The organism is Robertkochia flava (genome assembly GCF_020166515.1).
GTDB classification, from domain to species: domain Bacteria; phylum Bacteroidota; class Bacteroidia; order Flavobacteriales; family Flavobacteriaceae; genus Robertkochia; species Robertkochia flava.
In genome coordinates this window covers 979,807-1,026,121 of record NZ_JAINZT010000002.1, presented here as the reverse complement: position 1 = coordinate 1,026,121, position 46,315 = coordinate 979,807, and the positions used below count along the sequence as shown (strand labels likewise).

The 46,315-nt window shown below is 44.2% G+C and carries 42 protein-coding genes and 1 pseudogene (1 of these 43 cut by a window edge); 10 read left to right on the top strand and 33 right to left on the bottom strand.

All coding sequences use genetic code 11. From position 1 onward, the window contains the following. The 3 genes and pseudogenes from K7R11_RS05000 to K7R11_RS04990 form a co-directional block, all read right to left on the bottom strand. The coding region (locus K7R11_RS05000) for a hypothetical protein (protein ID WP_224489123.1) at nucleotides 1-855 on the bottom strand (855 nt) is incomplete at its 3' end. Nucleotides 856-1,012: 157 nt separating this feature from the next. Next, nucleotides 1,013-1,753: pseudogene (locus tag K7R11_RS04995) on the bottom strand (HYR-like domain-containing protein); the annotation flags it as partial. A 15-nt stretch (nucleotides 1,754-1,768) separates the two neighbouring features. Further along, entirely contained in the window at nucleotides 1,769-3,595 is a 1,827-nt protein-coding gene (locus tag K7R11_RS04990; protein ID WP_224489120.1) for a PKD domain-containing protein, read from the bottom strand. A gap of 369 nt (nucleotides 3,596-3,964) precedes the next feature. Here K7R11_RS04990 and K7R11_RS04985 point away from each other — a divergent pair, with 369 nt between their 5' ends. Then, entirely contained in the window at nucleotides 3,965-5,551 is a 1,587-nt protein-coding gene (locus K7R11_RS04985) for a peptide chain release factor 3 (protein WP_224489119.1), read from the top strand. Nucleotides 5,552-5,845: 294 nt separating this feature from the next. On the opposite strand, the gene K7R11_RS04980 is transcribed toward K7R11_RS04985, so the two are convergent. Further along, on the bottom strand, nucleotides 5,846-6,256 hold the full coding sequence (locus K7R11_RS04980) for a DUF4293 domain-containing protein (protein ID WP_224489118.1): 411 nt from the start codon (nucleotides 6,254-6,256) through the stop codon (nucleotides 5,846-5,848). Nucleotides 6,257-6,445: 189 nt separating this feature from the next. On the opposite strand from K7R11_RS04980, the gene rho reads away from it, so the two are divergent. The 4 genes from rho to K7R11_RS04960 all read left to right on the top strand — a co-directional run bounded on the left by rho (nucleotide 6,446) and on the right by K7R11_RS04960 (nucleotide 11,003). Further along, the gene (rho, locus tag K7R11_RS04975) at nucleotides 6,446-8,200 is read left to right on the top strand and encodes a transcription termination factor Rho (RefSeq protein ID WP_224489117.1); all 1,755 of its coding nucleotides are present in this window, start codon (nucleotides 6,446-6,448) and stop codon (nucleotides 8,198-8,200) included. 371 nt (nucleotides 8,201-8,571) lie between these two features. Continuing rightward, nucleotides 8,572-9,495 (top strand): mechanosensitive ion channel family protein, encoded by a 924-nt coding sequence (locus K7R11_RS04970; RefSeq protein WP_224489116.1) that lies wholly within the window; start codon nucleotides 8,572-8,574, stop codon nucleotides 9,493-9,495. Nucleotides 9,496-9,532: 37 nt separating this feature from the next. Further along, entirely contained in the window at nucleotides 9,533-9,958 is a 426-nt protein-coding gene (locus K7R11_RS04965) for a VOC family protein (RefSeq protein ID WP_224489115.1), read from the top strand. A gap of 25 nt (nucleotides 9,959-9,983) precedes the next feature. Beyond that, a complete protein-coding gene (locus K7R11_RS04960) occupies nucleotides 9,984-11,003 on the top strand; it encodes an AI-2E family transporter (protein ID WP_224489114.1) in 1,020 nt (339 codons plus the stop codon). A gap of 132 nt (nucleotides 11,004-11,135) precedes the next feature. On the opposite strand, the gene K7R11_RS04955 is transcribed toward K7R11_RS04960, so the two are convergent. The 5 genes from K7R11_RS04955 to argS all read right to left on the bottom strand — a co-directional run bounded on the left by K7R11_RS04955 (nucleotide 11,136) and on the right by argS (nucleotide 17,989). Beyond that, nucleotides 11,136-12,863, bottom strand: a complete 1,728-nt coding sequence (locus K7R11_RS04955; protein ID WP_224489112.1) for a hypothetical protein — start codon at nucleotides 12,861-12,863, stop codon at nucleotides 11,136-11,138. 75 nt (nucleotides 12,864-12,938) lie between these two features. After that, the gene (gene folD, locus K7R11_RS04950; RefSeq protein WP_224489111.1) at nucleotides 12,939-13,829 is read right to left on the bottom strand and encodes a bifunctional methylenetetrahydrofolate dehydrogenase/methenyltetrahydrofolate cyclohydrolase FolD; all 891 of its coding nucleotides are present in this window, start codon (nucleotides 13,827-13,829) and stop codon (nucleotides 12,939-12,941) included. Nucleotides 13,830-13,870: 41 nt separating this feature from the next. Further along, a complete protein-coding gene (ffh, locus tag K7R11_RS04945) occupies nucleotides 13,871-15,208 on the bottom strand; it encodes a signal recognition particle protein (RefSeq protein ID WP_224489110.1) in 1,338 nt (445 codons plus the stop codon). Between the two features lie 96 nt (nucleotides 15,209-15,304). Beyond that, entirely contained in the window at nucleotides 15,305-16,078 is a 774-nt protein-coding gene (locus K7R11_RS04940; RefSeq protein WP_224489109.1) for a zinc metalloprotease, read from the bottom strand. 138 nt (nucleotides 16,079-16,216) lie between these two features. Then, nucleotides 16,217-17,989: an arginine--tRNA ligase gene (gene argS, locus K7R11_RS04935; protein WP_262899771.1), complete on the bottom strand. Its 1,773-nt coding sequence runs from the start codon at nucleotides 17,987-17,989 to the stop codon at nucleotides 16,217-16,219. Nucleotides 17,990-18,194: 205 nt separating this feature from the next. Here argS and K7R11_RS04930 point away from each other — a divergent pair, with 205 nt between their 5' ends. The 4 genes from K7R11_RS04930 to K7R11_RS04915 all read left to right on the top strand — a co-directional run bounded on the left by K7R11_RS04930 (nucleotide 18,195) and on the right by K7R11_RS04915 (nucleotide 25,376). Then, nucleotides 18,195-18,620 carry a hypothetical protein gene (locus K7R11_RS04930; protein ID WP_224489108.1) on the top strand — a complete coding sequence of 142 codons (426 nt, stop codon included), beginning with the start codon at nucleotides 18,195-18,197 and terminating at the stop codon, nucleotides 18,618-18,620. Between the two features lie 12 nt (nucleotides 18,621-18,632). After that, nucleotides 18,633-20,102: an SDR family oxidoreductase gene (locus tag K7R11_RS04925; protein WP_224489107.1), complete on the top strand. Its 1,470-nt coding sequence runs from the start codon at nucleotides 18,633-18,635 to the stop codon at nucleotides 20,100-20,102. Between the two features lie 116 nt (nucleotides 20,103-20,218). Beyond that, complete coding sequence (locus K7R11_RS04920) at nucleotides 20,219-21,547, top strand: glycoside hydrolase family 2 TIM barrel-domain containing protein (RefSeq protein ID WP_224489106.1); 1,329 nt, start codon at nucleotides 20,219-20,221, stop codon at nucleotides 21,545-21,547. Continuing rightward, a complete protein-coding gene (locus K7R11_RS04915; RefSeq protein ID WP_224489105.1) occupies nucleotides 21,534-25,376 on the top strand; it encodes a glycosyltransferase family 2 protein in 3,843 nt (1,280 codons plus the stop codon). Before K7R11_RS04920 ends, K7R11_RS04915 begins: the two co-directional genes overlap by 14 nt. Here the strand turns inward: K7R11_RS04915 and K7R11_RS04910 are convergent. Together K7R11_RS04910 and K7R11_RS04905 are read right to left on the bottom strand one after the other, a co-directional pair. Next, nucleotides 25,330-26,319 (bottom strand): hypothetical protein, encoded by a 990-nt coding sequence (locus K7R11_RS04910; protein ID WP_224489102.1) that lies wholly within the window; start codon nucleotides 26,317-26,319, stop codon nucleotides 25,330-25,332. The two genes, K7R11_RS04915 and K7R11_RS04910, sit on opposite strands and share 47 nt — an antisense overlap. Continuing rightward, nucleotides 26,316-27,770 carry an MBOAT family O-acyltransferase gene (locus K7R11_RS04905; protein ID WP_224489101.1) on the bottom strand — a complete coding sequence of 485 codons (1,455 nt, stop codon included), beginning with the start codon at nucleotides 27,768-27,770 and terminating at the stop codon, nucleotides 26,316-26,318. The genes K7R11_RS04910 and K7R11_RS04905 overlap by 4 nt, the downstream gene beginning before the upstream one ends. A gap of 140 nt (nucleotides 27,771-27,910) precedes the next feature. Here K7R11_RS04905 and K7R11_RS04900 point away from each other — a divergent pair, with 140 nt between their 5' ends. Continuing rightward, nucleotides 27,911-29,407: a BCCT family transporter gene (locus tag K7R11_RS04900; RefSeq protein WP_224489099.1), complete on the top strand. Its 1,497-nt coding sequence runs from the start codon at nucleotides 27,911-27,913 to the stop codon at nucleotides 29,405-29,407. On the opposite strand, the gene K7R11_RS04895 is transcribed toward K7R11_RS04900, so the two are convergent. From K7R11_RS04895 to rplF, 22 genes are all read right to left on the bottom strand, one after another. Then, entirely contained in the window at nucleotides 29,399-30,862 is a 1,464-nt protein-coding gene (locus K7R11_RS04895) for a M14 family zinc carboxypeptidase (protein WP_224489097.1), read from the bottom strand. The genes K7R11_RS04900 and K7R11_RS04895 overlap by 9 nt on opposite strands. A 3-nt stretch (nucleotides 30,863-30,865) precedes the next feature. Continuing rightward, a complete protein-coding gene (locus K7R11_RS04890; protein WP_224489095.1) occupies nucleotides 30,866-31,531 on the bottom strand; it encodes an N-acetylmuramoyl-L-alanine amidase in 666 nt (221 codons plus the stop codon). 176 nt (nucleotides 31,532-31,707) lie between these two features. Further along, complete coding sequence (locus K7R11_RS04885) at nucleotides 31,708-32,115, bottom strand: RrF2 family transcriptional regulator (protein WP_224489094.1); 408 nt, start codon at nucleotides 32,113-32,115, stop codon at nucleotides 31,708-31,710. A gap of 96 nt (nucleotides 32,116-32,211) precedes the next feature. After that, nucleotides 32,212-33,150, bottom strand: a complete 939-nt coding sequence (gene ctlX / locus K7R11_RS04880; RefSeq protein WP_224489092.1) for a citrulline utilization hydrolase CtlX — start codon at nucleotides 33,148-33,150, stop codon at nucleotides 32,212-32,214. Between the two features lie 18 nt (nucleotides 33,151-33,168). Beyond that, the gene (locus tag K7R11_RS04875) at nucleotides 33,169-34,083 is read right to left on the bottom strand and encodes a dimethylarginine dimethylaminohydrolase family protein (protein WP_224489090.1); all 915 of its coding nucleotides are present in this window, start codon (nucleotides 34,081-34,083) and stop codon (nucleotides 33,169-33,171) included. An 87-nt stretch (nucleotides 34,084-34,170) separates the two neighbouring features. Further along, nucleotides 34,171-35,454, bottom strand: coding sequence for a citrate synthase (locus K7R11_RS04870; protein ID WP_224489088.1), 1,284 nt, complete (start codon nucleotides 35,452-35,454; stop codon nucleotides 34,171-34,173). A 168-nt stretch (nucleotides 35,455-35,622) separates the two neighbouring features. After that, nucleotides 35,623-37,188 (bottom strand): glycogen synthase, encoded by a 1,566-nt coding sequence (locus K7R11_RS04865; RefSeq protein ID WP_224489081.1) that lies wholly within the window; start codon nucleotides 37,186-37,188, stop codon nucleotides 35,623-35,625. 150 nt (nucleotides 37,189-37,338) lie between these two features. Then, nucleotides 37,339-38,628 (bottom strand): phosphopyruvate hydratase, encoded by a 1,290-nt coding sequence (eno, locus tag K7R11_RS04860; protein WP_224489080.1) that lies wholly within the window; start codon nucleotides 38,626-38,628, stop codon nucleotides 37,339-37,341. Next, nucleotides 38,625-39,746: a glutamine-hydrolyzing carbamoyl-phosphate synthase small subunit gene (gene carA, locus K7R11_RS04855; protein ID WP_224489079.1), complete on the bottom strand. Its 1,122-nt coding sequence runs from the start codon at nucleotides 39,744-39,746 to the stop codon at nucleotides 38,625-38,627. The genes eno and carA overlap by 4 nt, the downstream gene beginning before the upstream one ends. Before the next feature lie 96 nt (nucleotides 39,747-39,842). Further along, nucleotides 39,843-40,337, bottom strand: coding sequence for a 50S ribosomal protein L17 (rplQ, locus tag K7R11_RS04850; RefSeq protein ID WP_224489078.1), 495 nt, complete (start codon nucleotides 40,335-40,337; stop codon nucleotides 39,843-39,845). A gap of 60 nt (nucleotides 40,338-40,397) precedes the next feature. After that, nucleotides 40,398-41,390 carry a DNA-directed RNA polymerase subunit alpha gene (locus tag K7R11_RS04845; protein ID WP_224489077.1) on the bottom strand — a complete coding sequence of 331 codons (993 nt, stop codon included), beginning with the start codon at nucleotides 41,388-41,390 and terminating at the stop codon, nucleotides 40,398-40,400. Nucleotides 41,391-41,411: 21 nt separating this feature from the next. Next, entirely contained in the window at nucleotides 41,412-42,017 is a 606-nt protein-coding gene (gene rpsD, locus K7R11_RS04840) for a 30S ribosomal protein S4 (protein ID WP_224489076.1), read from the bottom strand. Nucleotides 42,018-42,100: 83 nt separating this feature from the next. Beyond that, entirely contained in the window at nucleotides 42,101-42,493 is a 393-nt protein-coding gene (rpsK, locus tag K7R11_RS04835; RefSeq protein ID WP_224489075.1) for a 30S ribosomal protein S11, read from the bottom strand. 14 nt (nucleotides 42,494-42,507) lie between these two features. Further along, the gene (gene rpsM, locus K7R11_RS04830; RefSeq protein WP_224489074.1) at nucleotides 42,508-42,882 is read right to left on the bottom strand and encodes a 30S ribosomal protein S13; all 375 of its coding nucleotides are present in this window, start codon (nucleotides 42,880-42,882) and stop codon (nucleotides 42,508-42,510) included. A gap of 3 nt (nucleotides 42,883-42,885) precedes the next feature. Beyond that, nucleotides 42,886-43,002: a type B 50S ribosomal protein L36 gene (gene ykgO / locus K7R11_RS04825; protein ID WP_074978891.1), complete on the bottom strand. Its 117-nt coding sequence runs from the start codon at nucleotides 43,000-43,002 to the stop codon at nucleotides 42,886-42,888. Between the two features lie 4 nt (nucleotides 43,003-43,006). Then, nucleotides 43,007-43,222, bottom strand: a complete 216-nt coding sequence (infA, locus tag K7R11_RS04820; RefSeq protein WP_136335436.1) for a translation initiation factor IF-1 — start codon at nucleotides 43,220-43,222, stop codon at nucleotides 43,007-43,009. Between the two features lie 6 nt (nucleotides 43,223-43,228). Next, nucleotides 43,229-44,590: a preprotein translocase subunit SecY gene (gene secY / locus K7R11_RS04815; protein WP_224489073.1), complete on the bottom strand. Its 1,362-nt coding sequence runs from the start codon at nucleotides 44,588-44,590 to the stop codon at nucleotides 43,229-43,231. A gap of 23 nt (nucleotides 44,591-44,613) precedes the next feature. After that, a complete protein-coding gene (rplO, locus tag K7R11_RS04810; protein ID WP_224489071.1) occupies nucleotides 44,614-45,066 on the bottom strand; it encodes a 50S ribosomal protein L15 in 453 nt (150 codons plus the stop codon). Between the two features lie 13 nt (nucleotides 45,067-45,079). Then, complete coding sequence (rpmD, locus tag K7R11_RS04805) at nucleotides 45,080-45,259, bottom strand: 50S ribosomal protein L30 (protein WP_224489069.1); 180 nt, start codon at nucleotides 45,257-45,259, stop codon at nucleotides 45,080-45,082. A 12-nt stretch (nucleotides 45,260-45,271) separates the two neighbouring features. Continuing rightward, complete coding sequence (rpsE, locus tag K7R11_RS04800; RefSeq protein ID WP_136335432.1) at nucleotides 45,272-45,796, bottom strand: 30S ribosomal protein S5; 525 nt, start codon at nucleotides 45,794-45,796, stop codon at nucleotides 45,272-45,274. Nucleotides 45,797-45,802: 6 nt separating this feature from the next. Then, on the bottom strand, nucleotides 45,803-46,159 hold the full coding sequence (rplR, locus tag K7R11_RS04795) for a 50S ribosomal protein L18 (protein ID WP_224489067.1): 357 nt from the start codon (nucleotides 46,157-46,159) through the stop codon (nucleotides 45,803-45,805). Nucleotides 46,160-46,170: 11 nt separating this feature from the next. Further along, nucleotides 46,171-46,315: the 3' end of a 50S ribosomal protein L6 gene (rplF, locus tag K7R11_RS04790; RefSeq protein ID WP_224489066.1), read on the bottom strand. It continues 398 nt past the right edge of the window; only the last 145 of its 543 coding nucleotides appear in the window; its start codon lies off the right edge, out of view — the gene reads right to left on this strand; it ends in the stop codon at nucleotides 46,171-46,173.

Genomic DNA, 46,315 nt, shown 5'->3' with positions numbered 1-46,315 from the left:
GTAGGCACTCAGGTCTACCGTTACAGGTGCTCCGTTCTCAATGGCGATTGTCAGGATGTTACTCGCATCGATACTCGCTCCCGTAAGGTCCTGCTCATCGGTGTTATCCAGGTAGGCGCTAAGATCCACGGTTACAGGATCCCCGTTTTCAATTGCGATCGTCAGGATATTACTCGCATCTATCGTCGCACTGGTCAAGTTCTGATCATCTGTACTCACGTATCCACTAAGGTCTACCGTAGTATCTGCACCAGTACCATTACCTAAGGTCAGGATGTTGGTTGTATTGTCTAATGCTATCGTCTGTGCATCGGTGTTGTCCAGGTAGGCACTCAGGTCTACTGTTTGAGTTCCACCATCTTCCAGGGTCAGAGTAAGTATATTAGTTGCAGCATCCATGCTGAAGGCGGTGATCTGCTGATCGTCCGTGTTATCTAAATAGGGTGTTAGATCTACAGTACCTCCATCTTCCAGGATCAGGGTGTTCCCACTTAAGCTTAAGGCCTGGTCATCTGTTCCTATAAGGCTGGAAATATCAGCTGTTGAAGTACTTCCCCCAACGAGAGTCAGTGTTAGCTCCCCCGTTGCAGCGTTAAAGGAAAAATCCTGGATCGCAGGATTCACCCCGGAGGTCAGCTCCCAGCTATCCCCATCCCAAAAGAACAGGGTCCCACTTCCGGTGTTTACATAAATATCTCCGACCTCTACTCCGGGAGGCGTACTTTGGCCGGCTGCCGTAATATCCGTTCCGCTCAGGATCTCACAATTACATTGGTCTTCCAGGGTTACGATAACCTGGGAATAGGATATCGCGCTTACGAATAAGAAGGTTAATAAAAGTAAAAGTTTCTTCATTGTTATCGGGGTTACTCCTTTTATGGTATAGCTATTTTTATTTATTAATTGAAAACTAAAAACCCTTGTTCCTTGACACGAATGTATACCGCGGCTATCAATTCAAAAAATGATTGATGCCTATGCATGCATTTTGTAGGTAAACAAGCGTTTTTCATTAATTTCTATTTACTCTGAACGTTTTATTTCTGTTAGTAATCACGGTTCCGCCGAATACATTTAACAAAGCTGTATTTGAGGTGATATCCGGACAGGTTCCGGTTGAACTTCCTACCAACACCTGGTATTGGTTTCCATCTTGATCCAGGGACACATCTGTTAGTACAAGCGTAGGGTCATCTGCCGTTGCATTATCTGCAACAAGGATGTCACTCCATGTTGATCCTCCGTCTGTACTTACCTGCCACTGATAGCTATCTCCGTTGGCAGAGGTTACCGTAAAATTCACATCATCACCGATAAAGGCTTCCACATCCGCTGGTTGGGCAGAAATAGTGAATCCACTAATTATGAATTCCTGGGTTACGAAGATCTGATTCCCCGCAGCATCGGTCACGGTATATGTTCTAATCGTTTTATTCGGATCTGTCCCATCGGGCAGGTCATTCAAATGTGCTACGACGGGAACACCACAATTATCTGCTTCATCAGTGATCAGCGTTGGATCCGGATCCGGGATATCTGCTGCACAGAAGACATTTTGCGTGGGGAGTGTTGGCGTGGCTGTGGGAAGTGTAACATCATCAATCACTACATTCTGTACCTGCTCAGTGAAATTACCCTGAGCATCCGTATACGTCCAGGTGATTATCGTGGTCCCCTGAGCCGTGATCGGCAAGGCTACATTATTAGTTACCGTTACCACTCCACCACAATTATCGGTAGCTGTAGGCGGTGTTAAACTCGTTACCTCTCATTCTGCTGTGATATCAGGAAGGCTCGCCGCATCGGGCACCGGTGGCGTCGTATCGGTGATGATCACATCCTGCGTTTGTGTGCTGAAGTTGCCTTGCGCATCCGTGTAGGTCCAGGTTACCACGGTGGTGCCCTGGGCAGTGATCGGAAGACTTGCATCATTGGTTACCGTTACCACTCCTCCACAATTGTCTGTAGCTGTAGGAGCCGTCAGGCTGGTCACTTCACACTGAGCAATGATATCTGAAAGGGTAGCTACGTCAGCAACAGGGGCTGTCGTATCGGTGATGATTACATTCTGCGTTTGTGTGCTGAAGTTGCCTTGCGCATCCGTGTAGGTCCAGGTTACCACGGTGGTGCCCTGGGCAGTGATCGGAAGACTTGCATCATTGGTTACCGTTACCACTCCTCCACAATTGTCTGTAGCTGTAGGAGCCGTCAGGCTGGTCACTTCACACTGAGCAATGATATCTGAAAGGGTAGCTACGTCAGCAACAGGGGCTGTCGTATCGGTGATGATTACATTCTGCGTTTGTGTGCTGAAGTTGCCTTGCGCATCCGTGTAGGTCCAGGTTACCACGGTGGTGCCCTGGGCAGTGATCGGAAGACTTGCATCATTGGTTACCGTTACCACTCCTCCACAATTGTCTGTAGCTGTAGGAGCCGTCAGGCTGGTCACTTCACACTGAGCAATGATATCTGAAAGGGTAGCTACGTCAGCAACAGGGGCTGTCGTATCGGTGATGATCACATTTTGATCCTGGGTGCTACTGTTACCGTTCCCATCATCGTAAGTCCAGGTGATTGTATAAGTGCCTTCTCCAGTATAGGTTAATGGATCCGTGGTGGTTCCCGTGATGGTCGCTCCACAGACATCCGTTGCCGTAGGTACTGCCGTCACCGTTACACTACACTCCCCGGTTTCAGTTGGAATGGTCGCTACATCAGGAGTCGGTGGGGTTACATTATCCACCACTACCGTCTGATTCTGTGTAATCACATTCCCGTTCCCGTCATCGTAGGTCCAGGTGATCGTATAAGTGCCTTCTCCCGTATAGGTTAATGGATCCGTGGTGGTTCCCGTGATGGATCCCTCACAATTATCAGTAGCTGTAGGCACCGTGCTCACAGTTACACTGCATTCCCCGGTTACAGTTGGAAGGGTGGCTACGTCAGGAACTGCCACCTCACTATCATCCACACAAGGATCAGGGTTAACTCCTCCATCACCTTCAATTTCATCAAAACTTGGATTTCCTCCAGCCCCATTGGAGCTACACCTGGAATATTCTTTGGTCCCTACTATTAATCGTTGATTCGAACTACACCCATTGGTCCCCTCCAGATTCCCGCCATTTTCGATGGTAAGACTCACATCTCCGGGTACGGTTAATCGAATGTCAGCGTTTGTAACACTATCCCATTGCAAAACCCCGGTATCCCTAATTAAAATACTGGAAGCGTTTAAAAACTTGTCAGAAGTAAAAGTAAGCGTCTCATTCGAAGAACCATTAACTCCATCTCCGATTACCAAAAGTGCTATTGAATTTCCGGTACCAATTGGAGATGTCCCTATATTCACATCTAACAAAATGGTATGACCTGAAGATATTTCTACCCTGTTGGCATCTCCGTTTTGTGCAGGATACCCCGGGAATCCAGCATCGGCATCTGTTATCCAACTGGTACCGTCAAAATATTCCCAGATACCGGTATCCGACCAATCCCCACTGGAAATGGTTCGGTAATCCCCAACAGTCTGAGCCACTGCAGCAACCGAAAAAAATAGAAACAGCAAAAAAGTTGTGAAGTACTTCTTTAGCATAGGCAGTAGGTTATACTTTGGGGTTTAGGTTTAATTCTTGAGGCTGAATTTATGTTAAAAAAATCTAAAAACAACACGGTAAATATATTTATTCCATCATTTCTACACCTGCTTAATTAGGTCTGCAGTAAGCATTCATCGGTAAACTACGTTATTTTTACGCTCACCAGGAAAAAACCCCTTACAACACCCTACAGAAAACAGCATGAACCCGGCAAAAATACCCTTACTGCTCACCCCTTCCAAAATAATGTTGTCAAGACCTGAAAAGATGATGTTTGGCAATTTTATAAGTCGCTGCAGAAAGCCATGAACTACAATTCGTATGCTTTCCACTTTTAGTGATATCTTTGCGCAAATTTTGAGTACATGAGTTTAGTTAAAGAGATCGCAAAAAGAAGAACTTTCGGAATCATCTCCCACCCGGATGCCGGAAAAACCACCCTTACCGAAAAACTACTGCTGTTTGGAGGCGCCATACAGGAAGCCGGGGCCGTAAAGAGCAACAAGATCAAAAAAGGAGCCACCTCCGATTTTATGGAGATCGAAAGACAAAGAGGGATCTCTGTAGCCACCTCTGTACTTGCCTTTAATTACCGAGACCGCAAGATCAATATCCTGGACACCCCCGGACACAAGGATTTCGCCGAAGACACCTTCCGGACGCTGACGGCGGTAGACAGCGTAATCGTTGTTATCGACGTTGCCAAGGGGGTAGAGGAACAAACCGAAAAACTGGTGGAAGTTTGCCGGATGCGAAAGATCCCCATGATCGTTTTTATTAATAAACTGGACCGCGAAGGAAAGGATGCTTTTGACCTGCTGGATGAAGTAGAACAAAAACTCGGACTTAAGGTAACGCCCCTCAGTTTTCCGATCGGGATGGGATTTGATTTCCAGGGCATCTACAATATCTGGGAGAAAAATATCAATCTCTTTAGCGGCGACAGCAAGAAGAACATTGAGGAAACTATCGCTTTTGATGATGTAGACAATCCGGAACTCGAGGGCATCATCGGAAAGAAGGCCGCCGAGGAATTACGCGAAAACCTGGAACTGGTGTATGAGGTATATCCCGATTTTGATAAGGAAGCTTATACCAAAGCAGAATTACAGCCTGTATTTTTCGGGTCAGCCCTGAATAATTTCGGGGTGCGTGAACTCCTGGATTGCTTTATCGATATCGCCCCTTCGCCTCTGCCTAAAAAAGCAGAGGAAAGGCTGGTGATCCCAACCGAAGAAGCTTTCTCCGGATTTGTATTTAAGATCCATGCCAACATGGACCCTAAGCACCGCGACCGGCTTGCCTTTATTAAGATCGTTTCCGGAACTTTTGAGCGCAACACACCTTACCTCCACGTAAGACACAATAAGAAATTAAAATTCTCCAGTCCGAACGCCTTTTTTGCCGAAAAGAAAGAGATCGTCGATATCTCTTATGCCGGAGACATCGTAGGTCTTCATGATACTGGGAATTTCAAGATCGGAGATACCCTAACCCAGGGGGAAGAACTTCACTTTAAAGGAATTCCAAGTTTCTCTCCTGAACACTTCAGGTACATCAATAACGCAGATCCTATGAAGGCTAAACAGCTCGATAAAGGGATCAGTCAGCTTATGGACGAAGGGGTGGCCCAGTTGTTTACCCTGGAAATGAACAACCGTAAAGTGATTGGTACGGTGGGTGCCCTGCAGTACGAGGTGATCCAGTACCGACTGGAACATGAGTACGGGGCGAAGTGTACCTATGAGAACTTCCCTGTTCACAAAGCCTGCTGGGTGGAACCCGAAGACGAAAAAAGTGAAGAGTTCGCAGAATTCAAAAGGGTGAAGCAGAAATTCCTGGCCAAGGACAAACAGGGACAGCTGGTATTCCTGGCAGATTCCTCCTTCTCAATCCAGATGACACAGCAGAAATATCCGAATGTAAAACTGCATTTCGTTTCGGAGTATTAGAAGGAAGGGTACGAAGGTACGAGCCTGCCTGACGGCAGGCAGGGGCAGGAAGGTGAAATTCTAAATTTTGGATTTTGAAATTTGGGTTATAAGGGAGAGGCATTCCTTATAAGCATGCGCCCCCTGAAACCATTGAACCTCATCCTGGTTTACCGACTCAACGACTACTGGCTCACCCACCCATCTATCCTTCGGAAAACGAATTACCACTGCGCTATTTCCCAGGAATTGAAAACACAAAAAAACCCGGGTCTTCACCCGGGTTTCACGCACTAATATACTAAGATGTTAGGTTTATCGTAACCGATCAACAGATTTTACAAGATCTTCGTCCTTTTTAATGGCTTTATTGGCCAACACTAAAAAAACGATAGAAATTACAGGAAGAAGCATCCCAATACCCTTCTCAGAAACGTTGGTTTCTCCGGATAAGATTAGCGACCGATAAACGAAAAATCCTAGTAAAAAAAGATTTAATATCAGGTTCAATCTGTTCAACACAAATTGACGTTTTCTGTTTTTAAAAAGAAAAATGGTAACAAAGGCCATAACTGCCGACGCCAGGAAAAGCGAAGAATACACCATATCATCCTGTGCATACACAGCCTCACCTAAGTTATCGGTCCAGAGCTGCAACCAAAACGGCAAAACCCCGCTGGTGATCACCACCAAGAACATATAAACCGACTGAATACGCTGTAACATATTTTTCTTTTGTGGAAGGCAAAAATAACGTTCTTTTCGAGAAATAATAGCCGAAATATAAAATAAATTTGTATTATTGCGTAGTCAATTAGAAACGAGAACTTTACCTCGTTAGTTTACTCTTCCAGTTAAACTCTCAAGAACTTATCAGTTTTATTTCACCCAAATCAATAATTTATTTTTTTATAAATGTTTGAAATTTCAGATTTAAAAGCAAAGAAACTTGCTGAACTTCAGGAGATCGCAAAGGTCGCCGGAATTTCCAAATACAAGTCCATTAAAAAAAACGACCTTATCTATAAGATTCTGGACGTACAGGCGGCGAGTCCTGAGGCTATTGCCAAAACGCTCCAGGATGCCAAAGACGCCCAGAAAACTTCAGATAACTCCCCTAAAGACCAGGCCGACAATAAACCTCAGCGCAAAAGAACCAGAGTAGGCCGACAGAATTCATCAAAAGAAGACAATTCCCCTAAGCCCACCGCATCAGAAACCGAAGCGACGCCAAAAGAAGCTCCGAAAGAAGCACCTCAGCGAAAACCCCGACCGGCAACTAAGGCTGCAGAGAACAAACAGGAAACTCCAGCCCAGGACAACCAGAAGAAGCCGGAAAGCCAATCAAAACAAGACGCTGCTCCAAAACAGGACAACCGCCAAAAACAGGACAGCAGGCCTAAGAAAGACGATACTTCGAAAGACCAAAAAGGCAAAAGAGATCAACAGCGCGGACAGCAACATAAGAAAGCAAATAACAGCTCTCACTCCAATAAAGACAGAGACAATTACGATAAAGACAAAAAGAACCGTTACCGCGAACCCGATTATGAATTTGACGGAATCGTAGAAAGTGAAGGTGTACTTGACATCATGCAGGATGGTTACGGATTTCTGAGGAGTAGTGATTACAACTACCTGTCTTCTCCTGATGATATCTACGTTTCCCAATCGCAAATTCGATTGTTCGGACTTAAAACCGGAGATACCGTTAAAGGAACCATCAGACCTCCTAAAGAGGGTGAAAAATATTTCCCATTGATCAAGGTCAACAAGATCAACGGACTGGATCCGCAGGTGGTAAGAGACAGGGTATCTTTTGAGCACCTTACCCCCCTATTTCCTAATGAAAAATTCAAGCTTGCTGAAAAGCAGAGCACGATATCTACCCGTATTGTAGACTTATTCTCCCCTATCGGAAAAGGACAACGTGGCATGATCGTTTCTCAACCCAAAACGGGTAAAACGATGTTGCTCAAAGATATTGCAAACGCAATTGCAGCCAACCATCCGGAAGTATACCAGCTTATACTTTTGATCGATGAGCGACCTGAAGAGGTTACGGATATGCAGCGAAATGTTCGTGGTGAAGTTATTGCCTCTACCTTTGACGAGCCGGCAGACCGTCACGTAAAGGTCGCCAATATCGTTCTGGAAAAAGCAAAACGACTAGTGGAATGCGGACACGATGTGGTGATCCTTTTGGATTCTATCACACGACTGGCACGCGCCTACAATACCGTACAACCGGCTAGTGGAAAAGTACTTTCCGGAGGTGTTGACGCCAATGCCCTGCATAAACCAAAACGTTTCTTTGGAGCCGCGAGGAATATAGAAGGAGGAGGATCCCTGACCATAATAGCTACGGCACTTACAGAAACCGGATCTAAAATGGATGAAGTGATCTTTGAAGAATTCAAGGGTACCGGTAATATGGAACTTCAACTCGACAGAAGAATTGCAAACAGAAGAATCTTCCCGGCCATCGATCTTATCTCTTCCTCAACACGTAGAGACGATCTTCTCCTGGATGATAATTCCATTCAACGTATGTGGATCATGCGTAAATACCTGTCGGATATGAATCCGGTGGAGGCCATGGAATTCATGGACAGCAGGATCAAGCATACAAAAAATAACGAGGAGTTTCTGATGACCATGAATCAATAGAGACACACTTCAAGAAATAAAAAAGCCCGCTCTTCCGCGGGTTTTTTTTATGGAATAAACTACAAGCCCTTTTCCTTAAGAAACCATTTAAATCCGATAAAACCTGGCGTATCATACATTATAACCAATGGTAATAGCCATAATAAATTAGCCAGTGGTTATAAGCCAGGCCTTTCCGGCCAATCACACTTCAAACAGCACTTCCCTGAACCAACTGCAAGGAGAAAAGACAAATAAGCCCAATTAACCAAAAAAAGTCTACACCGTTTTCCATTTATCCCGGAAATACATGATGACATTAGCTTTAACAGTCTGATTACTAAATATAATCGCAGAATTATCTTTAAATTAAGACTTCAGAAAGCTAAGGCATGAAATATTTAAGAAAACTGATTAAACCGATTTTAGTATTAATCCTTGCCCTTGGACTGCGGACTATTCTTACCGGGTATACGCTTATCCCTGAAGACTTCATGTATCTCACCGACAAGATCAGCTGGATGATGGTTATCTTCGGGATGAGTTGGGGCACAATCCGGTTGTTCAATATCCTGAAGGACGAATACCTGGAAAACCTGGATCTCAACCAAAGCAACAATCTCCACGCGCGAAAGCTCCATACACAACTCGACATTCTCGGCAGAATCCTTACTTTTATTGTTGTAATCGTCGCCATTTCGGCCACCCTCATGCTTTTTGATGAGGTGCGAAAGCTGGGAATAAGCCTCTTTGCATCTGCAGGAATCGCAGGAATCATTTTGGGGTTTGCAGCTCAGAAAGTTATAGGTACACTTCTGGCAGGTCTGCAGATCGCCATCTCACAACCCATAAGACTGGATGATGTACTCGTGGTCGAGGGAGAATGGGGATGGGTGGAAGAGATCAAACTCACCTACGTTGTGATCCGGATCTGGGATAAAAGAAGATTGGTTTTGCCCACCACCTATTTCATAGAGAAGCCCTTTGAGAACTGGACACGGACCAGTGCGGATATTTTAGGAACCGTTTTTATATATACGGATTATACCATAAATTTCAATGCTGTTAGAAAAGAACTAACCCGGCTGCTGGAAGATCATCCGCTCTGGGACCGGAAGGTTAACAATCTACAGGTAACCAACTCCAACGCGGAAGGAATTGAATTGCGGGCATTAATGAGCGCAGCAAACTCACCGGACGCCTGGAACTTACGAGTGGATATCAGGGAAGGTTTAATAGGTTTTATTCAATCTGAATTCCCCGAATCCTTACCCCGAACACGCGTAAAGCTGGTTGGGCATAAAAATGAAATTTAAAACTAAACTCAGTAATACTTAATAAACACCCTTTTACATGAAAACCATACCCCCTTTTCATCTGGCCGTTCCCGTTCACAACCTGGAGGAATGCCGGAAATTCTATCTGGAAGTTCTGGGCTGCAAACAGGGCAGAAGCAGTGATACTTGGGTCGATTTCGACCTCTTCGGCCATCAGTTTGTAATTCACTACAAGCCAAAAAACCAAAGCGATGCCCTGCACCATAACCCGGTTGACGGGAAATCCGTACCGGTCCCACATTTTGGGGTGGTGTTACCCTGGGAAGAATTCCACCAACTGGCAGAACACCTGAGATCCAGCGATATCGAATTTGTTATTGAGCCCTACATTCGTTTTGAAGGCCACCCCGGAGAACAGGCCACCATGTTCTTTTTGGACCCTTCAGGGAATGCCCTGGAATTCAAATCTTTTAAGGATCCTTCCCAGATTTTTGCAACCTGAAAAAACAACGTTAAGATAACCGGCCATGCCTGATAAGATTACTACATCCTATTTAAGACAGCTCTTTCTGCTGGTACTTATCCTGGTACTCGGTGGTCTTATTTTCTGGAAACTACTCCCCTATTTCTCCGGTGTGCTGGGGGCCATAACCATCTATATTCTGTTCCAGGGGCTAATGAAAAAGCTTTTGGACAAAGGGCTCAAACCCTGGCTTGGAGCTTCCCTGATCATGATCATCTCCCTGTTCATTATCATCCTCCCGACCTGGCTCATTGTAAGACTGCTAAGCAGTAAGATTCAAAAAGCGGTAAATAACTCCGAACAGATCACATCCATACTTAAGGAGAAGTTCTTCGACCTGGAGACCATGGCCGGGATCGATGTAGCCTCTAACATCAACACCCAGGAAATAACCTCCTGGGTATCGGATAATATTCAAAGCCTGGTGGGAACCACATTTAATGTGGTTATCGCACTTTCGGTCATGTATTTTATATTATTCTACCTGCTTACCAATACCAATAAGATGAAATCCCTGCTACTGAAATATATGCCGTTAAGCGAGCCCAATGTAGCCTTGATCTCCGACGAGGTCTCCTCCATCGTAAGCTCCAACGCCATTGGTATTCCCGTGGTTGCTTTACTGCAGGGCGTAGTTGCTCTTATCGGATACTATATCTTCGGTGCGCCCGACCCGGTTTTCTGGTTTGTAGTTACATTTATCGGGTCTATGATCCCCTTTATTGGTACTGCCCTGGGAATTATCCCGGTGACTATCCTGCTGTTTGCAAACGGACAAAATCTGCAGGCCATAGGGTTGCTCATATACGGTATTGCAGTTGTTGGGGTTACCGATAATGTCTTTCGGGTCATCATCCAAAATAAGCTTGCCAAACTTCATCCTTTGGTAACCCTGATAGGTGTTATCATTGGAGTTCCCCTCGTTGGCTTTATCGGCCTGATTTTCGGTCCTCTCCTGATCAGCCTGTTTATGTTGCTGTTAAAGATCTACAGCCATGAGTACGGAGAGGGAGAGATCTCCTAGTGATTGCACTGACCTTTGGATATAAAATGCGGGGTAAAGTGAATAAAACAGGATTTCCCCAATTCCAGGATCCTGCTATACCACATTTAACAACTTACCATATACCTCTGCCTGCCCATATCCTAAACCGGCCTACTTATACCTCCAGCTGCTGAGGTCAGCACCTTCAGGCGCGGTCTTGTAAATCCGGTCCATGATCTTTGGCACATACATGGAATTATATCTCAGGCGACTTATATGGTTCGGATTTTCCTGATCTCCGTTCCAGCAGTGCTCTGCCCTGTCGCCATAATCTACTTCTCCGTCGTAATAGGGGTTTGTGGTACTCTCCAGAAAATCCTCCATCAAATACACGGCATTATTGAGGTAGTAATTATCCATATCCCCGCAATAAATATGGATCTTCCCCTTTAACTTAGGTCCAAGCTTTTCCCAATCCCGCTCCATTATATGCCTCAGATCGTAATTTTCCTTCCAGTATGCTGCCACAGCTTTATCGATTATTCCTGTTTTCTTGTCCCAAATTCTTTCAGGATATCCATCTTTTCCCTGCGGAGAATAAGTTGCCTCCCAGATATCCCACTGCTGCCCCGACCTGGAACGGTCACCAAGTACAAGTTCGAGTTGATTATCCCGTTTTACCGTGGTTGATATGTTGCCCAGATAGTCTCTGTGCGCAGGAACCTCAAGGCTGTCATGACCTCCGGAATAGTAATAGGCATTTTCGTCCTCATAAATATTGGTAAGACAATACGCCCGGAAATCGATCGGATCCGGACAGGCGGCAAAACAGCCGTTGTACTCATCGGGATACATGACCTGCACCGCCAGGGATTCCCAACCTCCGGTAGAGCCTCCGTATAAAAAACGAGACCAACCCTCACCTAATCCCCTGAACTGCTTTTCTATATGCGGAATAAGCTCATAGGTGATTGCATCTCCATATGGGCCCTGACTGGCAGAATTCACCGCGTAACTATCGTCGTAATAAGGGGTCGGATGCTGGATCTCTATAATCAGGAATCTTGGAAAGTCCTCTGCGGTCCATCGCTTATAAAAATCATAGGCTTCCTGTTGCTGTACAATATTATATCCTTCCACTCCAAAACGTTCTGAGTATTCAGGCTCAAGTTCAGGGTCGGGAGGAGTGGTTCTGAAACCGCCAAAATCCCTTGGGAAGTGTCCGTGGAAAATCATTAACGGATACCTGGCCTCGGGATGTTCCTGAAAGCCTTTCGGCAGCAGAACATGAGCCCCCAGATACATGTCTCTCCCCCAAAATTCTGAAAGCTTTTCTGAACGGATCTTAATATGCTTTATCCATTGGGTATCTTGCGGAGGCACAATTTCCGGGATCACCTGGTTCAATGTTAGGGAAACAAGCCCGCCATCGGAGACCTCAACCTTAACCGGTGTATTATAGACATTCCCGGGAGAAGTATTCCACTGCTGCCCTTCTCCATTGTCCATTGGCAGTTGAACCGTATGTCCTGTAGCAAGGTTAAAAGTTTCGTATACATGTAGTAGTGCCTGAACATTATAAATACCCGGCGGAAGATCTGAAAGTCGGTCAAATGGATATCCCTCCGCCTCCGGGTCAAAAGCAACCTGGTCACCGGGCTTCAGGCCTTCGACATTCATCCCAAAAATGATTTGGGTTTCGGTACTGTTTGATATCTGGAACCGGGGCTCTTCCCGGTCATCAGAAGAAAACATCAACAGTAAACGACCATCCAGCGAAGATACATCCAGGCTATCACTCAATTCGATAACGACCCTGGGAGCACTGGCATCCTTTTCCCGGGGATTACAAGACGCCAGCAAGAAAAAGGAAAATACATACCAAAAAAAATACCTCATAAGAAAATTATTTCCTACAAGGTATTGCTTTTATACTCCTGAATCAACTGTTTAAGTACAATATGGAATTGCTCCTTACTTGTTGATACGCACTTTTTGTCTTGTTCTTGCCAGCAGCGTATTTTTAAGCAGCATGGCAATAGTCATAGGCCCGACCCCTCCGGGTACGGGAGTAATATAACTGGCCTTCTTGCTTACTTCTTCAAAATCTACATCACCTACAATGCGGTATCCCTTTTTAGTTGTATCATCTGCAACCCTGGTAATACCCACATCGATGATCACCACTCCATCCTTCACCATACCGGCTTTAAGGAAGTTTGGTACTCCCAGTGCAGAAATGATGATATCTGCATTCTTGGTGAATGCTTCGAGGTTTTGGGTTCGGCTATGTGTAAGGGTCACCGTAGAATTCCCCGGATTCCCCTTTCGACTCATCAGAATGCTGATCGGCCTCCCCACAATATGTGACCGGCCGATAACAACGGTATGCTTACCTGAAGTTTCCACATTGTACCGATCCAGAAGCTCCATAATGCCATAAGGAGTTGCAGGAATAAAAGACTCCATTTCAAGGGCCATTTTCCCGAAGTTGGCCGGATGAAATCCGTCAACATCCTTATCCGGATCTACGGCCAGCAACACTTTTTGCTCATCGATATGAGAAGGCAGGGGAAGCTGCACAATAAAACCATCTATGTCGGTATTCGAATTAAGGGCTTCAATTTCTTTCAGGAGTTCTTCCTCGGTAGTTGATGCCGGAAGTTTCACAAGGGTCGATTCAAAACCGATACGTTCACAAGCCCTTACCTTACTTCCTACATAAGTTAGGCTGGCTCCATCATCCCCTACTAAAACTGCTGCGAGATGCGGCACCTTTTCCCTTCTGGTTTTCATTTTGCTTACCTCGGCAGCAATCTCATCCTTTATTTGATTGGAGATTTTTTTACCATCTAAGATTTCCATAAATACGTCCTGAAATTTAATTATGATGAGTTTTGTTTTAATTATTGCATACCACGCATATTATTCATCATCTGCATCATCTTACGACCGCCACCACCTTGCATCATTTTCATCATTTTACTCATCTGATTGAACTGCTTGAGCAATTGATTGACCTCCTGGATCGAGGTACCGCTTCCTTTGGCAATACGCTTTTTCCGGCTTCCGTTAATTACCGTCGGATTACTCCTTTCTTCCGGGGTCATAGAGTGAATAATGGCCTCAATACCTTTGAAGGCATCGTCATCAATATCAATTCCCTTAAGTGCTTTTCCCATTCCCGGGATCATACCCATAAGGTCCTTCATGTTCCCCATTTTTTTTATCTGCTGGATCTGACCGAGGAAATCATCAAAACCAAACTGGTTCTTGGCGATCTTTTTCTGTAGCTTCCTGGCCTCTTCCTCATCAAATTGCTCCTGAGCCCGTTCTACAAGTGATACCACATCTCCCATTCCCAGGATCCTGTCGGCCATACGAGAAGGGTGGAAAACATCAATGGCTTCCATTTTCTCCCCGGTACCGATAAACTTAATAGGCTTATCCACAACCGACTTAATAGAAAGCGCTGCACCACCGCGGGTATCACCATCCAACTTGGTCAGGACCACCCCGTCAAAATTCAGGACCTCGTTAAACGCCTTGGCGGTGTTCACGGCATCCTGCCCTGTCATGGAATCTACCACAAACAGCGTTTCATTAGGCTGGATCGCCTTATGAACATTGGAGATCTCGGTCATCATTTGCTCATCAATGGCAAGTCGTCCTGCGGTATCGACGATCACTACATTATGACCATTCTTTTTAGCATAATCTATAGCAGCAGTGGCAATAGCCACAGGGTTCTGGTTTCCCTTATCCGAAAACACCTCAACCCCGATCTGTTCTCCAACCACATGAAGCTGATCGATCGCTGCCGGACGGTATACGTCACACGCCACTAATAGTGGCTTCTTGGTTTTTTTATTCTTCAGGTAGTTAGCCAGCTTACCGGAAAATGTGGTCTTACCCGACCCCTGTAAACCGGACATCAGGATTACGGTAGGATTTCCGGAAAGATCCATACCGGCTGTTTCCCCTCCCATTAATTCGGTAAGCTCATCCTTTACCAGCTTAACCATCAACTGGCCGGGCTTAAGAGAAGACAACACATCCTGCCCCAGGGCCTTTTCCTTTACACTATTGGTAAAAGCCTTGGCAGTTTTAAAATTAACATCAGCATCCAGCAACGCCCTACGTACTTCTTTCAGGGTTTCCGCCACATTCACCTCGGTGATCTGACCATGCCCCTTTAAAACGTGTAAGGCCTTATCTAACTTATCACTTAAATTATCAAACATAATTTTTGCTTCTTACAATTTCCTGTCTCCTTTGACAGAGATGTGCAAATTTAGTCATTTGAAATTGAAGATGGAAGTGACTTTTAACCTTTCGGATTATTTCCCGCCCAGGGTGCGCAGGTCAGCAAGACACTGCTCGTCAAGGGTAGGAACCCCGCCACCTAAACTGATCTGCCCGGGATCGATTCCGGCGTCGGTTTGGTAATTCATTAAACAGGCAGGCACCGAACAGTGATGGGAATTTTCCGGGTCTTCATGATCGGAATTTAAAGAAGTCCCCAGGTTTACCAACCCCAGTAAATGACTGAATTCATGACACAACACCGTAGATTCCAGGACGGTTTTATCATTACTGATAAATTGATAGGAATACCGACGTATGGTTTCCTCGAAAATCACAAAGGAAGTATTTCGGTAAGCTGTACCCAGGATGACCGAATTTCCCGCATTTTTAGACGAATCCCCGTTGAGCACCAAAATAAACACGGAAAGTTGATCTCCCTCATTATAGGCTGTACGATACGCCTCCTCAATTTCCAGTATATCCTGAGTTTCATAGACCGTCTTACCCTGGTCCGGAATGGCGGTGAGTTTAAAACGAATCCCTTCAGACTTGTAACATCTTTGTTCCGCGAAGGATATTAGATTATTGATCGAATTGGTTCCCGGACTATGCCCTTCTACGTAAACAATATCAAAGATAATCTTGTCAAAGTTTCGAGCGGTAAGAAGGTCCTTTGCAGAGGCCCCGGTTGACTTTCGGTTAGCCGCAAACGATACCGAAGAATCTTCAGTATCAGGGGAACACCCGCCGATTAAAAATACGGAAGTGATCAGGAACAGAACTATCGGGCTAAACCGTTTTATCATAAAACCAATATACTTGTGAAAAACAACAGGCTGAAGATAACTTTAATTTTTAAAATCTTAAAATAGAATCGATTAGCCCCATCCCCATCAAAAAAAAAGCCCTTTTGAACAGGGCTTTTTTTAGACGTTAATTATAGACTACATTCTTTCCGGCACGAGGATACCCAGCAACCCCATTGCCCTTGCAATAACCTTACCTACCTGTTCTGCAAGCTGCACCCTGAAAATGCGTTGTTCCTGATGGTCAGCCCCGAGTATGGAAACATTCTGGTAGAACGAATTAAATTCCTTCACCAGGTCATAGCAATAATTGGCGATAAGGGCGGGACTGTAATTTTCTGCCGCCTGTTGTATGATCACCGGAAACTGGTCCAGTAACTTTACAAGTTCACGCTCCCTGGAATCCATCACATACTGTGCTATATCTTCCTGATGATCGAAGTCTGCCTTTCGCAAAATGGATTGTATTCTGGCATACGTATATTGTATAAAAGGGCCGGTATTTCCCTGGAAATCGACAGACTCCTTAGGATCAAAAAGTATACGCTTTCTTGGATCTACTTTTAAAATATAATATTTGAGGGCCCCCAAACCAATAGTGCGATAAAGACCATTCTTTTCTTCCTCGGTAAACCCTTCCAGTTTCCCGAGCTCCGAAGCGATCTCTCCTGCCGTGGCAGCCATCTCCTCAATAAGATCATCAGCATCTACAACTGTTCCTTCCCTGCTCTTCATTTTACCACTTGGGAGATCCACCATCCCGTAACTCAGATGGTAAAGATGCTCGGCCCAGCTGTATCCCAGCTTCTTCAAAATAAGAAACAGCACCTTGAAGTGGTAGTCCTGTTCATTCCCAACGGTATACACCATCCCTCCGATATCCGGATAATCTTTAACCCTTTGAATTGCGGTTCCGATATCCTGGGTCATATAGACGGCCGTACCATCGGCCCGAAGAACGATCTTTTCATCCAAACCTTCCTCTGAGAGGTCAATCCAGACCGACCCGTCTTCTTTCCTGTAGAACACCCCCTTTTCCAGTCCGTCCTGTACCACATCCTTACCCAGCAAATAGGTGTCACTTTCATAATACAATTTATCAAAATCGACTCCTATTGCTTTATACGTGTCACTAAAGCCTTCGTAAACCCATTGGTTCATAGTTTTCCAAAGGTTAACCACTTCCTCATCTCCGGCTTCCCATTTGCGAAGCATTTCCTGAGCTTCCAGTAGTATGGGGGCCCTTTTCTCGGCCTCCTTGGGATCTATCCCCTCTGATACAAGGGCTTCGATCTCTGCCTTATAGGCTTTATCAAAGGCCACATAATAATTCCCCACGAGTTTATCTCCCTTTAAACCGGTACTCTGAGGTGTTTCTCCATTTCCGTATCGCTGCCAGGCCAGCATGGATTTACAAATATGAATCCCACGGTCATTAATGATTTGAGTTTTGTATACCCTTTTTCCGGAAGCTTTAAGGATCTCTGCTACCGAATACCCTAAAAGGTTATTTCTGATATGACCAAGATGGAGGGGTTTATTCGTATTTGGAGAGGAATATTCCACCATTACAGCCTTATCACCAGGTGCGGGCTTTACCAACCCAAATTCCGGTTCCTTTCGGATCTGGCGAAAGCGGTTGGCGAAAAAATCATTGGAGATGACCAGGTTGAGAAAACCTTTGATCACATTAAAATCACTAACCTCTTCCAGTTTGCTCCTTAATCTCTCTCCGATCTGTTCTCCGATCTGTTGTGGATTGCCCTTTACCACACGTAGCATAGGGAAAATCACCACGGTAATGTCACCTTCAAATTCTTTGCGGGTGGCCTGTAATTCTACAGATTCGAGTTCCTTACCATAAATTTCCTGTACGGCTTCCTTTACTGATCTTATTAAAAGTTCCTCCATGGGTATTCTTAAAATTTGGATGCAAAGATAACCAAAAGCCAAAAGTTTTAGGCTTTGCTTAACGCTAAAAACCTATGAATAATGTACCTTTAGTAATCTTCAAAAACAACCCTCCTTTAATAACCCCATTTTTTTAAGGGCCTAACCAATACTGCAGGAATGCCTGGAAGGGCGTATTAAAATTGCTAAGTCAAAAAAGAATATTATGCTGGTTAATATCTCATACAAGGACAGGGAAGTTTCAGAAAAAGTGAATACCGAGGTAGGAAAGGCCTATAATCTCAGGGAACGGTTTCGACTGCGAGGCATCGGGTCTCCTAAACTTTTTATTACTTCCTGCAGCCTTGACATTCATAATCTGCTTGTTCTTGATCAGAACATTAATACCTGTAATATTGAAATAAGACCCAGGGGCATTATCGTTCGTTTTCGGTCCTTGCTCGAAACATTTGCCCTGGTAATTCCGTATTATAAACTCTCGCTTTATAAAGGGGCCAGTCAGGAATACAGCATCTACAAGGATCACTATTTTCTTAAAATAGCAGCAAAAACCCCGGAAGTCCACAAGTTCATGTCAAAGATCCTGGATCTTAAACACGAACAGCGGCATTACTTTATCGATGACCTATAAAATTTCAAACTTATGAAGATCCTTCTTACCGGAGCTAATGGCTACATAGGAATGCGACTTCTTCCGCCCCTGCTCCAGGCCGGACATAAAGTGGTATGTGCAGTACGCGATAAAAACCGCCTGTCACTCGATGAAGAAACACTTGAGAAAATCGATATTATCGAGATCGATTTTCTTGATGACCCCAGCCCGGGTATTATCCCGGATGATATTGATGCAGCATATTATCTGATCCATTCCATGACCTCATCCACTTCCGACTTTGATGAAAAGGAGGCGCGTTCTGCAAGAAATTTTAACACCTATATGAAGTCCACCCGGATTCAGCAGGTGATCTATCTCGGTGGTATTGTAAATAATGACACCCTTTCCAAACACCTGTCATCCCGGAAAAATGTGGAAGACATTCTCCGAAAGGGAGATTTTGCACTTACAGCTTTAAGGGCCGGTATTATTGTGGGTTCGGGAAGTTCTTCATTTGAAATCATCCGGGACCTGTGCGAAAAACTTCCTGTAATGATCACTCCTAAATGGGTGCTTACCAAATCACAACCGATCGCCGTCAGGGATGTGATCAAATTTTTAACCGGAGTGCTGGGCAATACCCTATGTTATAATGACTCGTTTGATATTGCCGGACCCAATGTACTTACCTACAAACAAATGCTTCACCTGTACGCTAAAACCAGGGGTTTCAGTAACTGGATTTTCACTGTACCGGTAATGACCCCAAAACTTTCTTCATACTGGTTGTATTTTGTAACCTCCACTTCCTATAAGTTGGCGATTAACCTCGTAGATAGCATGAAAATGGAGGTCGTAGCCAAAGACAAAAGATTACAGGAACTTCTTAACATTAAGCCTCATACTTACGTGGAAGCGATAGAGATGGCCTTTGCAAAGATCGAACAGAACCTGGTATTAAGCAGCTGGAAAGACAGTATGGTGAGCGGCAGGTTCAAAAAAGATCTTAACAAATACATCCAGGTACCGAAATTCGGAGTGCTGAAAGATGAAAAATCCATCCCGGTAACTAACCCGGACCAGGTCTTAAATAACATCTGGAGTATTGGAGGAGAAAAAGGGTGGTATTACGGCAACTGGATGTGGAAATTACGGGGTGTGATGGATAAAATGGTTGGGGGTGTGGGCCTGAGAAGAGGCAGAACCCATCCCGATCGTATTTTTACCGGTGACTCCCTTGATTTCTGGAGGGTACTCCTGGCCGACAGGGAATCGAAAAGACTTCTTCTGTTTGCTGAAATGCGGCTGCCGGGGGAAGCATGGTTGGAATTCCATATCGACAAAAACAATGTACTTCATCAAACGGCCACCTTCAGGCCAAAAGGACTGGCAGGTCGCCTCTATTGGTACTCGCTCATTCCTTTCCACTTTTTCATTTTCGGGGGAATGATCCGGAATATCGCACAATCAGAAAGCAAAAATGCGGCCGCCTCAAACAGTTCTGCATCAATTTCTTAGCTCACCTGCTTATATCAGGTCATTCATCTAGTATTTTTTAACAAAAGTGAGTTTATAGGCCGAAAGAATTTTATTTTCTATACATTTAGATTTCTCTGAATCAACAGATTATACCTATGCGGAGATATTGGATCTACATCTTTGGCATCATTATTTTGATCATTGCGACACTCTTTCTGGGCAGGAAAAGATTCGTTGAGAGTAGTGGGAAGGTACGCGTTGTTCAAAATGATCATGGATTTCACCTGATGAAAGGAGATGAACCCTTTTTCATAAAAGGGGCATCAGGATCGGTGGAATACCTCGATCGACTTAAAGCTATAGGCGGTAATACCATCAGGTTCTATGACACCCTGAACCTGAAACAAAAACTGGACTCTGCGCACAAATACGGGCTTTCGGTGATCGTGGATATTCCCATTCCGGCATACAGTAACAAATACAATCCATACGAGACAGAATTTCAACAACAGCGCTATAAGAACCTGGTGGAGAATTTTGTGATGCACTACAAAGATCACCCTGCTTTATTAATGTGGGTTCTTGGAAATGAGATCAATTTCCCTATCTTCAGTTCAGGAGAAGGGTTTGCCGGATACTTCAATGAATTGGTTCTATTGATAAAAGAAAGAGATCCCGATCATCCCGTGACTACGGCCCTTAGGCAATCCGGCCGCCACCTTATTCTCAGTCTTTGGTACAGAACCGATCTCGATCTTATTGCAATTAACTCCTTCGGTGGTGTTAAAGAACTCGAGAAAGATCTGAATCAGATTAAATGGCTTTGGGACGGGCCCTATCTGATAAGCGAATGGAATGATGAAGGACCTTGGAATGAGTTCACGACCAAATGGGGAGCCCCAATAGAGCCCACCTCCACAAAAAAAGCGGAACGGCTAAAAGATGTCTATGCCGATCACATAGAACCGTTAAATGACCGATGCCTGGGCAGTCTCATATTTTATTGGGGAAATAAGCATGAAAGAACGCATACCTGGTTCAGCATGTTCCTCGAAAACGGGGACCGAACCCCTTCGTATTATGCGGTCAACCAGATCTTTCAGAACAAGAATGCCCAGCAATACCAGGGGCCGGTTCTTGACTTTTTGATGGTCAACCGATACGGTCCTCAGGAAAGCATGTTATTGACTTCCGGACAGGAAAATACTGCTGACATCTTCTTTGATGCCCCCGATTGCAACACCATTACCATTGAGTGGGAAATCCTTCCGGAGGTTTGGAATTACTCCCACCACGTATCCGAACAAAAACCCCCTTCCCTCAATCACCTTATCCTGGAAACCCGGGATAATATGGTCCGGTTTCGAACACCTGAAACTGAAGGACCCTACAGAATTTTCACCTATGTAAAAGACCGCAAGGGAAATGTAGCCACGGCCAACTTTCCCTTCTATGTAATTAGTCAGGCCAATGTCCAGAATTAAACAGGCAAAACAACCTACAAGGAAAGAACGCAATATTCTCCGAATCATCATTGTTTTAGGAGTTATAAGTTTGTTGAATTTCTTCTACTGGTTTTTCTCCCCTGAATATATCGGCAACCCTTTCCTGTATGGGCTGTTAACCATATCTGTAGGCTATATCTCCCTGCGCCTGATTTATGAATGGTACCACTACTGGAATATTACCGTACCTGCGAATAAGGAAAGTGAACGCTTATATACGGTTGATTTCCTGACCACCTATTTCCCCGGGGAACCCTATGACATGATCGAGAACACCCTGTTAGCGATCAAAAATGTGGATTATCCGCATACGACCATTTTATGTGATGAGGCGAACGACCCTCATCTCATTGCATTTTGCAAAAAACACGGCATTAAACACATCAGTCGTGACAACCGCAAGGATGCCAAAGCCGGAAACATCAACAATGCCCTGAGAAATATTGCCACGGGAGAGATCTGTGTAATTCTCGATCCGGATCATGTGCCCGAACCGGAATTTCTGGATGCCATAATTCCATATTTTGAAGATGAGGAAATCGGGTATGTTCAAATCGTACAGGCCTACAAGAATTTTGATGAATCTTATGTTGCCAAAGGTGCAGCCCAGCAAACCTTTCAGTTCTATGGTCCCATGATGATGTGCATGAACAGCTATGGCACGGTAAACGCCATCGGGGCCAACTGCACCTTCAGAAGGGCCGCACTGGACTCTATCGGGGGACATGCGCCAGGCCTGGCAGAAGACATGCATACCGCCATGTTATTACATGCCAAAGGCTGGAAATCCATTTATGTTCCTAAGGTACTCGCCAGAGGTCTGGTCCCCTCTTCCATGACTGCATATTACAAACAACAGTTAAAATGGGCCCGTGGTACCCTGGAACTTTTAGTTGCTGTTTACCCGAAGATTTTTAGAACGCTTTCCTGGCGGCAACGTATTCACTATGCCACCATCCCGCTGCATTATCTTATAGGGTTCATATTTTTGATCAATTTCCTGATCCCTATTATTTCCCTTGTTACCGCCTCTAATCCCTGGGGAGGGAACATCCTGTTTTTCGGGCTAATTACCATACCTCTTATTGCATCTATCCTGGTTATCAGAAGTTTTGTACAACGCTGGGTCATGGAGGAGTCGGAACGCGGATTCCATATGGTTGGAGGACTATTGCTCATCAGCACCTGGTGGATCTTTTGCCTGGGAGCCGTCTACACGCTTATCCGAAAAAAGGTACCCTACCTCCCTACCCCAAAAACGGGAGAGGACAAAACCAGCTGGAAACTTATGGCACCCAATATTGTCATCGCACTGGCTTCTTTGGCAGCCATTGTATATGGACTGAATAGAAATTTTACCCCCTTCAGTATTTTTATGTCGGGTTTTGCATTACTGAATTTTATCTTCATGTTATTCAGTCTCTACCTGGCAAGACATAAATATGTTAATATAGAAGGGATTTCCAACAAATCCACACGAGCCTATTACTCTGCAAAGCTTTGGCTCAAACAAAGATTATGGAATTTTCGACATAACCTGTACAGGGGTATAAGACAGGTTGCACTGCCTCTTGTAGTATTTAGTTTTGTAGCGTCTTCTGCCCTGGTTACCATAGACCGGTATAAAAAATGGGAAGGCGTAAAGTCCTTTCCGGAGCTTCCGGTTCTTCCGAATAAACTACTGGGGGTCTATGCCCCGGGGAATATAAACGGAGTAAGCAATTATAAGAAAGCACACGAAACCGAACTTGCCCTCAGTACAAAATTTGATCTGATATCCCATTATATACCATGGGGAAATCAGGGGCAGCAAAATGCCTTTGACGCTGCTTTTCAACAAGCCAAAGCACAACACCATACTCCGTTTATCACCTGGGAACCCTGGGCAAGCACCTTCGATGTTTCAGGTAAAGTACCTGAACTGAAAGAGGAAAAGAAAGTCTTCAAATTTATCCTGGAAGGAACCTTTGACAATTACTTGAGAGACATTGCCTATACCGTCAAGGAATACAACAACACTGTTTATATCAGATTCGCACACGAGTTCGACAACCCACAATATCCGTGGTCTTCAATCGGAGATAATACAGCAGAAGAATTTAAGGGGGCCTGGAAGTACGTGGTGCAATTTTTCAGAGATCAAAATGTAAAAAATGTAAAGTGGGTATGGAATCCCTGGAAGGCAGACCAACTGGCCAGCTATTACCCCGGGGATCCCTATGTTGATTTCATCGGGGTTACAGCCCTTAATTACGAAAAGTTATCCTCCAGCGGGCGTTCTTATAGTTTTGATGACCTCTACACCCCGATTAAAGATGCCTTAAGAGCCGCTGGGATTGATAAACCGGTAATCCTTTCAGAGTTTGGCAGCCTGAATTTTGAAGATGCACAGGAGGCATGGATTTTAGATGCCCTGGACAGTATTTATCTTAATTATCCGGAAATTACGGGTGTGCTGTTTTTCAACAGTTCCATCGATGAGAATATCCCGGTTAAAACCAGGGAGGTCACTCAGCTGGATTGGAGCCTGAACGAAACCCGAACTCTGAAAGACAAACTATGGGAGCTTGAACTGGAAAATCCACCGGATTCCCTGCAATATCTCGGAAATCTTGAATTTCCAAACCAGATAGACAATACCAAAAGGCTTAAACTACCCGATCAGATCCAGGGCATTAGCTATAAAAAGGGACAGAATTGGTTTAAGAACTACCAGGTCATGGACATCAACACGGTAGAGCATGATTTTGCGCTTATAAAGCAATTGGGAATGAATACAGTGAAATACTATGGCAGTCGTGTGTACAACCCTAATATGCTGAAGGCTGCCAAAAAAGAACAACTTAATATCGTATATGGTTTATGGATGCCTGAATCTCTTGGACACTCGAGGGAAGATGCCATGGAGGTTGAAGAAAAAATATTGAACACCGTAGAACACCTGAAAGGGGAAGAAGAAATTATCGCCTGGAACCTGGGCAATGATATCATAACCCGGATCAATCAATACAATAAGGAAGCAAATGCAAGGCAAAAAATATTTGAGCATGTGGCCTGGCTGAAAGATTTATTGCAAAAAATAAAATCGATTGATCCCGACAGACCTGTAATCCTGGATCTCGATCTCAACCGGTATTCTTCTAAGAACGCTATTCTCCTACTAACAGAAATTCCGGATCTGGATGCCCTCTCCGTAAAGGTAGGCAACTATCCGTATAATCATGACTTTTTTCAATTTAGTGAATTGGCCAATTTACCGGTAATTATAGGAGATATCACCACCGAAAACCTCGTGGCCGAATCAAACATTCCTAATCACTATTTCCTGAGAAACTGGCAGGATCAGCACGAGAGCAACCTGGTCAGTTTTGACGGATTACTGGATCATCAGGGGAGGAAGAAACAGAACTATGCCGCCTACCTAAGTTTCACACAGAAAAAACCTCATATTGACCTGGATGCCAAGGTAAATATCCTGAGGCCATCTACCCCTTTGAAGGAAAACAGGAAGTACGATTATTACGCGCTTATTAAACCTGACAAAAACACAGACTGGAGATATGCAACGAACAGGGAAACGGAAGATCTTGAATGGACCCTGGTTAAGTGTGATCCGTTCGGCACCCCCCTGGCATTTAAGAACCTGGGCAAGGGATTGATGAAAACTGTTGAGATCCCGGAGCAGTATGAGAATTACTTCCTGGTGTTGAAATACATCCCTGAAGATATTGTGTATTCCACAAAGATGTCACTGAACCTTCCTAATCAAGATACTCCACCACTGCTCTTTGCTCAATTTGGTCTCTGATTGCACGGGCCACATCCCTGCTAAAGGCTTTAGCGCTCTCCGAATGGAGATGTGAGCCGTCATAAGTTTCGAAATCTTCGCTCCGGTTCCTGTAGTTCAGGTATGTAATGTGCTTTAACCTGGCAATGGAATCCATTTCCCGGTCAAACGAAGGCCAAACACCATCCTCCAGGGCAAGTACCCCACGGTGCATGGGTATCCGAACCAAAAAGACCCTGCCTTTATGTTGTAAACTGTCAATGGTCCTGGAAAACCACTCCAGCCTGTAATCAGAAACATGTTCCGGGATCACCGCAGCCAGTTTTGTGTAGCCTGTAACAGTTTCCTCTTGCCAAAAGTCAATGTCTGCCTGCGATATGGTGTAACCCGGAGCGTATAAACGAAATTCTTCCCAACCATTATCGTGAAATACGGTGCTTATCCTGTGCTCTTGAGGAAAGATCCCTTTGTAAAGGGAACGCCCGAAACACTTTCGCACAAATTCGAGGTTAGGATCACTGTTATAATCAGACATCTTTCCCAACATGGTCTTCGAATCGAATTCGAAAATATCTTCCGGGGTTACCAGTCGGTTTGAAGCCGAAAAACTACCGGGAGAAACCCCCATGATAAAAATTCCCCCCGAAGTGTTTTCCGGTATTTTCTTAAGAATCGCCCCCAGATATACCTCGCCGTATGGCGATTGTGACTTTTCAAAAGCGAAATTCTGAAATGGCCTTTCATAATTGGCTCCCTCTAATACACTGTCTAAGGTTGCAGGATCAAAAGCATAATGCGCCCTTGACAGGCCTAAAACCAGGCTGGGCGTTTGATGCGTAAATTTGGAATAGTCATCTGCCACAAAGGTCCGGGTAAGATTCCAGGAAAAGAACAGGTAGGTTCCAACCAGTCCAAGGGCAAGTATCGCAATCTTAAAGACGAATATGGCTAGCTCCCTTCTCAAAACTGAAAATATATAAAGTTGTTTTGCCTGTTTACACTAAAAAGGACAATAACCAGGATAAACGCCAGATAAAACCCCCACCGAAAAACAGGCGATCGTCCTATTAATAATTCCGGAATCCTGTCATTCCCTTTGTAATAATGTATAACCTGAACAAGCAGAACTAAAATAAAACTCAGGACAAGTTCTGTACTGTCATAGGTTACATTGATGAATGTTGAATTCACACTGAACATATTCCTGATATAAAGGAGGGCATGAAAAATATTGGGTGACCTGAAAAAAATCAGGGAAGTGGTAATACTAAGGAAAATCGTAAGCCAGGTAACGAATCTTAAAACAGGATTCGCAAGGGAGATACCCATCCTTTTCAAAATGCCATGGCGCAGCGGTTGGGTTCCGACCTCAATAACCAGTAATAATCCGCACAGAAGCCCCCAAACCACAAAGGTCCAGTTGGCCCCGTGCCACAGCCCATTACAAAAGAAAACGATGAGAACTGCCAGGATCTTATTCATCCCGAACTTACTTAACAGCGGCTTGTACAGGTAATCCTTTAACCACAGCATTAAAGAAATATGCCATCGCCTCCAAAAATCTCTTACACTGGTAAAAAATAAGGGCCGGTTAAAATTCTGCATAAGGTCATAGCCAAGAACCTTGGCAGCCCCTATAGCAATGGTACAATAGGCCGAGAAATCAAAGTAGATCTGGAAGGCAAAGAAGAGGCTTCCTATGAATAAGGGCAACCCTTTATGAGCAGAAGGATCCAGGAACACCGTATCCACATAAACCCCTAAACGGTCGGCCACTACCAGCTTTAGAAAAAAGCCCCATGCCATCATTACAATTCCCCATTTTATGCGATCCAGATCAACTGAGATCCTTTTCTCAAACTGAGGAAGCAACCGGTTCGCCCGTTCAATAGGCCCTGCCACCAATTGAGGAAAAAAGGCCACATACAAGGCGTAACGGCCAAAATGACGAACAGGTTCTATCTCTCTTCGGTAAACGTCAATTGAATAGCTCAGAGTCTGGAAGGTATAGAAACTTATCCCTACCGGAAGCAGGATCTTGTTGAAAACATAATTCTCCTCCCGGGAACCTCCTCCCAACCAATCAATCCCGAAAAATTCCATGATGGCCTGGGAGCTGCTCGTAAAAAATACCAGGTACTTAAAAAAGAACAACATGCCCAGATTCCCCAGGATGCTCATCCAGAGATAGCGCTTGCGGACGGCAGGAGCTTTTTTACGATGCATCTGTAATCCGCAGAAGTAATCAAGACAGGTGGAAGCAAATAACAAAAGAATAAGCGCAGGCTCCATGGCCATGTAGAAATAATAGCTGGCTAACAATAACCAGAACCAGCGGTACCTATGCGGTAACACATAGAAAATGACAACCACAATAGGGAAGAAAAACAGAAATTCAAATGAATTGAATAACATACGAATCCGTTTGTAAGGCACTCTAATGTAGCTCTTTAAAGGATTAATTGTATTTTAAAATAGTTTAAACGTAGAAATGATTGATTAAATACGGAATTCTAAACGAATACTTATATGGTAATTATATAACTTATACCCCTATGATCAAGGTAGAATTCCTACAAAAGAATCGATTGCTTTTTCTCTCTACCCTTATTATCGGGGTGACTTCCCTGCTCATTTTCTTGTTTACGGAAACCGCATACCTGGTTATTTCCGAAACTTCCATCCTTGTGCGCAATATTTTTGGTCGCTACTACCTGTATCTTGGCTTAGGATGCGTTTTGTTTCTCCTGGTTATTGCCATCTTACCATTTGGCAGGAAACGCCTGGGGAAAACCGGTACACCTCCGGAGTTTTCCACACTTTCATGGCTGGCCATGCTCTACAGTGCAGGTATGGGAGCAGGCATATTACTAAGAGCTGTACAGGAGCCTGTATATATGTACCATCACCTGCCTCTGAACACCGGTATTTCCCGAAATGAGATGGCCCTGGAATACACCTTCTACCAATGGGGACTTACCCCCTGGGCCTTTTATGGCCTATTTGCCCTGATCCTTGGATACACCATGTCTCCGCAGAAACCGATGCTACTGATGAGCCGCACCCTGACCAGGGCAAAAACCTTGACCTGGCCGCTACGAGCCCTGGACCTTATGGTGGTGTTAACCACGGTTGCAGGAATTATTGGCGCTGTCTCCCTGGGCACCACCCAGATCATGGGAGGTATAAATTTCCTTCTTGATTCCGCTTTTGATTTTAAACTTAATGCCAGCATCCTTATCCTCATTTTTACCCTTGCCTTTATCTCTGCATGGCAGGGACTCAATAAGGGTATAAAATGGGTCTCCAATATTAATATTGCACTGACTACGATGCTCCTGTTGTTTACGGTTGCCCAGGGAGAAATCATGAACATTTTGACGGCCCTGGCAATGTCCGTTTATCATTATATTTTCGATTTTATTCCCTTAAGTCTTGCCAGCGGGATCTTCGACCCCGGAAAAGAATTCCTCACTAACTGGACCTACTATTACTGGGCATTCTGGCTCTCCTGGGCTCCCTTCACCGGGATATTTATAGCCCGGATATCCATAGGGAGAACGATACGTCAATTTATACTGGGAGTTTTAGTGATCCCCTCCCTGGCCAGTTTTACCTGGTTTACCGTTTTTGGGAGCGCAGCTTTCGATATCATAAAAGCATCAGGAGCTTACAAAGGCCAGTTTTCTGATGAATTCAGCTCTATCTTTGAGTTCTTTTCCTATCTCCCTTTTGCTTCCTGGATTAACCCCTTGATTCTTGTTTTACTGGTAGGTTTTCTGGTTACCTCGGTAGATTCTGCCATTTACGTGCTGAGTATGTTTTCGGATAAAGGCAAAATTCACCCCAACAAAAAACACCGCCTGATATGGGCGGTGTTATTAGGTCTTTCAGGGGTAGCTCTACTATTTCTGAGCACCATTCGGGAGAAAACAGACGTTCTGAACATCCTTCAGATCCTGCTGATCACTACCTCTCTACCCTTTGCCCTTCTCATACCGGTGATCGTTTTCCAATTTCTGAAAAGAATAAGCAAAACGAAATCAACGTAAGATCAGAGCATTTTGGCTCACTCCCTTCCGGAGGTCTTTCATGGAAAACAAGGCTCCGTTGATGACATAATAGCTGGGATTCCCGGCATCATCCGATATGAAAAATGAGGGGTTATTGCCAATTCTTATTTCAGGATCAATTTCATAGGTTTCCCCGATGATGTGCACAGGAGCATCCAGATGACTTAAATCGTCAGGAATCGCTTTGACACGAATATACCCATACCCTCCCTGAACCAGGGAAATAAGGTCCAGTTCCATGGCCTGATCCAGGTTCTCGAAAACTTTTGGATATACCTTCGCCGGAACATAATGCAGGCCATGAACATCCACGCTCTTATACCCGTAAAAAGTGGAAAGGTCGCCCAGGTCTCCTATCCCTGTAGCTAAATAAAAATCACTGTGGTCTTCATTATCCCGCTCGTATTGATAGAATCCTACATCCAGAAGGTAGTCACTTCCCAGCAGGTTATAGGTTAATCCTTCCAGTTTCAGGTCAAATAACTTTCTGTCGTTATTTGGGATCTCAAAATAGCGATCCTTATCAACCGTTTCGTAAGTACGTTCTGCAATAGCTTTTAAGGCCGTCATCACCGACACAAAATTCAGTTTTCTGATCTCCTGCTTTTCCCGGTCGGCATAATTTCCTCCGGACTCGATCAGGATCGTACTCGTACCCCACTTCTGAATGTTATCTCCAAAAGCCCGGGGCTCAAAATCATCATTATAGCGCCCCACCTGTCCGGGCACGAATTGCTGTAATACCTCATTCATCAGGACGATGATCTTCATCGCATTGCCTCTGACCAAATTTATATCTTTTTCATAGTTATAGGCTGGCGCCAGAAAGGAAACCGTTGCCGGCTTCTCCGTGCGGTTGGCATTATAATACCTGCTTTGATCATGCAGGTTAAACCCGAAATCTGCATCAAGACTATCTCTCACTCGCTTTAAGGTTCTAGATTCCGGAGACTGCAACCGGAGTGCATCCCTGTTGATATCAATTCCCAAACGGTTTCTTCGGGTAAAGTTTTCGGCCCCATCCGGATTTAGCATGGGAAGGAAATGAATTCTCAGGTTCTTCAACATGGTTTCCTTCTCTGTGGGATAGGTGTCAGACTGGAAAAAATTGAGGATATCAAATACGGCCATCGTTGCTGTGGATTCGTCTCCATGCATCTGAGACCATAGAAACACATCGGTATCTCCCTCCCCTAATGACAGGAGATAGAGGTCACGGCCTTCGATGGAGGTTCCCACCTTATTTACTTCAATTGAAGGATCCTCTTTTACCGAATCAATAAGTCCCTTAATATCCTGGTGTTTTATACGGCGCTTATCCAGCTGCTCCTCCCGGAATTTCGCGTAATCATTATAGAGCGCTGAGGTAAAATCCTGTGCCATCAATACCGGCACACTAAACAGGGTAAATGCAATACATGTAAAAAGTCTCATAGCTTATCTTTTAGGCAGGGTTTCAAATTTCTCGGGGGCAAATGCACCTCTTACCTGGTTCATAAATTCATCTCCGGGATCTGTCTTCTCTGTCCGGTATCCTTCATCTTTCTCCAGCCACAAGGGATGACCCTCGAAAAGCTGGTATTCATGATGACCGATAACATAGGAAATGTCATATTTTCCGGCGAGATATTTCACTAAGGCAATATTCGCTTTCAGCTGTTCTTCCGTAAGTGGGGTATCAGGGGTTCCTCCAACATTCTCGATTCCGATTGCACAATGATTCAGCCCGATCACATGCCTGGCCATTAAGGTTTCGGGCATAAGTCTGTAAATGGTACCATCCTGGTCGATCAGGAAATGGGAAGACACATTTAACGCCCCCGCTCCTGCAATTTCAGGTCGCCAGTTGGGAAGCTTTGAATTCACAAAAGCCTCATAAGATTTTTCAAAAGTAGGTATTGCGGTCCAGTGAATAACAACCATCTTTGGATCTATATCCGGATGATCCTTTTCCAGACCGTAGTGGGATTCCAGATATTCTCTGGAAAGCTCTAAACGCTCTGCATCAAAGGTTATGGGTTTGTCAACAATTTTCGGACCACAGGATACAGCTGCTAAAAGTACCAATCCTGTAAGGGCACCGTAAAAGTTTCTTTTCATCATGCGAAGTTGGTTTCTAGGTTTTCGATGTATAAATATAATTGTATACCCAGGTAAAACCCACAGAATTATGCTCGGTTTACACCGATAAAATATAAGCTGTTGATAATTAAATTATTACAGGCTGATAAATTTGATGAATCCCTAAAGCAATAAAACAGAAGTCCAGAAAAAAGAGCCTAGCAAAGATCTGCCAGGGTTTGTTCTTCCAGGACCTTTAGCGTGCTGTCTCTGACCTCAATCATGAGGCGACTAAGAGAACACGACTCCTCATCGGTACAGTCGTCACATTTTTCATAGAAATTCAGACTTACACAAGGCAATAGGGCTATAGGTCCTTCGAGATCCCTGATCAGTTCTGCGATGGTGATATTTTCCGGTGCCTTAAGAAGGTAGTACCCCCCTCCCTTTCCTTTCTTTGAACCTAAGAAGCCGCTATTTTTCAATTGCAGCAAGATAATTTCTAAAAATTTTCTGGAGATGTTTTCTTCCTCAGCGATATCGGCAATAAGTACTGGCGTTTCGCTATTCTTTCGGGCGATATTGGTGAGCGCCTTCAGGCCGTATTTGGTTTTTTTGGAAAGCATAGTAGTAGGTATAAGGACAGGCAAGATACTAAAAACAGAGGTCAAAAATATGACCTCTGTCAGTTTACCTACTGTCTCCCATCAATTTATGGGTTTTTATTTCTTAGGAAGAAAAACCTCTGCCATCATACACCGGGCACTACCACCCCCACAGGTCTCGATGGTATCCAGGGGACTGGAGAGAATTTCAGAATATTTTTCGATCTGCTGAATCTGGGCAGGAGTCAGGGCCTTATGCGCAGCTCCACTCATGACCAGATATTTCTTTTCATTGTCACCCAACACCTGTAGCATATTCCCTGCGAATTGATGCATTTGGGCTTCAGAAATTTCAATGATCTCTTTTCCATCATTGGTAAGATGCGTTACAACGTTCTTGCGTTCCTTTTTATCATCTATGGTATCCAGACAGATCACAGCGAACTTGTCGGCCACACACATCATGACATTGGTATGATAAATGAGCATACGCTCTTCCTTTACGGTCTGGTAGGCATAGAAAATAACCGGAGTGTACTCGAAATCCTCACAGAATTCGATAAACAGGTCTTCATCAGCCCTTGGCGATAATGCACAGTATGCTTTCCTGTTTTCCCGGTCCAACACGATACTCCCTGTACCCTCAAGAAAAACATTTTCCTCTTCTGCTGCAGTATAATCCATGACATTTCTGATCACCAACCCTTCAGCTTCCAAACGCTCCAGAACATCATCTCTCCGCTCCAGTCTTCTGTTCTCAGCAAACATGGGATAAACCCCTATCTGACCATCCTCATGAAAAGAAATCCAGTTATTTGGAAAAATAGAATCCGGAGTATCGGGCTCCATCGTGTCTTCCACAACTATCACATGAACCCCTGCAGCCTTCAGTTTCCCGACAAATGTGTCAAATTCTTCCTGGGCCTTCTTATTTACAGTTGCCTGCAGTTCGTTAATATTCTCCTGGAAATAATTATTAACCGCTGTTTGTTCATTCATCCGGAAGTTTACCGGACGAATCATTAAAATGGTATCTGTAGCCTGTTTATTTTTCATAATATGCATTTCGTAAAATCAATCTCGTATCAACGGCATGGTTGAACACCTTAATAATCCCTCCTGTTTTGCAATTTCAGCATAAGGAATTTCCTCAACGGTAAACCCCTTTGCCCTCAACCATTCATTCAATCGGGTGAAATTTCGTTCTGTAACTACTACATCCGGAGCAATTGAAAATACATTACTGAACATATGGTACATTTCTTCCGCACTGATATGAAAGAGGTTATCTTCTCCAAATAGATCCACCAGGTACTTGTAGTCGTCCTCTGACCTGAAGCCCTCCTTATGAATAATCCCCATTTGCTTACCTACGGGTTGAAAACAACAGTCAAGATGCAATGCATTTTTCTGGGCCTCCGTATTCGACTTTACCAGGTCGAATTCCTTTACGATCTTATGAGGGAAGTGCTGCTTAATAAAATCCACCCCCTGCATATTGGTTCTTGCAGTAATGAATTTGGAATAATCATCTCCCTTATAGGTACCTATAAAGATATGATCTCCCCAAAGCATAACGTCTCCGCCTTCAATATGGACATCCTCTGGCGGGGTCAGCACCTTTTTTGGATCGATCTGATCGATAACGTATTGAATCGCTTCCAGCTCGCTTTCCCTGTCTGGTAAAATGTTTGATTTTACCAGGACATCGTCAATCACCATGGCGATATCCCTGGAAAAGATCTGGTTACAATTTTCAATTAATTCCGGACGGTAGACTTTTACATCATACTTTTCAAGAACGGCATTAAAGGCCTCCATTTCCTTTACCATATCCTCTTCCAAAGGATAGGTTCCGGCCTTGATATGCTCAAGCGATTTTGGGTCATATGCCTCCTCTACAGCAGGGGTTGGCCCGTTACTTCTGGCTGTACCCAACACTACTGCCCTGAGCCTGGAGGTTTCATCCTTAACATTGAGTTTTAGCATAACTGCAAATTTTAGGCTAATATAAAAAAGCGGTGCAGAATGATACTATCAAACCCACCGCTTTCTTTATCTGTATGTGTTTATTTCTTAACGTTGCTCCAACGGCTTGAAAGCCCTGTGAGTTTCACCTACATAGACCTGCCTTGGTCTTCCGATAGGCTCTTTTTTCAGGCGCATTTCTCTCCATTGCGCGATCCATCCGGGCAGACGTCCTAGGGCAAACATTACGGTAAACATTGGGGTTGGAATTCCCAACGCACGATAGATGATACCGGAATAGAAATCAACGTTTGGATATAATTTTCTGTCTACAAAATAAGAATCTTCCAGGGCCTGCTTTTCCAGTCCTTTAGCTATCCCCAGAACAGGATCTTCCACCCCAAGGTTCCCCAGTACTTCATCTGCAGCCTTTTTAATGATTCTGGCTCTGGGATCGAAATTCTTGTAAACCCGGTGCCCGAACCCCATTAAACGGAACGGATCATCCTTATCCTTGGCCTTCTCCATATATTTGGCAGTATCTCCACCATCAGCCTTGATCGCCTCCAGCATTTCAATCACCGCCTGGTTGGCACCTCCGTGAAGCGGACCCCAAAGGGCAGATACTCCTGCAGAGATCGATGCGAACAACCCGGCATGAGATGAGCCTACGATACGTACGGTAGAGGTTGAACAGTTTTGTTCGTGATCGGCGTGAAGGATCAATAACTTATCCAAGGCGTTTACTACTGTTGGATTCAGTTTGTATTGCTCATTTGGCTTTTTAAACATCATATAGAGCATGTTCTCCACATAGCCCAGGCTAGAATCTCCGTAGTCATAAGGCTTAGAGTTCATCTTTCTCAGGGTCCAGGCAGCCAGAACCGGAAATTTCCCCATGATCCTTACAATGGCATTGTACATTTCTTCTTCTGAATTAATATCAACAGAAGAGGGGTTAAAAGCGGTAAGGGCACTGGTCAAAGAAGAGAGTACGCCCATTGGGTGAGCCGATCTCGGGAAGCTGTCTACGATCTTCTTAACATCTTCATCTACCTCAGAATTAGCCTTAATATCGGCATAGAACTTGTCCAGCTGGGTCTTATTAGGTAATTCTCCAAAAATAAGCAGATATGCCACTTCCAGAAAACTTGCATTCTCAGCCAGATCCTCAATAGCATAACCTCGGTAACGGAGAATTCCCTTTTCTCCATCCAGGTAAGTAACAGCACTCTCACAAGAACCGGTATTTTTAAAACTGGGATCGATGGTAATCATCCCGGTGGCGGCTCTTAAAGACTTAATATCAATAGCTAACTCATTTTCTGTACCTTCGATTACAGGAAATTCAAATTTTTTCCCGTTATATTCTAACGTAGCTTTATCTGACATATTCTAAATCGGATTTTTAGTGATTTTTAAAGTGTTGCGAAAATACGAAATAAACTGTTAAAATTCGGTTAATCCCAACGGTTTTTCCCTTGAAATCAGGACCAAATTACACAATTCGAATTCGAAGCAATTTACAGGGAAATCCAACTCCAGACCGGAAATTCGATCTCATTCACTTTCAACGTACTGAGGTACAGGAAGGTCGTATAATTCTTTATAATAGGATTTTACAGAACGCTCCCAGGTAAAGCGTTCTTCCAGGGCGTCCTTACAAATGGATGCCCACTGAGAAGTGTCATTAAAATAGGTGTCCAGAGCGATGCTGAAAACCCGGAGAAAATCTTCTTTCTGGGCTTCCAGGGAATCTCCTTCAAAACAGAACCCGGTTTTCATATGCTTTACGGTATCCTTAAGGCCTCCGGTATAATGTACCAGGCAAGGCTGCCCGTTTCTCATGGCCAGCATCTGACTGATCCCGCAAGGCTCAAAAAGGCTGGGCATGATATAGAGGTCTGACCCGGCATAAAGTCCGTCTATGACCGTTTCCGACTGGCCGTTGATAAACACCAGGTTTTTATGACGCCTGCTCATGGCCCTGAAAAGTTTTTCATATTCCGGGGCACCGGTTCCTACCAGTACATATACCCCACCCCGGGATTCCAATTCTTTTAACAATGCCGCCAGCAGTGACGGATCCTGGCGAAAGAAATAGAATTTTTGTTCTGTAAGCCGGGCCACGCTGCCACAGATTATTTTTGGCGGGTGCTCCAGAAGTTCGGCCAGTTTCTCCCCGGTATGCGCCAGGAAATGAGCCTTGTATTTTTTGTCTGCCATCTGCAGCCAGCGCAAGGTAACCCGCAAGGCATCCGGGAATAACTTTCCCTTCTCAGGCATATTATACCCCTGGTAATTACAACCATTAAGTATCCCAAAAAGCCGGTTTCCCCGAAAGGCCTCCTTCAGATCTTCCTCCAATCCTTCTCCTCCAATAAATCCCGGAGGATTACTTGGTTTCTGGATATCTTTCATATATGAAGGAGAAACGGTATGCACGGCATCTGCAAGCCGTATACCCACTGCCATAAGGTTAAAGCAATCTGTATACCTAGGGTCCCTGATGCGGTCTGTATCAGGCTGCATTTCAGGAAAGAACGCTTTAAGCGACCCATGGTCATTTTCAAGAGGACGTATACCCTGAATGGCAAGGTTATGAATTGAATACACCATTCGAAGGGATTGTAACCCTACATACCTGTGGTGGTATGCTCTGAGCAACAATAGAAAACTAGAATGCCAGTCGTGTAAATGAACGATATCTATCTTTTGGAGGGCACTAGAAATGATGGCTTCGGCCACAGCTGCCCCGAATAAGGAAAACGTCAGGGTATCGGTATAAAACGGCCGGTCGGGATCATTAAAATAAATATGGGCTATATCACCGGATCTGAAGTCCTGATGATGAATCACAAGATGCCTGATACCGGGTTGAGGTTTTTTCCCGGCTACCTCATACAGAGCAGCCTGTTGCGGAACACCCCTGTAGAAAAAACTTAGATACCCCAAAAACTCCCCTCTTTTGTGCAGCCTTCCGTAAGAAGGGGTCACAACACTTACCTGATCTCCGAATTTAGCAATTTGCCGGGGCACATCCCGCACCACATCTGCCATACCCCCTGCCTTGCAATCGGCAATTCCATCATTTTCTGCTGCTACAAATAAAAAGTGTTTCTTCAAAAGTCCTGATTCTGGTTAATACCCTCTTCCTCAGGTTAAAATAAAAAGAACATTACACAACTAAAAATAAGAAACCATTAAATCGGTGTTACGTCAAAAAAAAAGTCCCTCAGGATTGAGGGACTTCATATGGTGATAGCAGTTGGATAATTAATCCAGCTTAAATGCTTTTTCCTGTGGATAATAGGCTACGGTACCCAATTCCTCCTCAATTCTGAGCAACTGGTTATACTTTGCCATCCTGTCGCTACGGGACGCTGACCCGGTCTTGATCTGTCCAGTATTCAATGCAACAGCAAGATCGGCAATGGTATTATCCTCTGTCTCTCCCGAACGGTGAGACATTACGGAGGTATACCCCGCATTTTTAGCCATATTTACTGCAGCAATAGTTTCTGTAAGTGTACCTATCTGATTCACCTTGATAAGGATTGAGTTCGCGATTCCCTGGTCTATACCTCTCGACAAACGCTCTACATTGGTTACAAAAAGATCGTCCCCAACAAGCTGAACCTTGTCTCCAACCTTCTCCGTAAGCACCTTCCAACCATCCCAGTCATTTTCATCCATACCATCCTCAATAGAAACGATCGGATATTTTGCACATAACTGAGCGAGGTATTCTGCTTGTTCTTCTGAAGTTCTCACAGCACCTTTGTCCCCTTCAAACTTCGTATAATCATATTTCCCGTCAACGTAAAATTCTGCAGCAGCACAATCCAAAGCGATCAGAACTTCGTCACCCATCTTATAGCCCGCATTTGTAACTGCTTTACTGATGGTATCCAGGGCGTCTTCTGTACCGTCGAGCTCAGGAGCAAATCCGCCTTCATCTCCAACAGCAGTACTGAGACCACGGTCGTGTAAAACTTTTTTCAGATGGTGGAATATCTCGGTCCCCATTTGCATAGCATGGGTAAAGCTTTTGGCTTTTACCGGCATCACCATAAACTCCTGGAAAGCAATAGGCGCATCAGAATGCGAGCCACCATTAATGATATTCATCATAGGCACCGGAAGCGTATTAGCGCTTACTCCACCTACATAACGATATAGAGGCATTCCCAGTTCGGCTGCTGCAGCCTTGGCTACTGCAAGAGACACCCCAAGGATGGCATTAGCCCCAAGCTTTGATTTATTAGGTGTACCATCAAGATCGATCATGGTTTTATCTATCAGGTTCTGCTCAAACACAGAAGCCCCTACAAGCTCTTCAGCGATAACGGTATTTACGTTTTTAACTGCCTGGGCAACACCCTTGCCCATATACGCTTTTCCGCCATCTCTTAATTCTACCGCCTCGTGTTCTCCGGTAGAGGCTCCCGAAGGAACTGCTGCTCTTCCTACCATTCCATTCTCCGTCATCACATCCACCTCCACAGTGGGATTACCACGTGAATCCAGGATCTGACGCGCATGTATGTTGATGATTATACTCATGCTGTTTCTAATTTTGATTGTTTAATATTTTCAATGAACTGATCAAATAAGTAGGTCGCATCGTTCGGTCCTGGTCCTGCTTCAGGGTAGTACTGGACCGAAAAACAATTTTTGGTCTTATGTCTTATACCCATTACCGTATTATCGTTAAGATGTGTATGGGTAATTTCCAGGGAATCATTGGCTTCTGTTTCTTCCCTGTTAATTGCGAACCCATGGTTCTGAGAGGTAATTTCCCCTTTCCCGGTCAGGTGATTAATAACCGGATGGTTTATACCTCGGTGACCATTATGCATTTTAAAAGTAGATACTCCCTGTGACAGGGCTATGATCTGGTGACCCAGACAAATTCCGAAAACCGGATGGTTTTCCTCTATGATCTCCCTTGCGGTCGCGATAACTTCTTTAAGAGGCTCAGGGTCTCCGGGGCCGTTCGACAGGAAATACCCGTCAGGATTAAAGGCTTTCAGCTCTTCAGCACTGGCATTGTATGGGAACACCTTGATGTAACATCCTCTTTTAGCAAGATTTCTAAGGATATTTCTTTTGATCCCGAGGTCAAGAGCAGCGATCTTAAACGGCGCATCTTCCTCTCCGAAAAAATAAGGCTCCTTTGCAGACACCTTGGATGCCAGCTCGAGTCCCTTCATGTCTGGCGTATCTGCCAACTTTGCCTTAAGGGCGTCGATGTCGTCGATTTCAGTAGAGATCACCGCATTCATCGCCCCGTTGTCTCTGATATAACTTACCAGTGCTCTGGTATCCACATCAGAAATAGCAAGAACGTTATTCTTTTTAAGGTAGTTCTCTAAAGAATCGGTAGCTCCGTATCTGGAAGGTGTATAACTGAAATTCTTGCAGATCAAACCGGCTATTTTTACCGATCCGGACTCTTCATCTCCGTCTTTAACTCCATAATTTCCAATATGGGCGTTGGTAGTCACCATTAGCTGACCAAAATAAGAGGGATCGGTAAAGATCTCCTGGTACCCGGTCATACCCGTATTAAAACACACTTCCCCAAAAGAACTCCCCTCTAAATTTCCAACGGCCTTACCCCAGAATATGGTTCCATCTGCGAGGAGGATAAGGGCTTTTTTCTTTGCTTGATATTTCATTGAAATGTTCGCTAAAAAAGTTTCACAAAAATAGCACAAAAAAAAAGGATAAACGAAAGCGTTTATCCTTTTTGGTATGTAATTAATTCATCTTCACTATTCCTGAGTGTCTTCAGTTTTCTCAGTTGTTGAAGCCTCTGCAGCTGCAGGAGCATCAGCTGTTGCTGCAGATTTCTTAGCTCCTCCTCTACGGGTAGATTTCTTCTTAGCCGGCTTATCAGCGTTGTAAAGCTCGTTGTAATCTACCAGCTCGATCATAGCCATATCGGCATTATCACCAAGACGGTTACCCAGTTTGATGATACGGGTGTATCCTCCTGGACGATCCCCTACCTTAACTGCAACTTCTCTGAAAAGTTCTGTAACAGCCTCCTTATCTCTAAGTCTGCTGAATACGATTCTTCTGTTGTGCGTAGTATCCTCTTTAGACTTGGTTACCAGAGGTTCTACAAATTGCTTAAGCGCTTTGGCTTTAGCAACTGTAGTATTGATACGCTTATGCTCGATAAGCGAGCAAGCCATATTGGCAAGCATAGCCTGTCTGTGAGCGGTCTTTCTACCTAAATGATTAAATTTCTTTCCGTGTCTCATTGTATTCTTTAATTAATCCCTTTCCAATACGTTCATTAGCTCGTTCCGGGGAAAGGAAAACTAATCCTTATCTAATTTGTACTTTGACAGATCCATTCCGAAGCTAAGGCCTTTGTTATTCACCAGCTCTTCCAGCTCGGTCAATGACTTCTTACCAAAGTTTCTGAATTTCATTAAGTCGTTCTTGTTAAATGACACCAGGTCACCCAGGGTGTCAACTTCAGCAGCCTTCAAACAGTTCAGTGCACGAACAGAAAGATCCATGTCTACCAACTTGGTTTTAAGCAACTGACGCATGTGAAGCGACTCTTCATCATAAGTTTCGGTCTGCGCGATCTCATCGGCCTCCAGGGTAATTCGCTCATCGGAGAATAACATGAAGTGGTGAATAAGGATCTTGGCAGCCTCAGTAAGAGCGTCCTTAGGATGAATAGAACCATCTGTAATGATCTCAAAAACCAGTTTTTCGTAGTCTGTCTTTTGTTCTACACGATAATTCTCAATGCTGAATTTCACATTCTTGATAGGTGTATAGATCGCATCTGTGAAGATGGTTCCAAGAGGCGCATTGGCCTTTTTGTTCTCTTCAGCAGGTACATAACCTCTACCCTTTTCAATAGTGATTTCCATATTGATAGTTACTTTAGGATCCAGGTTACAGATCACAAGATCCGGATTCAATACCTGGAAGCCTGAAATAAATTTCTGGAAATCACCGGCAGTGATTTGCTCTTTACCGGTCAGGGAGATAGAAACGGTTTCGTTATCAATATCATCGATCTGACGCTTGAAACGCACTTGTTTCAGGTTCAGGATGATCTCTGTAACGTCTTCCACCACACCCTCGATGGTAGAGAACTCATGCTCTACTTTATCCATTCTTGTAGAGGTTATTGCATAACCTTCAAGAGAAGAAAGAAGAACTCTGCGCAATGCGTTACCAACGGTCAATCCATATCCGGGTTCCAAAGGACGAAATTCAAATTTCCCTTCGAAATCGGTAGAATCGATCATTATAACTTTATCGGGCTTCTGAAAATTTAATATTGCCATAGTACGACTGCTGTCTAATTATTATTTAGAGTATAACTCGACGATTAATTGCTCTTTAATGTTTTCCGGGATCTGGATACGCTCAGGAGCACTTACAAAAGTACCTTCCTTCTTTTCGTTGTTCCAGCTGATCCACTCGTAAACATTACTGTGGTTTGAAAGTGATCTTTCGATCGCCTCCAGGGATTTCGACTTTTCTCTTACTCCAACAACATCACCAGGCTTCAATGAATAAGACGGAATATTTACCACCTCTCCGTTTACAGTGATATGACGGTGAGACACCAATTGACGGGCAGCTCTTCTGGAAGGAGCTACACCCATTCTGTAAACAACATTGTCAAGACGCGACTCACAAAGCTGAAGCAATACCTCACCGGTAACGCCTTTCTTGCGGTTGGCCTTTTCAAATAGGTTGCGGAATTGACGCTCAAGAATACCATAGGTATACTTCGCCTTTTGCTTCTCCATTAACTGGATAGCGTATTCTGATTTTTTACCTCTTCTACGGTTGTTACCGTGTTGCCCCGGAGGGTAATTTCTTTTTTCAAATGATTTATCATCACCGAAAATTGCTTCTCCGAATTTACGGGCAATCTTTGTTTTTGGACCTGTATATCTTGCCATGTTTTAATTCTATTTAGAAGGTGATTATGAATTAAGGCTTATCCTTCGATAATCATATAAAACCTTCTGAAAACATTAATTAATTAAACTCTTCTTCTTTTAGGAGGACGACATCCGTTGTGTGGTAGCGGAGTAACGTCAATAATTTCTGTTACCTCAATACCGGCATTGTGGATAGACCTGATGGCGGACTCTCTACCTGAACCAGGACCTTTTACGTACACCTTCACTTTTCTAAGTCCAGCTTCGTGAGCTACTTTCGCAGCATCTTCAGCGGCTACCTGAGCAGCGTAAGGAGTATTTTTCTTAGAACCTCTGAACCCCATTTTCCCTGCAGACGACCATGAGATTACATCTCCCTTCTTGTTGGTCAGGGAGATAATCACATTGTTAAACGATGCAGCAACATGAGCTTCACCTACAGACTCTACTACTACTTTACGCTTTCTAGTAGTTTTTGCATTTGACTTTGCCATAACTAAGCTACGTATTATTTAGTTGCCTTTTTCTTGTTAGCAACAGTTTTTCTTTTACCTTTTCTAGTTCTCGAGTTATTCTTAGTGCGCTGACCTCTAAGTGGAAGTCCGGCTCTGTGACGAATCCCTCTCTGACAACCGATGTCCATTAAACGCTTGATGTTTAATTGAACCTCCGAACGAAGCTCTCCTTCAATAGTGAATTGAGAAACAGCCTCGCGAATACGAGCGATCTCTTCGTCTGCCCAGTCAGCTACCTTAGTGTCTTCGCTAACCTGAGCTCTCTCTAAGATCTCTTTAGCTCTACTTTTACCTATACCAAAGATGTAAGTTAATCCAATAACTCCTCTCTTTTGCTTTGGTAAGTCTACTCCTGCGATTCTAGCCATAACTTATCCTTGTCTTTGTTTAAATCTAGGATTCTTTTTATTAATTACATACAACCTCCCTTTTCTACGCACGATTTTGCACTCGGGACTTCTTTTCTTTAGTGATGCTCTTACTTTCATCTCTTTAATATCTATAAGTAATTCTTGCTTTTGTTAGATCGTACGGACTCATTTCGAGCTTTACCTTATCGCCGGGAAGTAATTTGATATAATGCATTCGCATTTTTCCGGAAATATGAGCTGTTACTACGTGCCCGTTTTCCAATTCTACCCGGAACATTGCATTCGATAATGCCTCAATGATCGTTCCGTCCTGTTCTATAGCTTGTTGTTTTGCCATAAATAATTACGCTACAACTTTTCTGTTTTTACCTGATTTCATCAACCCATCGTAGTGTCTGTTCAACAGGTACGAATTCACCTGCTGCATGGTATCAATGGCCACACCCACCATAATGAGCAGGGAAGTACCTCCGTAAAACAGAGCCCATCCTTGCTGAATACCCATCACGTTAACCACGATCGCCGGGAATATAGCGATAACCGCCAGGAATAATGATCCTGGGAAAGTTATCAAAGACATGATCTTATCCAGGTAGTCAGCAGTTTCTTTTCCTGGGCGGATACCCGGAATAAACCCACCACTACGCTTCAGATCGTCAGCCATTTTATTCGTCGGTACTGTAATTGCGGTGTAAAAATACGTAAATACTATGATTAACAATGCAAACACCACATTATACCAGAATCCAAACATGGATCCGTTTCCGAAATTCACCTGCAGCCATTGTCCTGCTGCAGTATCCTTCAAGGCACCAATGGTACCAATATACCCGGGGGCAAACATAATAGCCTGTGCGAAAATAATAGGCATTACTCCGGAAGCATTCAGCTTCAGCGGAATATACTGACGCGATCCGAACACATTCTTCTCGTAACCCCCAGAGGCGGTTCTTCGAGCGTACTGTACCGGGATCTGACGTGTTGCCATAACCAGCATGATACTGGCCAGGATCACTACAAACCACAGAATCACTTCGATCAGGATCAGGATGAGACCACCGTTGTTTCGGTTAACGACAGAATCAAATTCCTGAGCAAAAGCAATAGGCAGTGTAGCAATGATACCTACCATAATCAACAGGGAAATACCATTCCCAATACCTTTATCGGTGATCTTCTCACCCAGCCACATGGCAAAGATCGTTCCTGTTACCAGGATCAATACGGCAGGGATCATAAAATCCAGCCCTTTCCCAAGGATAAAAGCACTGTCCGGCACCCCAAGGGCTCCCAGACCATATAAATAAGCAGGCGCTTGCACCAAACAGATACCAATGGTTAACCAACGGGTAATCTGGTTGAGGGTTTTTCGGCCACTTTCACCTTCTTTCTGTAATTTCTGAAGGTAGGGAATGGCCAGCCCCATTAACTGAACCACAATAGAGGCTGAGATATATGGCATGATTCCCAAGGCAAAAACAGAAGCGTTTGCAAACGCCCCTCCTGTAAATGCATTAAGGATTCCTAATAAACCTCCGCCATCTGTTCTGCTTGTTAATTCAGCCAATTGCTGCGTATCAATACCTGGAAGCACTACCTGCGCACCAAAACGGTACACCAACAGCAGTCCGATGGTCACGAGGATTCTCCCCTTCAATTCTTCGATCTTCCAGATATTGCTAAGTGTCTCAATAAACTTCTTCATGGTTACTTTTGGTTGGGTTTGGGTTATAAACTTACTGCTTCACCTCCGGCAGCTTCAATAGCAGCCTGGGCACTGGCAGTAAATTTATGTACAGAAACTTTTAATTTAGATTTTAGCTCTCCGCCACCAAGGATCTTTACAAGATCATTGGAACCGGCCAGTTTGTTGGCCACTAATATATCTAAATCTACAGTGTCTTTCACAACACCTTTATCAACCAATTCCTGTAACTTATTAAGATTGATACCAACATACTCCTTTCTGTTGATATTTTTGAAACCAAACTTAGGTACTCTTCTCTGAAGTGGCATTTGCCCACCTTCAAATCCGATTTTCTTAGAGTAACCGGAACGGGACTTAGCTCCCTTATGTCCACGGGTGGCTGTTCCGCCTTTTCCTGAACCTTCTCCTCTACCTACTCTCTTACCGTCTTTGTGAACTGAACCTTCAGCAGGTTGTAAGTTACTTAAATTCATAACTGTATTGTTATTAAGCTTCTTCTACAGAAACTAAATGTTCAACTTTCTTTACCATACCAAGGATACTTGGTGTTGCCTCATGTTCCACTACATGGCCGATCTTCTTAAGACCTAATGCCTCGAGCGTTCTCTTTTGATTCTGAGGTCGCTTGATGTTGCTCTTTACCTGTGTAACTTTAATCTTTCCCATCTTATCCTTGATTTATCCTTTAAAAACTTTCTCTAAAGAAATACCGCGTTGCGCTGCTACTGTTTTCGCATCTCTCAGCTGCAGTAAAGCGTCAAAGGTAGCTTTTACCACGTTGTGCGGGTTGGAAGACCCCTGAGATTTAGAAAGTACATCGTGTACCCCAACTGCTTCAAGTACCGCACGTACCGCACCACCGGCGATAACTCCCGTACCGTGAGAAGCGGGCTGAAGATATACTCTTGCTCCACCGTATTTCCCTTTTTGCTCGTGAGGAAGGGTTCCTTTATTCAACGGAATACGTACCAGGTTCTTCTTGGCATCCTCCACCGCCTTTGAAATCGCGTCGGCTACCTCTTTAGATTTACCCAGTCCGTGTCCTACTACACCGTCTTCGTTTCCTACAACAACAATGGCAGAAAATCCGAAGGCTCTACCACCCTTGGTAACCTTCGTTACCCGTTGTACTCCTACCAGACGATCTTTCAGCTCCAGTCCTCCTGGCTTCACTAATTCTACGTTCTTATAATCTTGATACATAATTTCTTAGAATTTAAGTCCTGCTTCTCTGGCTCCATCAGCCAATGATTTAACTCTTCCGTGATACAGATAACCACCTCTGTCAAAAGTGATGGTATCAATACCAGCCTTAAGGGCCTTCTCTGCGATTGTCTTCCCAACCTGGGCAGCAATCTCGATCTTGGTTCCGGTAGCAGAACTCATCTCTTTATCTCTTGATGAAGCGGCCAAAATGGTCTTCCCGTTCTGGTCGTCGATCAATTGCGCATAGATCTCTTTGTTACTTCTGTAAACAGCCAGTCTTGGACGTGTCTCTGTTCCAGAAACCACCTTGCGGATCCTGTTCTTAATTCTCTGTCTTCTTTCAGTCTTTGATAATGCCATAATGCTACTTATTAAGCTGATTTACCTGCTTTTCTTCTTAATTGCTCTCCAACGAACTTCACACCTTTTCCTTTGTAAGGCTCAGGCTTACGGTAGGAGCGAATCTTAGCAGCCACCTGACCAACCAGTTGCTTGTCATGTGAAGTAAGCTTTACG

Excerpts from the sequence above, each read along its gene's own strand:
- ykgO (WP_074978891.1), bottom strand. The coding sequence starts at position 43,002 with ATGAAAGTAAGAGCATCACTAAAGAAAAGAAGTCCCGAGTGCAAAATC.
- K7R11_RS04980 (WP_224489118.1), bottom strand. The coding sequence starts at position 6,256 with ATGTTACAGCGTATTCAGTCGGTTTATATGTTCTTGGTGGTGATCACC.
- K7R11_RS04870 (WP_224489088.1), bottom strand. The coding sequence starts at position 35,454 with ATGTCAGATAAAGCTACGTTAGAATATAACGGGAAAAAATTTGAATTT.
- K7R11_RS04955 (WP_224489112.1), bottom strand. The coding sequence starts at position 12,863 with ATGAGGTATTTTTTTTGGTATGTATTTTCCTTTTTCTTGCTGGCGTCT.
- K7R11_RS04915 (WP_224489105.1), top strand. The coding sequence starts at position 21,534 with ATGTCCAGAATTAAACAGGCAAAACAACCTACAAGGAAAGAACGCAAT.
- K7R11_RS04985 (WP_224489119.1), top strand. The coding sequence starts at position 3,965 with ATGAGTTTAGTTAAAGAGATCGCAAAAAGAAGAACTTTCGGAATCATC.
- K7R11_RS04990 (WP_224489120.1), bottom strand. The coding sequence starts at position 3,595 with ATGCTAAAGAAGTACTTCACAACTTTTTTGCTGTTTCTATTTTTTTCG.
- rpsK (WP_224489075.1), bottom strand. The coding sequence starts at position 42,493 with ATGGCAAAGTCAAATGCAAAAACTACTAGAAAGCGTAAAGTAGTAGTA.
- rplO (WP_224489071.1), bottom strand. The coding sequence starts at position 45,066 with ATGAATTTAAGTAACTTACAACCTGCTGAAGGTTCAGTTCACAAAGAC.
- K7R11_RS04965 (WP_224489115.1), top strand. The coding sequence starts at position 9,533 with ATGAAAACCATACCCCCTTTTCATCTGGCCGTTCCCGTTCACAACCTG.
- rpsE (WP_136335432.1), bottom strand. The coding sequence starts at position 45,796 with ATGTATCAAGATTATAAGAACGTAGAATTAGTGAAGCCAGGAGGACTG.
- rplR (WP_224489067.1), bottom strand. The coding sequence starts at position 46,159 with ATGGCATTATCAAAGACTGAAAGAAGACAGAGAATTAAGAACAGGATC.
- K7R11_RS04960 (WP_224489114.1), top strand. The coding sequence starts at position 9,984 with ATGCCTGATAAGATTACTACATCCTATTTAAGACAGCTCTTTCTGCTG.
- K7R11_RS04845 (WP_224489077.1), bottom strand. The coding sequence starts at position 41,390 with ATGGCAATATTAAATTTTCAGAAGCCCGATAAAGTTATAATGATCGAT.
- K7R11_RS04930 (WP_224489108.1), top strand. The coding sequence starts at position 18,195 with ATGCTGGTTAATATCTCATACAAGGACAGGGAAGTTTCAGAAAAAGTG.
- K7R11_RS04885 (WP_224489094.1), bottom strand. The coding sequence starts at position 32,115 with ATGCTTTCCAAAAAAACCAAATACGGCCTGAAGGCGCTCACCAATATC.
- rpsM (WP_224489074.1), bottom strand. The coding sequence starts at position 42,882 with ATGGCTAGAATCGCAGGAGTAGACTTACCAAAGCAAAAGAGAGGAGTT.
- ffh (WP_224489110.1), bottom strand. The coding sequence starts at position 15,208 with ATGTTTGATAATTTAAGTGATAAGTTAGATAAGGCCTTACACGTTTTA.
- K7R11_RS04940 (WP_224489109.1), bottom strand. The coding sequence starts at position 16,078 with ATGATAAAACGGTTTAGCCCGATAGTTCTGTTCCTGATCACTTCCGTA.
- rpmD (WP_224489069.1), bottom strand. The coding sequence starts at position 45,259 with ATGGGAAAGATTAAAGTTACACAGGTAAAGAGCAACATCAAGCGACCT.
- argS (WP_262899771.1), bottom strand. The coding sequence starts at position 17,989 with ATGGAGGAACTTTTAATAAGATCAGTAAAGGAAGCCGTACAGGAAATT.
- rplQ (WP_224489078.1), bottom strand. The coding sequence starts at position 40,337 with ATGAGACACGGAAAGAAATTTAATCATTTAGGTAGAAAGACCGCTCAC.
- rho (WP_224489117.1), top strand. The coding sequence starts at position 6,446 with ATGTTTGAAATTTCAGATTTAAAAGCAAAGAAACTTGCTGAACTTCAG.
- eno (WP_224489080.1), bottom strand. The coding sequence starts at position 38,628 with ATGAGTATAATCATCAACATACATGCGCGTCAGATCCTGGATTCACGT.
- folD (WP_224489111.1), bottom strand. The coding sequence starts at position 13,829 with ATGGAAATCTTAGATGGTAAAAAAATCTCCAATCAAATAAAGGATGAG.
- rpsD (WP_224489076.1), bottom strand. The coding sequence starts at position 42,017 with ATGGCAAGATATACAGGTCCAAAAACAAAGATTGCCCGTAAATTCGGA.
- ctlX (WP_224489092.1), bottom strand. The coding sequence starts at position 33,150 with ATGAAAAATAAACAGGCTACAGATACCATTTTAATGATTCGTCCGGTA.
- K7R11_RS04970 (WP_224489116.1), top strand. The coding sequence starts at position 8,572 with ATGAAATATTTAAGAAAACTGATTAAACCGATTTTAGTATTAATCCTT.
- K7R11_RS04890 (WP_224489095.1), bottom strand. The coding sequence starts at position 31,531 with ATGATGAAAAGAAACTTTTACGGTGCCCTTACAGGATTGGTACTTTTA.
- carA (WP_224489079.1), bottom strand. The coding sequence starts at position 39,746 with ATGAAATATCAAGCAAAGAAAAAAGCCCTTATCCTCCTCGCAGATGGA.
- infA (WP_136335436.1), bottom strand. The coding sequence starts at position 43,222 with ATGGCAAAACAACAAGCTATAGAACAGGACGGAACGATCATTGAGGCA.
- K7R11_RS04925 (WP_224489107.1), top strand. The coding sequence starts at position 18,633 with ATGAAGATCCTTCTTACCGGAGCTAATGGCTACATAGGAATGCGACTT.
- secY (WP_224489073.1), bottom strand. The coding sequence starts at position 44,590 with ATGAAGAAGTTTATTGAGACACTTAGCAATATCTGGAAGATCGAAGAA.
- K7R11_RS04905 (WP_224489101.1), bottom strand. The coding sequence starts at position 27,770 with ATGTTATTCAATTCATTTGAATTTCTGTTTTTCTTCCCTATTGTGGTT.
- K7R11_RS04920 (WP_224489106.1), top strand. The coding sequence starts at position 20,219 with ATGCGGAGATATTGGATCTACATCTTTGGCATCATTATTTTGATCATT.
- K7R11_RS04895 (WP_224489097.1), bottom strand. The coding sequence starts at position 30,862 with ATGAGACTTTTTACATGTATTGCATTTACCCTGTTTAGTGTGCCGGTA.
- K7R11_RS04875 (WP_224489090.1), bottom strand. The coding sequence starts at position 34,083 with ATGCTAAAACTCAATGTTAAGGATGAAACCTCCAGGCTCAGGGCAGTA.
- K7R11_RS04900 (WP_224489099.1), top strand. The coding sequence starts at position 27,911 with ATGATCAAGGTAGAATTCCTACAAAAGAATCGATTGCTTTTTCTCTCT.